The 55,703-nt window shown below is 63.9% G+C and carries 56 protein-coding genes and 1 tRNA gene (1 of these 57 running past the window's edge); 27 read left to right on the top strand and 30 right to left on the bottom strand.

Annotation, left to right across the window (positions count from 1 at the left end; all coding sequences use genetic code 11):
* Positions 1-780: the 3' portion of a diaminopimelate epimerase gene (gene dapF, locus KVP70_RS17650; protein WP_217943521.1), read on the top strand. Its footprint begins 84 nt before the window's first position; the window shows 780 of its 864 coding nt (coding positions 85-864); the start codon falls outside the window, past its left edge; its stop codon occupies positions 778-780.
* A gap of 23 nt (positions 781-803) precedes the next feature.
* On the opposite strand, the gene KVP70_RS17645 is transcribed toward dapF, so the two are convergent.
* Positions 804-2,360, bottom strand: a complete 1,557-nt coding sequence (locus KVP70_RS17645) for a tetratricopeptide repeat protein (RefSeq protein ID WP_217943520.1) — start codon at positions 2,358-2,360, stop codon at positions 804-806.
* Between the two features lie 423 nt (positions 2,361-2,783).
* Between KVP70_RS17645 and KVP70_RS17640 the strand changes: the two genes are divergently transcribed.
* The 10 genes from KVP70_RS17640 (at position 2,784) to KVP70_RS17595 (ending at position 11,819) form a co-directional block, all read left to right on the top strand.
* A complete protein-coding gene (locus KVP70_RS17640) occupies positions 2,784-3,839 on the top strand; it encodes a porin (protein WP_217943519.1) in 1,056 nt (351 codons plus the stop codon).
* 122 nt (positions 3,840-3,961) lie between these two features.
* A complete protein-coding gene (locus KVP70_RS17635; RefSeq protein WP_217943518.1) occupies positions 3,962-4,630 on the top strand; it encodes a DUF484 family protein in 669 nt (222 codons plus the stop codon).
* An 8-nt stretch (positions 4,631-4,638) separates the two neighbouring features.
* A complete protein-coding gene (gene xerC / locus KVP70_RS17630) occupies positions 4,639-5,586 on the top strand; it encodes a tyrosine recombinase XerC (RefSeq protein ID WP_217943517.1) in 948 nt (315 codons plus the stop codon).
* 131 nt (positions 5,587-5,717) lie between these two features.
* Positions 5,718-6,782, top strand: a complete 1,065-nt coding sequence (locus KVP70_RS17625) for a CobW family GTP-binding protein (protein WP_217943516.1) — start codon at positions 5,718-5,720, stop codon at positions 6,780-6,782.
* Between the two features lie 89 nt (positions 6,783-6,871).
* Positions 6,872-7,321, top strand: coding sequence for an RNA polymerase-binding protein DksA (dksA, locus tag KVP70_RS17620; protein WP_217943515.1), 450 nt, complete (start codon positions 6,872-6,874; stop codon positions 7,319-7,321).
* A gap of 66 nt (positions 7,322-7,387) precedes the next feature.
* On the top strand, positions 7,388-8,710 hold the full coding sequence (locus tag KVP70_RS17615) for an STAS domain-containing protein (protein ID WP_217943514.1): 1,323 nt from the start codon (positions 7,388-7,390) through the stop codon (positions 8,708-8,710).
* Positions 8,711-8,781: 71 nt separating this feature from the next.
* Entirely contained in the window at positions 8,782-9,324 is a 543-nt protein-coding gene (hslV, locus tag KVP70_RS17610; protein WP_217943513.1) for an ATP-dependent protease subunit HslV, read from the top strand.
* Positions 9,321-10,661: an ATP-dependent protease ATPase subunit HslU gene (gene hslU / locus KVP70_RS17605; protein WP_217943512.1), complete on the top strand. Its 1,341-nt coding sequence runs from the start codon at positions 9,321-9,323 to the stop codon at positions 10,659-10,661. The genes hslV and hslU overlap by 4 nt, the downstream gene beginning before the upstream one ends.
* Before the next feature lie 12 nt (positions 10,662-10,673).
* Entirely contained in the window at positions 10,674-10,880 is a 207-nt protein-coding gene (locus KVP70_RS17600) for a hypothetical protein (RefSeq protein WP_217943511.1), read from the top strand.
* Between the two features lie 186 nt (positions 10,881-11,066).
* Positions 11,067-11,819 carry a helix-turn-helix domain-containing protein gene (locus KVP70_RS17595; RefSeq protein WP_217943510.1) on the top strand — a complete coding sequence of 251 codons (753 nt, stop codon included), beginning with the start codon at positions 11,067-11,069 and terminating at the stop codon, positions 11,817-11,819.
* On the opposite strand, the gene KVP70_RS17590 is transcribed toward KVP70_RS17595, so the two are convergent.
* The 18 genes from KVP70_RS17590 to gpmA all read right to left on the bottom strand — a co-directional run bounded on the left by KVP70_RS17590 (position 11,809) and on the right by gpmA (position 32,007).
* Positions 11,809-14,058 carry a patatin-like phospholipase family protein gene (locus tag KVP70_RS17590; protein ID WP_217943509.1) on the bottom strand — a complete coding sequence of 750 codons (2,250 nt, stop codon included), beginning with the start codon at positions 14,056-14,058 and terminating at the stop codon, positions 11,809-11,811. The two genes, KVP70_RS17595 and KVP70_RS17590, sit on opposite strands and share 11 nt — an antisense overlap.
* Before the next feature lie 9 nt (positions 14,059-14,067).
* Positions 14,068-14,664, bottom strand: coding sequence for a type II secretion system protein N (locus KVP70_RS17585; RefSeq protein WP_217943508.1), 597 nt, complete (start codon positions 14,662-14,664; stop codon positions 14,068-14,070).
* Positions 14,665-14,680: 16 nt separating this feature from the next.
* Positions 14,681-15,901, bottom strand: coding sequence for a type II secretion system inner membrane protein GspF (gene gspF, locus KVP70_RS17580; RefSeq protein ID WP_020704234.1), 1,221 nt, complete (start codon positions 15,899-15,901; stop codon positions 14,681-14,683).
* Between the two features lie 10 nt (positions 15,902-15,911).
* A complete protein-coding gene (gene gspE, locus KVP70_RS17575; RefSeq protein WP_217943507.1) occupies positions 15,912-17,333 on the bottom strand; it encodes a type II secretion system ATPase GspE in 1,422 nt (473 codons plus the stop codon).
* A gap of 1 nt (position 17,334) precedes the next feature.
* Complete coding sequence (gene gspD, locus KVP70_RS17570) at positions 17,335-19,584, bottom strand: type II secretion system secretin GspD (protein WP_217943506.1); 2,250 nt, start codon at positions 19,582-19,584, stop codon at positions 17,335-17,337.
* Positions 19,585-19,605: 21 nt separating this feature from the next.
* Complete coding sequence (locus tag KVP70_RS17565) at positions 19,606-20,379, bottom strand: type II secretion system protein N (protein ID WP_217943505.1); 774 nt, start codon at positions 20,377-20,379, stop codon at positions 19,606-19,608.
* Positions 20,380-20,395: 16 nt separating this feature from the next.
* The gene (locus KVP70_RS17560) at positions 20,396-20,914 is read right to left on the bottom strand and encodes a type II secretion system protein M (protein ID WP_217943504.1); all 519 of its coding nucleotides are present in this window, start codon (positions 20,912-20,914) and stop codon (positions 20,396-20,398) included.
* The gene (gene gspL, locus KVP70_RS17555; protein WP_217943503.1) at positions 20,911-22,161 is read right to left on the bottom strand and encodes a type II secretion system protein GspL; all 1,251 of its coding nucleotides are present in this window, start codon (positions 22,159-22,161) and stop codon (positions 20,911-20,913) included. Before gspL ends, KVP70_RS17560 begins: the two co-directional genes overlap by 4 nt.
* A 39-nt stretch (positions 22,162-22,200) precedes the next feature.
* Complete coding sequence (gspK, locus tag KVP70_RS17550; RefSeq protein ID WP_217943502.1) at positions 22,201-23,148, bottom strand: type II secretion system minor pseudopilin GspK; 948 nt, start codon at positions 23,146-23,148, stop codon at positions 22,201-22,203.
* Positions 23,145-23,771, bottom strand: coding sequence for a PulJ/GspJ family protein (locus KVP70_RS17545; protein ID WP_217943501.1), 627 nt, complete (start codon positions 23,769-23,771; stop codon positions 23,145-23,147). The genes gspK and KVP70_RS17545 overlap by 4 nt, the downstream gene beginning before the upstream one ends.
* Positions 23,768-24,139, bottom strand: a complete 372-nt coding sequence (gspI, locus tag KVP70_RS17540) for a type II secretion system minor pseudopilin GspI (RefSeq protein WP_026334832.1) — start codon at positions 24,137-24,139, stop codon at positions 23,768-23,770. The genes KVP70_RS17545 and gspI overlap by 4 nt, the downstream gene beginning before the upstream one ends.
* Positions 24,140-24,607: a GspH/FimT family pseudopilin gene (locus tag KVP70_RS17535; RefSeq protein WP_217943500.1), complete on the bottom strand. Its 468-nt coding sequence runs from the start codon at positions 24,605-24,607 to the stop codon at positions 24,140-24,142. It lies immediately after the preceding gene.
* Between the two features lie 20 nt (positions 24,608-24,627).
* A complete protein-coding gene (gspG, locus tag KVP70_RS17530; protein ID WP_217943499.1) occupies positions 24,628-25,074 on the bottom strand; it encodes a type II secretion system major pseudopilin GspG in 447 nt (148 codons plus the stop codon).
* A gap of 149 nt (positions 25,075-25,223) precedes the next feature.
* Positions 25,224-27,341 (bottom strand): amidohydrolase family protein, encoded by a 2,118-nt coding sequence (locus KVP70_RS17525; RefSeq protein WP_217943498.1) that lies wholly within the window; start codon positions 27,339-27,341, stop codon positions 25,224-25,226.
* A gap of 29 nt (positions 27,342-27,370) precedes the next feature.
* The gene (locus KVP70_RS17520) at positions 27,371-28,120 is read right to left on the bottom strand and encodes a HesA/MoeB/ThiF family protein (protein ID WP_217943497.1); all 750 of its coding nucleotides are present in this window, start codon (positions 28,118-28,120) and stop codon (positions 27,371-27,373) included.
* Positions 28,121-28,148: 28 nt separating this feature from the next.
* Positions 28,149-29,717 (bottom strand): S41 family peptidase, encoded by a 1,569-nt coding sequence (locus tag KVP70_RS17515; RefSeq protein WP_217943496.1) that lies wholly within the window; start codon positions 29,715-29,717, stop codon positions 28,149-28,151.
* A 15-nt stretch (positions 29,718-29,732) separates the two neighbouring features.
* Positions 29,733-31,199, bottom strand: a complete 1,467-nt coding sequence (locus KVP70_RS17510; protein WP_217943693.1) for a murein hydrolase activator EnvC family protein — start codon at positions 31,197-31,199, stop codon at positions 29,733-29,735.
* 61 nt (positions 31,200-31,260) lie between these two features.
* The gene (gene gpmA / locus KVP70_RS17505; protein ID WP_217943495.1) at positions 31,261-32,007 is read right to left on the bottom strand and encodes a 2,3-diphosphoglycerate-dependent phosphoglycerate mutase; all 747 of its coding nucleotides are present in this window, start codon (positions 32,005-32,007) and stop codon (positions 31,261-31,263) included.
* A 107-nt stretch (positions 32,008-32,114) separates the two neighbouring features.
* Here gpmA and KVP70_RS17500 point away from each other — a divergent pair, with 107 nt between their 5' ends.
* The 5 genes from KVP70_RS17500 to KVP70_RS17480 all read left to right on the top strand — a co-directional run bounded on the left by KVP70_RS17500 (position 32,115) and on the right by KVP70_RS17480 (position 35,037).
* Complete coding sequence (locus tag KVP70_RS17500) at positions 32,115-32,516, top strand: rhodanese-like domain-containing protein (protein WP_217943494.1); 402 nt, start codon at positions 32,115-32,117, stop codon at positions 32,514-32,516.
* A 10-nt stretch (positions 32,517-32,526) separates the two neighbouring features.
* Complete coding sequence (gene grxC, locus KVP70_RS17495; protein ID WP_176652980.1) at positions 32,527-32,787, top strand: glutaredoxin 3; 261 nt, start codon at positions 32,527-32,529, stop codon at positions 32,785-32,787.
* 152 nt (positions 32,788-32,939) lie between these two features.
* Positions 32,940-33,425 carry a protein-export chaperone SecB gene (gene secB, locus KVP70_RS17490; RefSeq protein WP_217943493.1) on the top strand — a complete coding sequence of 162 codons (486 nt, stop codon included), beginning with the start codon at positions 32,940-32,942 and terminating at the stop codon, positions 33,423-33,425.
* Between the two features lie 97 nt (positions 33,426-33,522).
* A complete protein-coding gene (locus KVP70_RS17485; RefSeq protein ID WP_217943492.1) occupies positions 33,523-33,966 on the top strand; it encodes an SH3 domain-containing protein in 444 nt (147 codons plus the stop codon).
* Between the two features lie 39 nt (positions 33,967-34,005).
* A complete protein-coding gene (locus tag KVP70_RS17480; RefSeq protein ID WP_217943491.1) occupies positions 34,006-35,037 on the top strand; it encodes an NAD(P)H-dependent glycerol-3-phosphate dehydrogenase in 1,032 nt (343 codons plus the stop codon).
* Positions 35,038-35,134: 97 nt separating this feature from the next.
* Here the strand turns inward: KVP70_RS17480 and KVP70_RS17475 are convergent, their stop codons facing one another.
* From KVP70_RS17475 to mscL, 3 genes are read right to left on the bottom strand one after another with little or no spacing between them, the layout of a single operon-like run.
* Positions 35,135-35,821 (bottom strand): DUF2461 domain-containing protein, encoded by a 687-nt coding sequence (locus KVP70_RS17475; protein WP_217943490.1) that lies wholly within the window; start codon positions 35,819-35,821, stop codon positions 35,135-35,137.
* A 9-nt stretch (positions 35,822-35,830) separates the two neighbouring features.
* The gene (locus KVP70_RS17470; RefSeq protein WP_217943489.1) at positions 35,831-37,006 is read right to left on the bottom strand and encodes a Do family serine endopeptidase; all 1,176 of its coding nucleotides are present in this window, start codon (positions 37,004-37,006) and stop codon (positions 35,831-35,833) included.
* A 37-nt stretch (positions 37,007-37,043) separates the two neighbouring features.
* Positions 37,044-37,478: a large conductance mechanosensitive channel protein MscL gene (mscL, locus tag KVP70_RS17465; protein ID WP_304515522.1), complete on the bottom strand. Its 435-nt coding sequence runs from the start codon at positions 37,476-37,478 to the stop codon at positions 37,044-37,046.
* Positions 37,479-37,838: 360 nt separating this feature from the next.
* Between mscL and petA the strand changes: the two genes are divergently transcribed.
* From petA to KVP70_RS17435, 6 genes are all read left to right on the top strand, one after another.
* Positions 37,839-38,447 carry a ubiquinol-cytochrome c reductase iron-sulfur subunit gene (gene petA, locus KVP70_RS17460; RefSeq protein WP_026334826.1) on the top strand — a complete coding sequence of 203 codons (609 nt, stop codon included), beginning with the start codon at positions 37,839-37,841 and terminating at the stop codon, positions 38,445-38,447.
* Positions 38,448-38,450: 3 nt separating this feature from the next.
* Positions 38,451-39,863 carry a cytochrome b gene (locus KVP70_RS17455; protein WP_217943487.1) on the top strand — a complete coding sequence of 471 codons (1,413 nt, stop codon included), beginning with the start codon at positions 38,451-38,453 and terminating at the stop codon, positions 39,861-39,863.
* Positions 39,864-39,899: 36 nt separating this feature from the next.
* A complete protein-coding gene (locus tag KVP70_RS17450; protein ID WP_217943486.1) occupies positions 39,900-40,664 on the top strand; it encodes a cytochrome c1 in 765 nt (254 codons plus the stop codon).
* A 108-nt stretch (positions 40,665-40,772) separates the two neighbouring features.
* Entirely contained in the window at positions 40,773-41,384 is a 612-nt protein-coding gene (locus KVP70_RS17445; protein WP_008443913.1) for a glutathione S-transferase N-terminal domain-containing protein, read from the top strand.
* 91 nt (positions 41,385-41,475) lie between these two features.
* Entirely contained in the window at positions 41,476-41,955 is a 480-nt protein-coding gene (locus tag KVP70_RS17440; protein WP_217943485.1) for a ClpXP protease specificity-enhancing factor, read from the top strand.
* Positions 41,956-41,981: 26 nt separating this feature from the next.
* Positions 41,982-42,057: transfer RNA gene (locus KVP70_RS17435), tRNA-Thr, on the top strand.
* Positions 42,058-42,236: 179 nt separating this feature from the next.
* On the opposite strand, the gene KVP70_RS17430 is transcribed toward KVP70_RS17435, so the two are convergent.
* The 4 genes from KVP70_RS17430 to KVP70_RS17415 form a co-directional block, all read right to left on the bottom strand.
* Positions 42,237-43,127, bottom strand: a complete 891-nt coding sequence (locus KVP70_RS17430) for a PLP-dependent cysteine synthase family protein (RefSeq protein WP_229224899.1) — start codon at positions 43,125-43,127, stop codon at positions 42,237-42,239.
* Between the two features lie 192 nt (positions 43,128-43,319).
* Entirely contained in the window at positions 43,320-44,534 is a 1,215-nt protein-coding gene (locus KVP70_RS17425) for a Fic family protein (RefSeq protein ID WP_229224898.1), read from the bottom strand.
* 88 nt (positions 44,535-44,622) lie between these two features.
* Positions 44,623-45,366 (bottom strand): DUF2306 domain-containing protein, encoded by a 744-nt coding sequence (locus tag KVP70_RS17420; protein ID WP_217943483.1) that lies wholly within the window; start codon positions 45,364-45,366, stop codon positions 44,623-44,625.
* A gap of 40 nt (positions 45,367-45,406) precedes the next feature.
* Positions 45,407-46,387, bottom strand: a complete 981-nt coding sequence (locus KVP70_RS17415; protein WP_217943482.1) for a CE1 family esterase — start codon at positions 46,385-46,387, stop codon at positions 45,407-45,409.
* A gap of 313 nt (positions 46,388-46,700) precedes the next feature.
* On the opposite strand from KVP70_RS17415, the gene KVP70_RS17410 reads away from it, so the two are divergent.
* The 4 genes from KVP70_RS17410 to KVP70_RS17395 all read left to right on the top strand — a co-directional run bounded on the left by KVP70_RS17410 (position 46,701) and on the right by KVP70_RS17395 (position 50,126).
* Positions 46,701-47,723 carry a tetratricopeptide repeat protein gene (locus KVP70_RS17410; RefSeq protein WP_217943481.1) on the top strand — a complete coding sequence of 341 codons (1,023 nt, stop codon included), beginning with the start codon at positions 46,701-46,703 and terminating at the stop codon, positions 47,721-47,723.
* A gap of 66 nt (positions 47,724-47,789) precedes the next feature.
* Positions 47,790-48,200: a hypothetical protein gene (locus KVP70_RS17405; protein WP_217943480.1), complete on the top strand. Its 411-nt coding sequence runs from the start codon at positions 47,790-47,792 to the stop codon at positions 48,198-48,200.
* A 40-nt stretch (positions 48,201-48,240) separates the two neighbouring features.
* Positions 48,241-49,353 (top strand): sensor histidine kinase, encoded by a 1,113-nt coding sequence (locus KVP70_RS17400; protein WP_229224897.1) that lies wholly within the window; start codon positions 48,241-48,243, stop codon positions 49,351-49,353.
* Positions 49,350-50,126 carry a LytR/AlgR family response regulator transcription factor gene (locus KVP70_RS17395; RefSeq protein WP_217943479.1) on the top strand — a complete coding sequence of 259 codons (777 nt, stop codon included), beginning with the start codon at positions 49,350-49,352 and terminating at the stop codon, positions 50,124-50,126. Before KVP70_RS17400 ends, KVP70_RS17395 begins: the two co-directional genes overlap by 4 nt.
* 12 nt (positions 50,127-50,138) lie before the next feature.
* Here the strand turns inward: KVP70_RS17395 and KVP70_RS17390 are convergent, their stop codons facing one another.
* Positions 50,139-52,025 (bottom strand): serine hydrolase domain-containing protein, encoded by a 1,887-nt coding sequence (locus KVP70_RS17390; protein ID WP_217943478.1) that lies wholly within the window; start codon positions 52,023-52,025, stop codon positions 50,139-50,141.
* Between the two features lie 139 nt (positions 52,026-52,164).
* The gene (locus tag KVP70_RS17385; RefSeq protein ID WP_229224896.1) at positions 52,165-53,649 is read right to left on the bottom strand and encodes an FAD-dependent monooxygenase; all 1,485 of its coding nucleotides are present in this window, start codon (positions 53,647-53,649) and stop codon (positions 52,165-52,167) included.
* A gap of 54 nt (positions 53,650-53,703) precedes the next feature.
* On the opposite strand from KVP70_RS17385, the gene KVP70_RS17380 reads away from it, so the two are divergent.
* Positions 53,704-54,342: a TetR/AcrR family transcriptional regulator gene (locus tag KVP70_RS17380; RefSeq protein ID WP_217943477.1), complete on the top strand. Its 639-nt coding sequence runs from the start codon at positions 53,704-53,706 to the stop codon at positions 54,340-54,342.
* Between the two features lie 140 nt (positions 54,343-54,482).
* On the opposite strand, the gene KVP70_RS34665 is transcribed toward KVP70_RS17380, so the two are convergent.
* Together KVP70_RS34665 and KVP70_RS34350 are read right to left on the bottom strand one after the other, a co-directional pair.
* The gene (locus KVP70_RS34665) at positions 54,483-54,608 is read right to left on the bottom strand and encodes a hypothetical protein (RefSeq protein WP_255575832.1); all 126 of its coding nucleotides are present in this window, start codon (positions 54,606-54,608) and stop codon (positions 54,483-54,485) included.
* 47 nt (positions 54,609-54,655) lie between these two features.
* On the bottom strand, positions 54,656-55,507 hold the full coding sequence (locus KVP70_RS34350; RefSeq protein WP_262311715.1) for a PEPxxWA-CTERM sorting domain-containing protein: 852 nt from the start codon (positions 55,505-55,507) through the stop codon (positions 54,656-54,658).
* Between the last annotated feature and the right edge of the window lie 196 nt (positions 55,508-55,703).

Raw genomic sequence — 55,703 nt, 5'->3', positions numbered from 1 at the left:
GCCGCGCAATGGCAGCTGCTGGGCGACCGCCGCTTCGGCGTGGGCGCCGACCAGATCCTGCTGGTGGAAAAACCGACCGAGCCGGGCTGCGATTTCCGCTACCGCATCTTCAACGCCGACGGCGGCGAGGTCGAGCAATGCGGCAACGGTTCGCGCGCCTTCGTCAAGTTTGTCGCGGAAAAAGGGTTGACCACGCAGCGCAGCATCACGGTGCAAACCAAGGCCGGCGTGATCGCGCCGCGCCTGGAAGCGGACGGCAGCATCACGGTCGACATGGGCGCGCCGGTGCTCGAGCCGCAGCGCGTGCCGTTCGACGCCGACGGCCTGCACGGCGAACGCCAGGGCGACGACACCTTGTGGCCGCTGGTACTGGAACTGGGCGGCGCGCGCGAGAGCGTGCTGATTTCGGTGGTGTCCATGGGCAATCCGCACGCAGTGCAGATCGTCGACGATGTCGACGCCGCGCCGGTAGAACTGACCGGCCCGCTGATCGAACACCATGCGCGCTTCCCCAACCGGGTCAACGCCGGCTTCATGCAGATCGTCGGCCGCCACCACGTCAAGCTGCGCGTGTTCGAGCGCGGCGTCGGCGAAACCCTGGCCTGCGGCACCGGCTCGTGCGCGGCCGTGGTGGCCGGCATCCGCCGCGGCTTGCTGGACAGCCCGGTGCAGGTCGACGCGCGCGGCGGCCAGCTGTCGATCAGCTGGGCCGGCGTGGGCCAGCCGGTCTGGCTGACCGGCCCGGCGGTGACGGTGTTCGAAGGCGAAATAGAAATTTAAGGCGCGAGATCTAAGGCGGCAACTCAGGCGGCCAGCCGGTCGTCGGCGGCCGGCTGCCAGGTCTTGAGCCGGTACAGGCGCTGGCGGTAGTTGCCCTCCAGTCCGTCCGGGCCGTTGTCGAGATGCTCGAACAGGCGGCCGATGCGGTCCAGCGCCTGGCGCTCGCGTGCCGTGCGCAGCAACACCAGGCGCCGCTTGCTGCGGCCGTAACTGGCGCGGATATCCACCACCAGGCAATGGCCCTGGTCGGCCGCCTTCACATCCAGCAACAGCGCTTCCGCCCGGCTCAGGCCGAACAGCTCGGCCAGCTCCAGCCGCGCCGTCAGCAGGGGCTGGCTTTCCAGCGCTTCGCGCGTCTTGCCGCGCAAGATTGCGTCGGCCCAGTCCGACGCCTTGGGCGCCGCCGCCACGCGCGCCAGCGCCGTTTCCGCCTCCTCGCAGCCCTGGGCCGCCGCCTTTTGCAGCCAGTAGGCGGCGCGCACGTCGCTGTGTTCGTCGGTGCGGCGGTTGCGCCACGCATACATGCCGCACTCCAGCTGCGCGGCGCAATGGCCCATGTCGGCCGCCCGCTCCAGGTAGGCCTGGGCTTCCGCCACGCAGCGCTGGGAAAATTCCGGTTTCAGATAAATCCGCGACAGGCCATACCAGGCTTCGGCCAGGCCCTGGTCGCCGGCCTGGGTCAGCCAGCGGATGGCGCGCTTGAAGTTGACGGCGGCAATGCCGTCGGCCTGCCGCTTGCCGTCGCCGTCCATGCGGGCAAACCACAGGCCCAGCGCCAGCTGCGCGTGGCGGTCGCCGCCGTGGGCGGCCAGTTCGCGGCAGTGATGCAACACGTCGCGGTGTTCGGTGTTGCCGTCGAACAGTTCGGCGCAGCGCGCCAGCAAGGTCAGTTGGGCCGGCTCCAGCGGCCACTCGGCCACGCGGGCCGCTTCGGCGTCCAGCGGGGCGTCGGCGAGCAGCTTGCGCGCCAGCGGCAAGGCGCGTTGTAGAAATGCCGCACGGTCGCCGTGCCAGGCCTGTTCCAGCACGGCGTACTGGGCGGCGGCCAGGCCGCTGTCGGCCGCCCGCGCCAGCCACTGCTGGCGGACGCTGGCGCGATGCGGCCCCAGGCCGCGCCGGGACGGCAGCGGCGCCAGCGGCGCCGGCGACGGCGGCTGCGCGCCGGACTGGTGCGCCAGCAACCATTGCGCTTCGGCCGAGCCGCTGCGCGCCGCCGTCTCCAGCGCCTGCAAAGCCTTGTCGCGTAAATGCGACGTTTCCTGCCCGGCTGCCTGGTTCAACACCAGTTGCGCCAGCACCAGGCCGGCTTGCTCGACACCGGCGTCGTAGGCGCGGTCATACCAGGACAGCACCGCCGGCAGGCAGTGCTGGGCATGCTCGAAGGGAACGTAGCTGCCGATCAACATCCAGGCTTCATCCTGCTCCTGCAGCGCGGCGCGGTTGAGCCAGTGCAGCGCAGTAGGCAGGCTGAGCGGCAAACTGGCGCCGCCGAACAGATAGAGCTTGCCCAGCGCCAGCTGACAGACGGCGTCTCCCGCGCGGGCTCCCCGGATGATCCCTAACTCTTCTCGATTAGCCATCGTCTCACTATTAATCCGATTCATCGATGCGGCGGTCCATCCCGGCTGTTTGCACCGGCTGGGACGACCGTTGGTGCTTATGAGTGTAGCGTGCGATCCGCGCCACACCATAAACATTATGCAAAGCGCTTTGATTTCGCACAAACGCCCTACCCCGTTTCGCCCTGTACGCTAGAGCTGTTTTGATGCCTGAATGAAAGGAAATAATAGCCAAACAGGCCCTTATGGCCTGCCAATCAAGCGTTTCAAAAATACAACAAGAAGCCCGGTTTCTTGGGCTTTCGACCAAAACTAGCCGTCACAATCAACCATTCCAGCGTTTTTGGCCCGGCGGGATATTAAGGTTCCTACCAACCGAGGGTCGAAGTACGCGACCCGCTAGCTTTGGATGTATGCACGTTCACTCTTAAAGGAATAACTCAAATGAAAAAATCTTTAGTGGCTCTGGCTCTCATGGGCGTATTTGCTGGCGCATACGCGCAATCGTCCGTGACCATCTATGGCACTGTGGATGCAGGGATTTCCAAGCGCACCGGCACCACCACCCAGGTGGGCAAGCGCGACAACAACAAACTCGGTTTCAAAGGCATCGAAGACCTGGGCGGCGGCCTGAAAGCCATCTTCCAGCTGGAAATCCGCTACGAGCCGGACACCGGCACCATCGAAAACACCTCCGGCGCCAACAGCCGTCCGCTGTTCCAGGGCCAGAGCCGCGTCGGCCTGCAGGGCGACTTCGGTACCGTGCGCCTGGGCCGTGGCCTGACCGCCTTCCAGGAAACCAGCACCGCCTTCGAACCATGGAGCGGCATTCCCGCCGTGGCAGGCTACCAGACCGACCTGCAGGTGGCCGGCTACTCCAGCGATCCTCTGAGCCCGGTTGGCAACTCCGGCAACCGCTTCTCGAACGCGGTGTTCTATAACACCCCGATGATCGCCGACATGTTCCAGCTGAATGTCACCGTGGGGGCCAAGGAAGCCAACAACGGCCCCGCCATCATCGGCAAGGGCATCGCGACCGCGCCGCAGTTCGCGGCCAACAGCGCCCCAGTCACCACGCCATACTCGCTGAGCGCCACCGCCGCCAACGGCCCGTTCGCCGCCTATGCCGCCTACGAAAAGAACGCCATCGAAACCAAACTGTGGTCGGTGGGCGCGTCGTTCAAGCCGATGAACGAGCTGAAGCTGATGGCCTCCTACCAGAAGCAGGACCAGGGCAACAGCACGCTGATCAATCCTGACACCAAGGCCTGGATACTGGGCGCCAACTACACCGTCGGCGCCGGCATGTTCCGCCTGGGCTATGGCCAGAAGACCCCGGACAACGCCCTGGGCAACCCGGCCCTGGCCAAGACCAAGCAGGCGTCGATCGGCTACGACTACAACCTGTCGGCCCGCACCTATCTGTATTTCGATGCCTCGAACAAGAAGGCAGCTACCACGCTGAACTACTACGGCCTCGGTATCCACCACAACTTCTAAGCCGCGCAGTCGGCAAGAACTGCCGGCGCTTGGGTTGGGGAATGACGGGCATGGGCAACCATGTCCGTTTTTTTTCGTTTAGAATGACTGTGCCTTTCCAACCTCGCCAATAAAGTACCTCAATGACTGTCCCACTGGATCACACCCTCGTTGCGCAATACCTGACCGAACACCCGAATTTCTTCGAAGAACACGCTGAATTGCTGGGTGAAATCAAACTGGCCAGCCCGCTGACGGGACGCGCCGTGTCGCTGCAAGAGCGCCAGATGGAAGTCATGCGCGACAAATACAAGGCGCTGGAATTGCGCATGAGCAATCTCATGCGCCTGGCGTCGGAAAACGAAGCGATCGCCAACAAATTCCACCGCTGGACCAAGGTGCTGCTGGAAGCCGAAGATGTGGGTTCCATGCCACATGCCGTGATCAGCGGCCTGAAGTCCGGTTTTGATGTACCGCAAGCCACGCTGCGCATCTGGGACACCGCGCCGGACTACCTCGGCGAATGGTTCGTCAACGGCGTGTCGGAAGATGCGCGCATCTTCGCCAACAGTCTGATGGCGCCCTACTGCGGCACCAACAAGGATTTCGAGGCGGTGCGCTGGTTGCCGGACGCCACCGGCATCACCTCCACCGTCATCATTCCGCTGCGCAAGCCGGGCAACAAGAGCGCCTTCGGCCTGCTGATCCTGGGTTCGGCCGATCCGGCGCGCTTCACGTCGCTGATGGCCACCGATTTCCTGGTCCACATCGGCGAAACCACCAGCACCGCGCTGGCCTGGCTGCTGGCCTGAGCGCCGCCATGAGCGTCGAACCAGACAGCAAGCTGGCCTGGATCGACGCTTACCTGGCCCAGCTGCGCGACCAGCGCCGGCTGTCGCCGCACACCGTCAGCGCCTACCGGCGCGATCTGCACGAATTGGCCAAACTCGTGGCCGGGCCGTCCGCCGGCCAGGACTGGCAGCAGCTCGACCACTTCACCATCCGCCGCCTGACCGCCAAGCTGCACGCGCGCGCGCTCGACCCGCGTTCGATCGCGCGCAAGCTGTCGAGCTGGCGCGGCTTTTTCGACTGGCTGGGCGGTCAGACCGCGCTGGCGGCCAACCCGGTGCAGGGCGTGCGCGCGCCCAAGCGCGCCAGGACGCTGCCGCGCGCGCTGTCGGTGGACGATGCGGTGCAGCTGGTGGCGCCGCCCCGGCCGCACGCCGGCGCCGCCCCGGAGGCTGCCGAGCTGTGCAACCGCGCCATGTTCGAACTGTTGTATTCCAGCGGCTTGCGGGTGTCCGAGCTGGCCGGGCTGGACCTGGCCGCCGGCAAGGATGCGCTGGGCTGGGTGGCGCTGGAGAACCGCGAAGTCATCGTCACCGGCAAGGGCAACAAGCAGCGCGTGGTGCCGGTGGGCGGCGCCGCGCTGGCGGCGCTGGCGGCCTGGATCGCCGTGCGGCCGGCGCCCTCGGACGGCGGCAACGCCCTGTTCCTCAGCACGCGCGGCACGCGGGTGTCGCCGCGGGTGATACAGCAGCGTTTGCAGGCCCATGGCGTGGCCCAGGGCGCGCCGGTGCACGTGCACCCGCACATGCTGCGCCACTCGTTCGCCTCGCACCTGCTGCAATCGTCGGGCGACCTGCGGGCGGTGCAGGAAATGCTGGGCCACTCCAGCATCAGCTCGACCCAGGTCTACACCGCGCTGGACTTCCAGCACCTGGCCGAGGTCTACGACCAGACCCATCCGCGTGCCAAGGTGAAATAGCCGCCGGCCGTACTGACGTTGCTCAATCGGACGAATTGCTAGGTCCGGCCAAATTCCGGCATAATCGGCTGGTTGCATTTCCGCATTTGATCCCCATCTAGGGGTTCCCCTAGACCAGACTGGTAAGCACCATGGCACTGATACCGACCACCATCCTCACCGGCTTCCTTGGCGCCGGCAAGACCACCTTGCTGAACCGCATCCTGCAGGAACAGCACGGCATGCGCATCGCCGTCATTGAAAACGAGTTTGGGCAGGAAAACATCGACAACGAAATCCTGGTGCAGGACAGCGGCGAACAGATCGTCGAAATGAACAATGGCTGCATCTGCTGCACCGTGCGCGGCGACCTGATCGTGGCCCTGAGCGGCCTGGCGCAAAAGCGCGAGGCCGGCGAGCTGCATTTCGACCGCGTCGTCATCGAGACCACCGGCCTGGCCAATCCCGGCCCGGTGGCCCAGACCTTCTTCGTCGACGAGGAAGTGGGCGCTCACTACATGCTGGACGCCGTGGTCACCGTGGTGGACGCCCGGCACGCCATGGACCAGCTGGACCAGCACGAGGAAGCCCAGCGCCAGGTCGGTTTCGCCGACAAGCTGCTGCTGTCCAAGACCGACCTGGTCAGCGCCGAGGACGTGGCCACCCTGACCGCCCGCCTCAAGCGCATCAACCCGCGCGCGCCTATCAGCACGGCCGACTTCGGCCGCGCCCCGCTGTCCGAGGTGCTGGACCTGAAGGGCTTCAACCTGAACGACAAGCTGGAGCTGGACCCGGACTTCCTAGAAACCGACCAGGCCCACGACGACGACCATGTGCATGACGAGCACTGCGGCCACAATCATGATCATGGCCACCACCACGAGGAACACGGCCACAACCACCACCATGCCCACCACAGCGACGATATCGCCGCGTTTGTGTTCAAAAGTACACGCCCGTTCGACACCGCCAAGCTCGACGAGTTCCTCGGCGGCCTGGTAAATGTCTACGGTCCTCGCATGCTGCGCTACAAAGGCGTATTGTTCATGAAAGACGCCGATCGCAAGGTCGTGTTCCAGGGCGTGCACCAGATCATGGGCAGCGACCTGGGCGCCAAATGGGGAGAAAACGACGTTCGAGGCAGCAAAATGGTATTTATCGGTAAAAATCTGCCGAAAGATATCTTTATTAGCGGTTTAGAACAATGTCTGGTATAAACTATCCGGGTTTTGTGGGGATGGCTAAATAGCCACAAACTCCGGGCTGATTAATTGAAAACTCTGTCGTATCGAAGGTAAGCGAAGTTATGACCACCAAAACTAATAAATCGACCCCCGCCGCCGCCGACCGCATCCTGACCGAAGAAGAAATTCTGAAGATGGATGAAAAGGATTATATGAATCCGGCGCAATTGGCCTTCTTCAAAGCCAAGCTGCAAGCGCTTGAAAAAGAATTGTTGAAGAACGCAGGCGAAACCACCGAACACCTGCGCGAAACCGTGCTCGTGCCGGACCCGGCCGACCGCGCCACCATCGAAGAAGAACATGCGCTGGAACTGCGCACCCGCGACCGCGAGCGCAAGCTGCTGAAAAAGGTCCAGCAATCGATCGTTACCATCGACGGCGGCGATTACGGCTGGTGCGAAGAGACCGGCGAACCGATCGGCATTCCACGCCTGATCGCCCGTCCGACCGCCACGCTGTCGCTGGAAGCCCAGCAGCGCCGCGAACTGAAGCAGAAATTGTACGGCGATTAATTCGCTGGGACTTTAAAAAAAGCACGCAGCCGCGTGCTTTTTTTTAGGGCAAACACGAGGATCAGCGTGGGACTGTTCTCCATCTTCAAGAAGAGCGACGCCGCACCCGCCCCGCAGTCGAGCAACGACGATGACGAGGCGGCGCGTCTGGCCGCCAACAGCGAAACCGAACGCCAGCAACAGCAGGCGCGCCAGCGCGAGATCGCCCGCGCCACCGCGATGAAGATCGACGCCATCGAATCGGCGATGACCTTCGACATCTTCAACGAGCCGGAACCGGCCTGGGGCAGCCAGCGCGCCGCCCGCCCGGCCCGGCCCGAGGCCGCCACCCACGCCGACGGAGGCCCCGACACCCAGGCCCTGGCCGACATCCCCACCACCCTGCTGCTGCGCGACGACGACCTGCCACAACTGGCCGTGGCCGCCGAGACCGCCCCCGTGGTGGAAGAGATCGCCATCCTGTACGCCAACGGCCAGGGCGCCGTGGCCGAGCAGCTGCTCAGCGCCGGCCTGGCCGAGGCCGCGGGCGACCGCACCGTCTGGTGGATGCTGTTCGACCTGTACCAGGTCAGCGGCCAGCGCGACCGCTTCGACAACCTGTCGATCGACTACGCCAGCACCTTCGAGACCTCGCCGCCGCCATGGAACGCCCCGGCCGCGCTGGCCGCCTCCTCGCCCGGCTTTGCCGGCCTGACACCGACCGAAGCCTTCGCCGGCGTGCTCGATACCCACATCGCCGACCAGCTGCAACGGCTGCAGCAATCGGCCGCCGCCAGCCCGGTGCTGCGGCTGGAATTTTCCCGCGTGGCGGCGGTCGAGGCGGCCGGCTGCGCGCTGCTGCTCGACACCTTGCGCAAGCTGCAAGCCCAACAGCGCGAGCTGATCCTGGTGGGCGCCGACGGCCTGGCCGCGCTGATCCGCGACGGCATCGCCATCGGCCGCCGCGACGACACCGAGGCGCCGTGGCTGCTGCTGCTGGAGCTGCTGCAACTGCTGAACCGCGAAAAGGAATTCGAGGAAATCGGCATGGACTACTGCGTCACCTTCGAAGTGTCGCCGCCGTCGTTCACGGCGCCGCACAAGGTGGCCACCGCCTCCGCCCAGCACGTGTCGGCGTCACCGGACCGCTTCATGCTGCCGCCGCAGCTCGAAGGCCAGCTCGGCCCTTTACTCGGCCAGATCCAGCACTATGCTGATCAGTACCAGACCCTGGTGTTCGACTGCTCGCGCCTGACGCGCATCGACTACGCCTGCGCCAACCAGCTGCACGCCAGCCTGGCCCAGCTGGGCAAGAAGATCGAGTTCCGCGACGTCAACCACCTGGTGACCGCGCTGCTGCGCCTGCTGGGCTATGCCGACATCGCCCGGATCTACCCGCACAAATACTGAAACTTGTAATTCCCAGGTCCAGCCCCATTTTTCAGTCTTGCAGCAGTTTGCGTCTTTACTTTGAGGTAACTATGGAACAATTTCACGGCACCACCATCCTGTGCGTACGGCGCGGCAAGCAAGTCGCGCTGGGCGGCGACGGCCAGGTCACGCTGGGCAACATCGTCATGAAGGGCACGGCCCGCAAGGTGCGCAAGGTCTACCAGGGCAAGGTGCTGGTCGGCTTCGCCGGCGGCACCGCCGACGCCTTCACCCTGCTCGACCGCTTCGAGGGCAAGCTGGAAAAACACCAGGGCAACCTGCTGCGCGCCTCGGTCGAGCTGGCCAAGGACTGGCGCACCGACCGCGTGCTGCGCCGCCTGGAAGCGATGCTGCTGGTGGCCGACAGCGAATCGACCTTGGTAATCACCGGCAACGGCGACGTGCTCGAGCCCGAAGACGGCATCGGCGCCATCGGCTCCGGCGGCACCTATGCGCAATCGGCGGCCAAGGCGCTGGTGGAAAATACGGAACTGTCGCCGACGGAAGTCGTCAAAAAGTCACTGACCATCGCCGGCCAATTGTGCATCTACACCAATATGAACCACATCATCGAGACACTGGACCCAGCATGAACATGACCCCGAAAGAAATCGTCGGCGAACTCGACAAACATGTGGTCGGCCAGGGCAACGCCAAGAAGGCGGTGGCGATCGCGCTGCGCAACCGCTGGCGCCGCCAGCAGGTCGAGGAACCGCTGCGCCACGAGATCACGCCGAAAAACATCCTGATGATAGGCCCCACCGGCGTCGGCAAGACCGAGATCGCGCGCCGCCTGGCCAAGCTGGCCGACGCGCCCTTCATCAAGATCGAAGCCACCAAGTTCACCGAGGTCGGCTATGTCGGCCGCGACGTCGACACCATCATCCGCGACCTGATCGACATCGGCGTCAAGCAGACCCGTTCGGCCGAGATGGCCAAGGTGCGCACCCGCGCCGAGGACGCGGCCGAGGACCGCGTGCTCGACATCCTGCTGCCGCCGGCGCGCGACTTCGGCTTCCACCAGGCCGCGCCGTCGGACGCGCCGAAGGAAGTCGACACCACCCGCCAGACCTTCCGCAAGCGCCTGCGCCAGGGCGAGCTGGACGACAAGGAAATCGAGATCGAGCTGGCCGATACCGGGCCGCAAATGGAGATCATGGCCCCGCCCGGCATGGAGGAAATGACCGAGCAGATCAAGTCCATGTTCTCCGGCATCGGCGGCAGCCGCAAGAAGGCGCGCAAGGTCAAGATCAAGGAAGCGATGAAGGTGCTGATCGACGAGGAAGCCGCCAAGCTGGTCAACGACGACGAGATGAAGCAGAAGGCCATCCAGAACGTCGAGCAGAACGGCATCGTCTTCCTCGACGAGATCGACAAGATCGCCTCGCGCTCGGAAGTGGGCGGCGCCGACGTCTCGCGCGCCGGCGTGCAGCGCGACCTGCTGCCGCTGGTCGAGGGCACCACCGTCAACACCAAGTACGGCATGATCAAGACCGACCACATCCTGTTCATCGCCTCGGGCGCCTTCCACCTGGCCAAGCCGTCCGACCTGATCCCCGAGCTGCAGGGCCGCTTCCCGATCCGGGTCGAGCTGGAGTCGCTGTCGATCGCCGATTTCGAACGCATCCTGACCAGCACCGACGCCTGCCTGACCAAGCAGTACGAGGCGCTGCTGGCCACCGAGAACGTCACCATCGAGTTCGCGCCGGAAGGCATCACGCGGCTGGCGGAGATCGCCTACTCGGTCAACGAGCGCACCGAGAACATCGGCGCGCGCCGGCTGTACACGGTGATGGAAAAGCTGCTGGAAGAACTGTCCTTCACGGCCAGCGACGACAGCGGCAAGCTCGTCACCATCGATGCGGCCTATGTCAACGCGCGGCTCGATGCGCTGGCGGTCAACGAAGACCTGTCGCGCTACGTGCTGTAAGGAGTTGGGGTCATGGCCAACAAGGCACTGTCGACGCGGCAGAAGATGACGATACGGGTCGAACCGTCGCAGAAGCCGCCGCGCAATCCGGTGGCGCTGGCGGCCAAGGCGCGCGCCGGCGGCGCCGGTCCGCACGCCAAGCCGCAAGCGACGGACCGGCAAGCCGCCAAGCGCCTGCTGGCGAAGCTCAGCCTGAAGCCGGACCCGGAGGAAAAGTAAGCGTTAGCGGACGCCGGTGGCGGCGCCCGCTCTCGGCTTATTCGGTGCCATCCCTGCTGCGAGGGACAGCGTGCCGCAGTGTCCCCCAGTTCCGCGCGATGTACCACCCGATTATTCCAAGCCCTGCTTTTCACGCCATCCGGTACCGTGCTACGATACCTTTTTGTTTATTTGCCAAGGCGGGGTATGAGCTCACCGGAATTGCTGCTGCAAGTCTTGCGGACCCAGATGCGGACCGCCGGCGTCACCTACAAAATGCTGGCCGAACGGATCGCCATGAGCGAGTCCAGCGTCAAGCGCATGTTCGGCCAGCAGGACATGTCGCTGTCGCGGCTGGCGCAAATCTGCAAGGCGGCGGGGGTGGCGATGGAGGACGTGCTGCGCGGCGCGGCCGACGCCACGCCGCAGGCCGACGCCCTGACCCTGCCCCAGGAAAAAGCCCTGATGGCGCAGCCGCACCTGCTGCTGATGGCGATCTGCTGCCTGGGCCACTGGACCATGGAGCAGGTGCTGGAAACCTACAACCTGAGCGAACCCGAATGCATCATGCTGCTGGCCGAGCTGGACCGGCTGGGCGTGATCGAACTGAAGCCGCTGAACCGCTACCGCCTGCGCGTGTCGAACGCCTTCCGCTGGCTGCCGGACGGGCCGGTGCAGCAATTCTTCCGCGAACACGCGGTGGCCGATTATTTCAGCGGCAGCTTCGACGGCGCCGGCGAGACGCTGCTGTGCCTGCCGGCGCGGCTGTCGCTGCCCAGCGCCGAGGAACTGGTGGGCCGCATCCAGCAGCTGGCCGGCGAGCTGGCGCGGCTGCACCAGGGCGACCGCAAGCTGGCGCCGCAGGAGCGCGACGGCTTCACCCTGCTGGTCGGCTTCCGCTCGTGGGAGTTCGCCGCCTTCACCGCGCTGCGGCGCGCGCCGCCGCCGGCTACCAGATAGGACCGAGGAACAGATAGGCGCTGGAGTTGCCGCCCTTGGTGGTGCCGGCGCCCAGGTACAGCGGACCGAAGCGCGTATCGACCGCGATGAAGCCGCTGGCGGCCTGGTGCAGCGCGCCCCAGCGCAGCGGGCTGATCGGGCTGTAGGCGCCGCCCGCCTCCAGCGAAAAGCCCAGCCGCACATCGCCGCCCAGCGCGGCCGGCATCGCGCCGATGCTGCGCGCCATCACCACCCGTCCCAGCAGCGTGCGGTCGCCGACGATCGATTGCGGCGTCGAGCCCGACAGGCGCAGGAAGCCACCCAGGTTGTTCGACGAGGCGCCGCCCTGGCTGCGCGACCATTCCGCATACACATGGCCGGCCCAGCGGTCCACATGGAAGGCCTGCAAGCCCTGCACGGCCTGGGTGGTCGGCACGGCGCCGGTGGAACCGCTGTGCATCAGGCGCTGCCAGCCCAGCAAGAACAGCGTGCCGCGGGTCGGAAAGGCCACCGTGTCGAGACTGTCGACATTGAAGGACAGCTGCTGCACGGTCTGCATCTCGCGGCCCTCGGTGAGGTCTTCCGGTATGCTTTGGTGAAACACCTGCTTCTCGCGCGTCACGCTGTAGCGCAGATCGCCCCAATGGCCCAGCTGGCGCCCCAGCGTCACGCCTCCGCCCTGGCTGTTAAAGGCATAGCGCGCCTGGCGCAAGCCGCTGGCGTTGAACATGTCGACGGCCGACGAGTTGTAATGCAATTCCGGCGCCACATACCATTGCGAACCGGCCCCCAGCGGCTGCCAGAACTGCATGCCCAGCGCGCGCTCGGTGCCGACCTTGCCGATGGTGCGCAGCTCGGCGCCCCAGTCGTTCAGCGACGACAGCACATGCATCACCTTCAACTCGAAGGTGTTATTCTCGGAGAAATCACTGGTCAGCTCCAGGCCCACGCGCAGGCGGCTGCGCGCCCAGTCGGCCTCGGTCGGCTTGATCAACACGCTGCGGCCATCCTTGTCGTCGTGGATTTCGGTTTCCACCCGCGCCAGGTCGCCGCGGCCGAACAGCTGGTTGCCGGCCGCCTGCGCCTGTTCGCCGGTGACCATCTGCCCCACTTGCAAGCCGGACTGCACTTCCAGCTCCTTCGGATTGATGCGTCCGCTCGGCGCCACCTCCAGCCTGGTCAGCCGCACCGGCTGGTCGATGCCCACCGGCGCCGACAAACGCTTGAGCTCATACGACGCGTACTGCGCCTCCGGCAAGGCCAACCTGACCAGCTGCGCGCTCATGGCGCGCACCGCCGCCTCGCCGGCCTTCATGGCGCGGTCGTGGCGGGCGAAATCGAGGAAGCCGATGCCCCCCAAGTCCGGCGCCAGCAGGATGTCGTTGGGACGCAGCTCCTTGAGCGAGCGCTGGACGTTCTGTTCGGTCAGGATCTGCAGCATCTGCTGCGCCACGCTGACCGCGCTGATCAATTCCTTTTCCTGCGCCAGCGGCGTGCCGACGTTGACGGCGATGATGATGTCGGCGCCCATGTCGCGTGCCACGTCCACCGGCAGGTTGCGCACCAGGCCACCATCGACCAGCAGCCGCTGGTTGACCCGCACCGGCGCGAACACGCCCGGCACCGCCAGCGAGGCGCGCATCGCCAGGAACAGCGGCGTGTCGTTCAGCTCCACCAGCTCGCCCGTCACCAGGTCGGAAGCGACCGAGCGGAACGGCAGTTGCAGCAGGTTGACCGGCTTGTCGCGCGCGCCGTGCGGCAGCACGCGGGTCAGCGCCAGTTCCAGCGCCTCGTTGCCGGCGGCGGCCGGCGGCAGCGACACGCCATCGAGCTTGGCGCCGAACTCGATGCGCGACGGCAGCAGCAAGTCTTCCTCGCGGCGCCGGTACACCAGCTCGTCGCGCGGCGGACGGTCGGCCACCACGGCGTTCCAGTCGGTGCGGCGCACCAGCTGCTCCAGCTGCTCGACCGAGCTGCCGGCGGCATAGGCGCCGCCGACCACGCTGCCCATGCTGGTGCCGACCACGAAGTCCACCGGCACTCGCAATTCCTGCAAGGCGCGCAGCACGCCGATGTGGGCGAAGCCGCGCGCGCCGCCACCCGACAGCACCAGCGCGACCTTCGGCCGCGGCTTGATGGCGGCGTCGGCAGCGATCGAGGTGGCGCCGGGCGCGGTTTGTGCGGCGGCGGGCGCGCAGATCGCGGCCGCCAAGAAAAAGCCGCAGCAAAAAGCCGCGGCCAGGGTACGGGAGATCACCATGGGGATGGCCTATTGTGTGCGGTCGAAACCGGGAACGGGAGCGATAGTGGTGCCGGAAACGCTGGAGCGCGGCGGTGGCTGTTGCGGCGGCGGCTGTTGCGGCGGCGGCGCTTGCGGTGTCGGCGGCGCGATCGGCGGCAGCGGTTGCTGGCCCGCGCCAGGCAACAGCGACGGCGGCTGGCCGCCGGCCGCACCGGCGCCGGCGCCGGCATCGGTGGCCAGCTCCAGGCGCTTGAGGGCGCCGCCTTCGGACAGCATCACGTACTTCGGATGGACTTCCTTCACCGTCACGCCGGGCGCCACTTCGCGGCCCACGCCCAGCGCCATCGGCGGTTGGCCGTCGACCACGATGATGGCGGCGCTGTCGCTGCCGCCGTTGCGCGCGGCGATCACGCCCTTGAGCTGATAGTTGCTGATGGCGGCGACCGTGATCTGGCCGCCGAACAGGCCCTTGGCCGCCTCGATGTTCAAGGGCGCGGCGAACTGCTGCGGCGGCGCGGCGATGGCGCGCTGCTGCGGCTTGAACAATTGCAGGCCCCAGTAGGCCAGCGACGCCGACAACAGCACCACGGCAAGAATGGTAACGAATAATGGCAAACGCTTCATGGTTCTCTTTGCTTCCTCAGCGTACCAGCTGATTAATTTCGATGATAGGCATCAGGACCGCCAGCACGATCAGCAGCACCACCACGCCCATCGCCAGGATCAGCGCCGGCTCCAGCAGGCCGGCGATGGTCAGCGTGCGGCGTTCCAGATCCGATTCCTGGGCGGCGGCGGCGCGGTCCAGCATGGCCGGCAGCTCGCCGGTGATTTCGCCGGCCCGTATCATGTGGATCAGCATCGGCGGAAAATGCTTTTGCGCCGACAGCGAGCGCGCCAGGCTCACGCCCTCGCGCACGGCGTCGCTGGCCTCGTCGACCAGCTCCTGCATGGCGACATTGGACAGCGTATCGCGGCTGGTCTCCAGCGCGCGCAGGATAGGCACGCCGGAGCCGGTGGTGATCGCCAGCGTGCTGGCGAAACGCGCCGTGTTCAGGCTGCGTTCGAACTTGCCGTACAGCGGCGCGGTCAGCAGCCAGGTGTGCCAGCGCCGCTTCAGCGCCGGGTTCTGCAAGGCGCGGCGCCACATGAACCAGGCGCCCACCAGCAGGATCGCCACCACGATGCCGTAGCTGCGCACGAAGTCCGACACAGCCAGCATGATGACGGTGAGGATGGGCAGCTTCTGCTTGGTGTTGGCGAACACCGAGACGATCTGCGGCACCACGTAGGTCAGCAGGAAGATCACGATGGAGAACGCCACCACCGTCACGATGGCCGGATAGGTGAAGGCCAGCTTGACCTTCTGGATCAGCGCATTGCGGCGCTCGATGTAGTCGGCAAGGCGCGACAGCACGCGCGACAACTGGCCGATCTGCTCACCGGAGGCGACCAGCGCGCGGTAGATCTCGGCGAAGTCGCGCGGATGGCGTCCCAACACGTCGGACAGCGCGGCGCCGCCGATCACTTCGGAACGGATCGAGGCGATCAGGTCGCGCATGTAGGGACGCTCGGCCTGCTCCAGCAAGGCGGTGAAGGCCTGCTCCAGCGGCAGCCCCGCCTCCAGCAGGCTGGCCAGCTGGCGCGTGAACAGCGCCAGCTCGGTGGCCGACAGGCGCTCGCCGAAGCCGCGGCTCTTGGTCACGCCGGCGGCGTCGACCTGCGCGGCGATGGCGTCCACCTTCAGCGGCACCAGGCCTTGCGTGCGCAGCTCGGAACGGGCCGAACGCGCGCTGTCGGCATTGAGCACGCCCTTCTTGGTGGCGCCGCCGGCGTCGACGGCTTCATAACGGAATGCGGGCATCTTCGGTCGCCTAGTCTTTGGTCACGCGCAGCAGTTCGGCCTGCGTGGTCACGCCGGCGGCCAGCCAACGCTCGCCGTCCTCGCGCATGGTCTGCATGCCGCCCGCCACCGCCGCCGCCTTGACCTCGGCCTCGGAAGCGCGGTTGTGGATCTGCGCGCGGATCTGCTCCGTCGTCTGCAGGAATTCGTACACGCCGACCCGGCCCTGGTAGCCGGTATGGCCGCAATGCTCGCAGCCGACCGCGTGCCACAGCTTGCCGTCGTAGCTCTTGCAGCTGCCGCACAGTTTGCGCACCAGCCGCTGCGCCAGCACGCCCAGCAGCGACGACGACAGCAGGAACGGTTCGATGCCCATGTCCAGCAGCCGCGTGACGGCGGCGGCGGCGTCGTTGGTGTGCAGCGTCGCCAGCACCAGGTGGCCGGTCAGCGAAGCCTGCACCGCGATCTGCGCGGTTTCCAGGTCGCGGATCTCGCCGATCATGATCACGTCCGGGTCCTGGCGCAGGATGGCGCGCAGGGCCTTGGCGAAGGTCATGTCGATGCGCGGGTTGACCTGGGTCTGGCCGACGCCGTTCAGGTCATACTCGATCGGGTCTTCCACCGTCATGATGTTGGTGGTGGCCGCGTTCAGCAGCGACAGCGCCGCGTACAAGGTGGTGGTCTTGCCCGAGCCGGTCGGCCCGGTCACCAGCACGATGCCGTGCGGCTGGTTGATCAGCGCGTCGAACTCCGGCAGCATGGTCTCGCTCATGCCCAGGTGGTTCAGGTCCAGCCGGCCCGCTTCCTTGTCCAGCAAACGCAGCACCGCGCGTTCACCGTGGCCGGTCGGCAGCGTCGACACCCGCACGTCGACCGGCTTGCCGCCGATGCGCAACGTGATGCGGCCGTCCTGCGGCAGGCGTTTTTCGGCGATGTCCAGCTGCGCCATGATCTTGATACGCGAGATCAGCGAACCGTGAATGGCCTTGCGCGGCCGGACCACGTCGCGCAGCGAACCGTCGACGCGGAAGCGCACCACCGAGGTCTGCTCGAACGGCTCGATGTGGATGTCCGAGGCGCTGTCGCGCAGCGCCTGCGTCAGCAAGGCGTTGATCATGCGGATCACCGGCGCGTCGTCGGACGATTCCAGCAGGTCTTCGATGGCCGGCACGTCCTGCAGCAGCTTGGTCAGATCGAGGTCGGCGTCGAATTCCTCGGCCACCATCGAGGCGTTGCCGCCCGAGCTGGCGTAGGCCGCCGCGATGGCGATTTCCAGATCGGCGCGCGGCATGCTTTTGAGCTGGATGCGGCCGAAACGGCGCGACACTTCGGCGATGGCCGCCGGCGCGGTGGCGCCGCAGACCAGCACGTCCACCGTGTGTTCGGCTTCGTCGCTCTGCTGCGCCAGCACCACGAAATCGCGGGCGAAAGCGTAGGGTAGGAGATTGCTCATGTCACTTCTGCTTGTTTGGTTCGCCGGCGCCCGGCTCGCGCACCGGCGTCGGCGCGGAAGGCAGCGGACGCACCATGGTGCCGCCCAGCGGCGCGCCGTCTTTCAAGGTCGGCAGCATAGGCTGGCCGAGGTCCTTGACCAGGATGCTCTCCGGCGGCTGGATCGCTTCCTGCTGGCCGCGCATGTAGTCGTAGCGGTCGGTCGCCAGCGAGGTGCTCTGCTCCTTGTTGCGGATCACCACCGGGCGCAGGAACACCATCAGGTTGGTCTTCTTGCGGGTGCGGGTCTGGTACTTGAACAGATTGCCCAGCACCGGGATGTCGCCCAGCCCGCGCACCTTGTCCACGCCGTCGCCTTCGGTGTCTTCGATCAGGCCGCCCAGCACGATGATCTGGCCGTCGTCGGCGATGACGTTGTTCTCGATCACGCGCTTGTTGATGGTGATGCCGGCGGCCGCCGTCAGCGTGGTCTTGTCGACGCTGGAGGTCTCGTGATAGATCGCCAGCTTGACCGTGCCGCCCTCGGAAATCTGCGGGCGCACCTTCAGCGTCAGGCCCACTTCCTTGCGGTCGATGGTCTGGAAAGGATTGTTGTTGGTGCCCGAGGTGGTGGTGAACTGGCCGGTCAGCACCGGCACGTTCTGGCCGACCGAGATGGTGGCCAGCTCGTTATCGAGCGTGATCATGTTAGGCGTCGACAGCACGTTGGCGTTGCCGTCCGATTCCAGCGAGCGCGCCAGCGCGCCCAGGCCAAGGCCGCCGGCGACCTGCTTGAATACGCCGATGGTCAGGCCGGCGCCCGGCAGCGCGGTAGTGGTGGTGGTGCTCTTGCTGAGCAGCGAAGTGGCCAGCGTGCCGATGTTGTTGCCGCCGGTCGAATACGATTGCAGGCCGCCGACGCGGTAGGTGCTGTTCTCGTTGCCGGTCGCGCCGACCCACTGCACGCCGAATTCGGAGGCCTTGTCGGACGAGACTTCGACGATCAGCGATTCGATGTAGACCTGCGCGCGGCGCACGTCCAGCTGGTCGATCACGGCACGCAGGTTGCGGTACACCGATTCCGGCGCGGTGATGATCAGCGTGTTGGTGGTGGAATCGGCCTGGATGTAGCCGGCCGTGCCGCCGCCGCCCTGCTGCTGGCCGGAGCCGGTCAGCAGCGGATTGCTTGGACCGCTGCTGGTGCTGCCGCTGCTGTTGCCGCCCATGCCGCCGCCGATGCCGCCGGTGTTGCTGCTTTGGCCGCCCAGGCCCCCCTGGCCCTGGCCTTGGCCGGTCTGGCCGGTGCCGCCGATGCCGGTGGCATTGGCCGCCGAGGTGTCGCCCGACACCACCGAGCGCAAGGTCTGCGCCAGCTTGGCCGCTTCGGCGTTCTTCAGGTAGACCACGTGGACGTTGCCCAGTTCCTGGGTCGGCTGATCGAGCTTGGCGATCAGCGACTTGGCCAGGTTGGAGCGGGCCGCCGACGGCGCGCGCACGATCAGCGCATTGGTGCGCGGATCGGCCAGCACGCTGGTCTTGCCGGCGTCGCCGGCGCCGGCGCCGCTGTCCATCAGTTTGTTGACCATGGCCGCCAGGTCGCTGGCGATGGCGTAGCGCACCGGGATCACGTCCAGGTCGGCGACGGCCGGCGCATCCAGCGCGGCGACGATCTTGGCCAGGCGCTTGACGTTGTCGGCGTAGTCGGTGACGACCACGGTGTTATTGCCCGGATTGGCGTTGATGGTGTTGTTCGGCGAAATCAGCGGGCGCAGCACCGTCACCACGTTGGCCGCCGACTCGTAATTCAGATGGAAGATCTGGCTGACTACCTGGTCGCCCTTGGCCGTGGCCTGGCCGGCGCCGACCTGGGTCGGTCCCGCCTGCAGCTTGGCGTCCGCCTCCGGCACCACCTTGGCGTAGCCGTCGCCGCTGACCACCGCATAGCCTTGCAGGCGCAGCGCGGAAGTGAGCAAACCAAAAGCCTGCGATTTGGTGACCGGCTTTTCCGACACCACCGTCAGCGTGCCCTTGACGCGCGGGTCGATCACGAAGGTGATGTTGGTGTAGTGGCCGACCGCCTTGATCACCGATTCGATGTCGGCGCCGACAAAGTTCAGCGCGGCGTCGTCGGCCGCGGCATGCGCGGCCAGCGGCAGCAACGCCAGCAAGGGCGTCACGACCGGCACGACACTGGTCGCACAGCACAGCATCGCGCCCGCGCTCAGGCGGCGCAGCGCGGGAAGATTGGATTTGCTCACGGACTGTTTTTTCATTGTCTGAACTTTTATCTGAACTTAGTGGAACTCTAAAGCGATGATGTTGCGGTCACTATTCGGTTTGCGCTGGCCCAGCAAATTCAACAGATTGGCCAGCTGCTCTTCAAATCCTTTTGCTGCCTCGGCCTGCCCGGAAAACTGCAGGCGGCCGTTATTCAGGTTGCCGGAACCGCTCAGCAGCAGCGGTCCCTTGACGGAATTGAGCGTCAGCCCCGCCGACTGCCCGTGCCAGTCCAGCGCCAGCGCGTAGCTGCCCAGCGGGCGTACCGACGACAGCCGCGACGCCATGTCCGTCATCTCCAGCGTGGTGCGGCCGTTGATGGACACCTGGCGCTCGGCCAGCGCCAGCTCCAGCGCGGTCCACGACAGCCGCATGGTGCCGCTGGGCGCCACGGTGTTCAGCGGCGCGCCCAGGCCGGCCAGGCCCTCGGCCGGCAGCAGCAGCGCCGATGGACTGAGCTGCCAGTGCGACCAGCTGCCCTTGAAGGTCAGCGGCTGCGCCAGCGCCTCGCTGTTTTCCAGTTGCAGGTCGACCATGCCGACCAGCGCCAGCGGCGAAATCCGCCAGCTGAAACGGCCCGGCAGCAGCGGCGTGACCGCGCTGTTGCCGCTGGCCGCGCCGCCGATAAAGGCCGAACCGCGCCACAGCGTACCCTGCGCGTCCCCCAGCGTCAAACGGCCTCCCGTGCGCGACTCCACCAGGGAGCCCAGCCAGGCGGCCGGAAAGAACACCGCCAGCGTCGCCGCCACGCTCAGCGCGATGGTCAGCAACCATAGCACGGCGCGCTTCATGGACAGCCTTTTTGCATCATCGTCCGCCCGTGTTCTGGCGCAGCGTCAGCGTGGCGTTGACCATGCCCGCGGTGTCCTGCGCGCTGATGTTCGCCTCCGAGACGGCGATGCGGCTTTCGGTGCGGATCGCGTCCAGCCAGGCCATCAGGGCTGGGAAGGACACGCCGCTCATCTGCACCTTGGCGTATTCGCCGGTGACGGACACCGATTGCGTGACCAGGCCGCGCGCCGTCAGGCCGGCGTTGAGCATCTCGCGCGTCATCGGCGCCGGGGCGATGGTGTTCTGGCCGCGCAGCGAGGCCGCTTCCAGCGCCAGCGCCTGCAGCTCGGCGGCCTGCTGGCGCAGCTCTGGCAGCGACTTGCGCAGCTTGGCGCCGCCGTCCAGCGCCGGCGCGACCAGCAGCGAATAAAACAGCGCCAGTCCCAGCACGGCGCCGCCGATGGCGAGGAACTGGCGTTCCTGCTCGGTACGCTCGATCCAGAAGGCCGACGCGCGGCCGCGGTACTCTTGTATCGTCAGTGTCAGCTTGCTCATGATTTTCCTCCGCCCGTGCCGCTTAGCGGACGTATTTGCCAGGTGCCTGGACGGTCTTCCGACAGGTCCAGCTTGCGCGCCGCCAGCGCGGAGCGCAGCTGCGCCAGCGTGCCGGTATCGACGGTGTTGGGTTTGACCTTCATTTGCAGCGCGTGCTCGCGGTATTCCAGCGTGGCGATGATGTCCTTGCGCGGCAGCGCGCCCAGCGCTTCGCCGAGGGCGGCGCTCAGCGCGGTGAATTCATCGGCGGCCGGCTGGCCGCCGTCGGCCTTGGCCAGCGCGATGTTCTTGCGCATCTGCGCGGCCGGGTCGAGTATCACCAGCTCTTTCGGATAGGCGGCCTTGAAGGTCTGCAGCATGGACAGGCTGACGGCGTCGGCCTCGCGCTTGAGGCGCAGCCATTCGACGTTCAGGCCGACCACGTTGACCAGCAGCGCCAGCGCGGCGATGCGCAGCGGCCAGCGCCAGCGCTGCCATTGGCGCGCGGAGGTGCCGCTGGCGCCCAGCGCCGGCGCCAGGTCCAGTCCCGCCGAACGGGAGGCGGCCACCCAGTGCGCCCAGTGGTCTTCCAGCAGGGTGACGCCGTGGCCGGCGTCCACATCGGCCACCAGCGGCGCGAACTGCGCCATCTGCGCCGCCGACAGGTACAGCGTGACCGGCTCGTCGCCCGCCATGGCGCGCAGCGTTTGCAGCGCGGCTTGCGGCTGCGCCGGCAGCGTCAGGCCCATGCCCATGGTCTGGGACTGGCGCAGTATCAGTTCGAAACCGGCGTCGCCGGTGCTCAGCGCGGCCGAGACGGAACCCGGCTGGAATGGCAGGCACAGTTGCGCCGGCAGCACCGCGATGTGGTGCGCGCCCTGCGCCATCAGCGCCTTGACCAGCACCTCGATCCAGCTGCGCTGGACCACGGCGACCGTGCGGGCGCCCTCGGCGTCGGCGGCGCCGGCCGCCAGCACGCAGTCGGCCGGATCGCCCAGCACCTGTTCTTCCACCAGCGCCGGCAGCGCGGCCTTCAGGCGCGCGGCGGACAGCGGTGGCGCCACCACGCGCAGCAGCGTGACGTCGGTGGCGGCCAGCAGCAGCACCACGCGGCGCGCCGATGCCACCAGGTCCGACAGGTTGCCCAGCGGCGAAGCGCCCTGTTGCAGCAAATTGCCGCCGTCGCCCACCAGCGCGAACGGGCAGGTCTGGGCCGCGCCGCTGTCGACGCTGGCCTTGGCCGGATAGCGGATAAGTAGTGTAGTCAAAGGGTCTCGCTTTCGTTCACGCTGTGTTTCATAGCTGTTCTAGTTTTCCCGTATCCATACCACTGACGTGATGCCGTTCCTCTCCCGATGCATCAGGGACTGCGTATCGAGCGCCGCCCGGTCCAGCCTCACCCGGCTGTAGGCCAGGAAGTAGCTGCTCTTGACGCCGAAAGGTACTTCCGGCGGCTGCATATCCTTCACCTGCGGCTGCCCCTTAAACGCTTCCACGGTGTAGTAAAAGACCCGCTTGCGCGTATTCACCATGGCAGCCGCATCCGACAGCGACAGCCGCTCATACAGCGCCGACATCAGCTCGGCCGGCACGGTATTCACGTTCAACTCCGTTGCCGGTTCCGGCAGGATGATGACGAACTCGCGCAAGCGCTCTATCGTCTGCGGCGTAAAGCCGCTCACCGCCAGCAAATCCTCCACCCGCAGCAGGTCGATCGGCTGCGGGCCAGTGGTTTTCGGCGCAGCCTGGCCTTCCTTTGGCAGCGCCGTTTGGGCGTTTGCCACCTGGGTAGCCACCGCCTGCGCCAGCGACGGATCGAGCCGCAGATTGGTCAGCAAGCGCTCGAACACCTTCACCTGGGTACCCTCGATCACATGGTTCACCGCCAGATTGGCAAGATTGTAACGCGACTGCGCGTCAATCATCTTGCCGGACAGGGTGGCGTTGAAATTTTCCGCCTCGGCGCGTTCGCGCTCGATGTAGTCGTCCAGCCGCGTTTCTTCCAGCGGCGTGGCCCAGATGCCGCCCGCCTGCGTGACCAATTGCGAATCCAGGAAGTCCTGGTACAGCACCAGCCGGCTCAGGTCCAGCGCGCCGCGCACGATCCAGCGCGTTTGCAGTTGCAGGCGCTGGTTCTCCATCGAGCGCACCTGCACCTGCTGCTGCCAGAACAGGCTGGCGACGATGGTCACCGCCAGCGTCGTCAGCAACAAGGCCGTGATGACGGCCACGCCGCGCTGGCGCCGCAGCTTCACAGTGCCCCCAGCAGAAAGGATTTGGTCATCGGGACTTCCTGGCCGTCCAGCACCATCGACACTTCCAGGCCGCTAGGCGCGCTGTTGGCAGCGGCCGGCGCCGGAGCAGGCATCGCGCCCGCCGCCTGCACCCAGCCCTGCGTGGTCCAGAAACGCATCGCCATGCGCTGCACGCCCGATTTCAGCGCCACGCTGGCGGCCGGATCGATGTCGCTATTGGCCGCCTGCCACATCGCGTCCAGCTGCGCCAGGTCGCGCGTGCCGGCCGATTCGCGCCGCGTCAGCATGCCGTCGCGCACGCGGTAGGACACCACCTCCACCCGCGTGGCCTCGTTCTCGGTCAACACCAGCCGCACCAGCGTGATGCGGCCGTCTTCCGCGCTCAGGATGGTGCGCGTGCCGATCAACTTCTGCGGCGCCAGGTTGGCGCAATCGCTTTGCAGCTGGGCGAAGGCCAGTTGCAGCCCGCGCGTCTGCTCCATCGTCGCGGTCAGCGCGGCGCGCGAGCGGATGATGCCGTCCAGCCCACGCCAGCCCAGCACCGCGACGATGGCGAGGATCGAAATCGCCACCAGCAGTTCGATCAGCGTGAAGCCGCGCGCGCGGCGCATAGTCGGCGTCATTGGTTCAACACCAGTTGGACCAGCTTGATGATGCGCCGGTCCGGCGCGGCCTGGTCGTAGACGCTGACCTCGACCCGGCGGAAGCGCGGATTCGGGCTGGCGATCACTTCCTCCTGGCACATCAGCTTCATGTCGCCCTGCGGGCATTCAAAGGTCTGCTTGCCGACCGCCGGGAACTGGCGCGTCAGGCGCAGCTGCACCAGCCGGTTCTCGGCCGACCAGGTGGCCATCATGGCGCCGCGCAGGCCGTCGCTGTTGGCGGTCAGGCTGCCGACCGCGCGCAGCGAGGCGCCAAGCGCGGTGCCGACGATCACCAGCGCCACCAGCACTTCCAGCAAAGTAAAGCCGCGTTGTCGAGGAAGGCGCATCTAGTCCACCGTGAAATGGCCGATGCCGTCGGCGCGGATGGCGATGCTGGCATCACCGGCGCTGAGGGTCAGCACGAAGGGTTTGTCGACCGGCTCGCGGCCGAAGACGATGCGCAGGTTGGCGTCGGCGACGTTGGGCGGCGGGTCGAGCATCAGCGTGATCGGGGCGTGCTTGAATTCGCGCTCGCGCAGCAGGTCGTCCTGCACCGCCACGTCCCATTGCTTGTCGTTGCGGATCAGGAAGCGGTAGCCGTCCGATCCCGCCTCGAAGGCGATCTGGCGGTTGCGCACGATGGCCTCGTCGCGCGCCAGTTGCAGCAGCAGCGCCACGCGCTGCGCGTCTTCACGCAGCGATTGCTTCTGGCCCGGCAGCGCGTTGAGCGACACCAGTCCCAGCGTGACGCCCAGGATGACCATCACCACCAGCAGTTCGATCAGCGTGAAACCACGCTGGCGGGCGGCGCGCATAAGCCGTGCTCCCTATGCGATCAGTTGTCCCAGGAGCCGATGTCGGCGTCGTCGCCGGTGCCGCCCGGCGCGCCGTCGGCGCCGTAGGAGAACACGTCGACTTCGCCCTTGATGCCCGGCGACAGGAACTGGTAGGGGTTGCCCCACGGGTCTTTCGGCATTTTTTCCAGGTAGCCGCCGGCTTTCCAGCCGTTGGCGGACGGGCCGGCGGTCGGCTTGGTCAGCAGCGCCTGCAGACCCTGCTCGGTGCTCGGATAGCGCTGGTTATCCAGCTTGTACAGCTTGAGCGCCTGCATGACGGTGGCGATATCGACCTTGGCGGCGGCCACTTTGGACTCGCCGGTGCGGCTCAGCAGCTTGGGCACGACCAGCGCCGCCAGCACGCCCATGATGACCACCACCACCATGATTTCGATCAGCGTAAAGCCGCGCGAGGCGGCACGACGGGGCAGGGAGAGTTTTTTCATATTCGATGACAAATTAAAATGATTGCAGAGTATAAGGCCGAATCGGCGCCAGCGGCACCCTAAAACGAGTTTTGCGCCGGGAGGCTTAAATGGGGCTTAAACACGGGCTTAACCGGGCGCCTGCGCGCCCGGTTTTTACCGCGTTTTACCTAGTCGCGCTGATGAGCGGTGGCGTCGATGCGACGGCGGGCGCCGTCGTTGCCGCCGCCGTTCATGTCCGCCACGGCGGCCGTGGTTCTCGCAAGCTGCGGCGCTGCCTTGACGAACGGCGCGACGCCCAGTGCCGTATCGATCTCCTGCGGATAGATGACATAGCCGCGCGTGATCACCGCCGCCACCTTGCGGACGTCGCCGATATCCTTGGTCGGATCGCCGTCCACCAGCACCAGGTCGGCCAGCTTGCCGGCGGCGATGCTGCCACGGTCGTTGCTGGTGCGGGTGTAGCGGGCGCCGTTGCGGGTGGCCACTTGCAAGGCCTGGGCCGGCGTCAGGCCGGCCTTGACCAGCAGCGCCAGCTCCGAATGCAGCGTGAAACCGGGAATGTCGTCGGTGCCGGCGACGATGGGCACGCCGGCCTTGTACATGATGCCGACGAATTCCACCATCTTGGCGTAGGACTGCTGGTAGCGCTTGAGCGTATCGGCGCCTTCGATCTTCATGGCGCCGACGGCGAAGCCGCGCGCCACGTCCGGCGGCATGTTGGCGGCGAAGGCGCGGTACGGCTCATTGACGTCGCCGTCCTTCTGCTGGATGAAGGCGAATGCCGACAGCGTCGGGTCGATCGAAATCTGCTTCTTCGCCAGGTCGGCGACGAAGTCCTTGAACGGCTTGGTGCTGAAGTCCATGCCGGCGACTTTCTCGGCCGGCAGCAGGAAGCGGTTCAGGTTGCGGGTTTCCGTGTCCGGCTTGACGAGGAAGTTCAGCAGCACCTGGTTGATGTGCTGGATCTCGTCGTAGCCGGCGTCCAGCGCCTCCTGCGCGCGCAGGCCGGCCGGAATGTGGCCGGACACGCGCATGCCGCGGCTGTGGGCGTAGGTCACGGTGTCCTTCAGGATGGCTTTCGGGAAGGAGTTGTAGATCTTCAGTTGCGGATAGCCGTGCTCCGCGTACCAGTCGATCGCGTCCTTCGCGCCCGGCAGGTCCTTGATGGTGAAGCCGTTCATGGCGCTGAACGGGCTCTCGCCTTCCAGGAAGCCGGCCGGCACCACCTGCGGCGCCAGCAGCTTGCCGGCGGCGGTTTCGTCCAGCATCGCCTGCAGTTGCTTGTTGTCGTTGCCCATGTCGCGCACGCTGGTCACGCCGGTGGACATGTTCAGCGCGCCGGACCAGCGGTCGACGTGGCCGTGCATGTCGAACAGGCCGGGCAACACGATGCGGCCGCCGGCGTCGATGGTGTTGTCGGCGCCGCGCACCGGCGAGCCGGCCGGCAGCACGGCGGTGATGCGGCCGCGCAGCACGTAGATGTCGGACGGCGCGCCGACGGTGGCCTTGTCGCTGTCGAACACGCGGGCGTTGCGCACCAGGGTCAGGCCGGTCAGCGGGTGTTGCAGCTTGGCGGCCAGGTCCTCCAGCATCTTGCTCTCGGCCTGCTTCTGGCGCGCGGCCAGCACTGGCGCGGCGCCCTGCCAGCCTTCTTCCAGCATGTTGGCGAAGCCGGGGATGATCACGCCGAACAGGCGCGGCTTGGCTCCGGTGGTGGCCCAGTAAAACGACGGCGACAGGCCGACGCCGGTTTGCGCCAGCAACTGCACGGATTGTTTCTGGCCGCCGTCGCCGTTCACTTCCAGCGTATCGAGCACGGTCTGCGACAGCGTGCCCGATGGCAGCAGCGCCATTTTGTGTCCGGGCGCGGCGTCCAGCGCGGTGATGTAGGCGGAAACGGTTTCAAAGGAGCCGTTCAGCGGCAGGTAGCCGGCCGGGCCGCTGACGGCCTTCTTGCCCTGCTCGGAGGTGGACTTCCATTCCGCCTGGTCGCCCTTGCGCTCGAAGCGCTCGTCGACCACGGCGCCGAAGGTGGAGTTGCCCTTGACGCTGTACTCGGTCATCACGCCGTCGGCGCCCATGCGGAATTGTTCCGCCAGTTCCGGGCCGCGGCCGTTGTTCTTGAAGATGAAACGTACTTTGGTCAGGCCGTCGTCCTGGCGCTCGACGGCTTGTTCGCCGATCTGCTTGCCGCTTTCCGAAATGATCAGGTACTTGGTGCTGGTGGCTGCCTGTGCGGCGAACGCCGCGGCCAAGGCCAGCGGCAATACAGCGAGTCGTTTCATCAACAAGATAAGTCTCCTTCCGGTTAGTGTTATTTTTTTGCGCAGACCGGGCAATCGCCGTTGCGCCCCACACCTATGCTGGTCCACTCCATGTGCAGACCGTCCAACATCAACAGGCGCCCGGCCAGCGAGGCGCCCACGCCCATCAGCAGCTTGAGCGCTTCGGCCGCCTGCATCGCGCCGACCACACCGACCAGCGGCGCGAACACGCCCATGGTGGAACAGGCCACATCTTCAAACTGCTGGTCCTGCGGGAACAGGCAGGAGTAACAGGGTTGCGCACCGCCGCGCGGATCGAACACGCTGACCTGGCCGTCGAAGCGTATCACCGCGCCCGACACCAGCGGCTTGCCCAGCGCGACGCAGGCGCGGTTGACGGCGTGGCGGGTGGCGAAGTTGTCGGTGCAGTCGAGCACCACGTCGGCCTGCGCCACCAGTTCGGCCAGGCGGGCGTCGTCGACGCGTTCGTTCAGCGCGGTGATGGTAATTTCCGGATTAATCTGGGCCAGCGTGATGCGCGCCGACTCCGCCTTGGATTGGCCGACCCGCTCGGTGGTGTGGGCGATCTGGCGCTGCAGGTTGGTGAGATCGACGGTGTCGTTGTCGACCAGCGTGATGTGGCCGACGCCGGCCGACGCCAGGTACATGGCGGCCGGCGAACCGAGGCCGCCGGCGCCGATCACCAGCGCATGCGCGGCCAGCAGCTTTTGCTGGCCTTCTATGCCGATTTCGTCGAGCAGGATATGGCGCGAATAGCGCAGCAGTTGCGAGTCGTTCATGGTCTCGGACCGGCGGCGCGCCTGTCGTTTATTGGGTTACTGGCTGTTTCAAGGCCGGCTTTTTTTCGCTGGCCTTGGGCTTGGATTCCGGCTTGGCGGTCGGTTTGACGGCTGGCTTGACGTCGGTCTTGTCGGTCTTGCTGTCCGACTTGATCTCGCCGACTTCGCCGCCGGCGGCGGGCGTCGCCTCCACTTTCGACAGCTTGACCGGCAAGCCCTTGAAGTGGTTGATCGCCTGCGCCAGCTGGAAGTCTTCCTTGGAGCCGAATTCCACCGGCTTGGCTTTCTTCGCCAGCGAGGCCGTGCCCTGGCCGTCTTCCAGCTCTTCGCGCTGTGCGTTCAGGGCTTTCTTGGCGGCGCCGTCGCCGTCCGGGTCCTTGTCGTTGTTCAGGTGTTTTTGCAGGTCCGCTTCCCGCACGCGCAGGCTGTTCAAGCCGTCGCCGTCGGCGGTTTCGTCGACCATCAGGTCCGGCACGATGCCGCGCGCCTGGATCGAGCGGTTGTGCGGCGTGTAGTAGCGCGCCGTGGTCAGCTTGACGGCGGTGTCGGCGGTCAGCTGGCGCAGCGTCTGCACCGAGCCCTTGCCGAAAGTCTGCGTGCCCATGATGGTGGCGCGCTTGTAGTCCTGCAGCGCGCCGGCGACGATCTCGGAGGCCGACGCCGAACCGGCGTTCACCAGCACCACCATCGGCACGTCCTTGAGCGCGGCCGGCAGCTTGGCCAGCGGATCGTTCTTGGGACGGGACGCATAGAACTCGCTGCGGCCGTAAAAAGTTTGCTTGGAGTCGAGCAGCTGGCCGTTGGTCGAGACGATCACCGCATCCTTGGGCAGGAAGGCGGCCGAGACGCCGATCGCGCCCGGCACCACGCCGCCCGGATCGTTGCGCAGGTCCAGCACCAGGCCCTTGATGTGCGGGTCTTGCGCGTACAGGGCGGTGATTTTCTTGGCCATGTCCTCGACGGTCGGCTCCTGGAACTGCGAGATGCGCAGCCACGCATAACCCGGCTCGATGATCTTGGCCTTGACGCTCTGCACGCGGATCTCCTCGCGCGAGATGGTCAGGACGATGGGCTTGTCCTCGTCCTTGCGGCTGATGGTGACGGTGACCTTGGAGTGCGGCTCGCCGCGCATCTTCTTGACGCTTTCGTCGAGCGACATGCCCTTGATCGGCGTGCCGTCGATGCGGGTGATCAGGTCGCCGGTCTTGACGCCGGCCTTGAAGGCGGGCGAATCCTCGATCGGCGAGACGACTTTGATGTAGCCGTCTTCCATGCCGACTTCGACGCCGATGCCGACGAATTTGCCGGCCACGGTCTCGCGCATTTCGCGGAAGGCTTTTTTATCCAGGTAGACCGAATGCGGATCGAGCGAGGACACCATGCCGGAGATGGCTTCGGTGAGCAGCTTCTTGTCGTCGACGTTTTCGACGTAGTCGGTTTTAATCAGGCCGAAGACGTCGGACAACTGGCGCAGCTCTTCGAGCGGCAGCGGCGAACCGGTGACTTTTTGCGCGATGGCGGAAAACTGCAAGGAGACGGCGACACCAGCCACCATCCCCAGGCCGATCAGGCCGATGCTCTTGACTTTGTTGCCCATTTTTTTCCGCGAACCTTAAAACTTGACCCAGCCAGCCGGATCGAATGCTGTGCCCTGATGGCGAAGCTCAAAGTATAGCCCCGATTCCTCGTTGCCGCCGCTGTTACCTGCGCTGGCGATCGAGTCGCCAGGCTTGACGACGTCGCCGACCCGTTTGAGCAGCGACTCGCAATTGCCGTAGATGCTCCAGTACTGGCCGCCGTGGTCGACGATAATCATGTTGCCGAAGCCGCGCAGCCAGTCCGAGAAGATGACCTTGCCGCTGGCGACGGAGCGGATCTCGGCGCCTTCGCCGGTGCGGATGAACACGCCCTTCCAGCTTGGGCCGTCGCCGCGCTTGGTGCCGAACTTGGCGGCGATCTTGCCGCTGACGGGCGGACGCAACTGGCCCTTGAGGCTGACGAACGGCGCACCGGACGGCACCGCCGGGGCCAGCGCGATATCCGCAGCCTTGGCGGCCGGCTTGGCCGGTTCTTCCTCGCGCGGCGCCGGCTTGAGCGGTTCCGGTGGTTTTGGCGGCGGCTGTTGCTGCGCCACTTTCGGCGGCTCGGTCTCGATGGTGGCCGGTTTGGACGGCGCCGGCTTGATGGTGCCGGATTTTCCCGTGTTGGCCTTGGCCAGGCGCTGGCGCTCGGCTTCGGCGGCGACCTTGGCCTTGGCCAGCGCACGCGCCTCGGCTTCCGCCTTGGCTTTGGCTTCCGCGTCCGCCCTGGCGCGGGCGGCGGCCAGTTGTTCCTGGCGTTTTTTCTCGGCGGCGGCGGCGATCGCCTGCTCCTGTATCAGTTTGCCCAGCTTGTCGACCAGGCCGGTCAGGCGCTGTTCGTCGCGCTCGACGTTGCCGGCTTCCTTGCGCTGGGCCACCAGTTTCTTCGACAGCGAGGCCAGCAAGTTGGCGCGGCGGGTCTTCTCCTGCTCCAGCTTGGCCTTCTGTTCCATTTCCTCGGCGGCGATTTCCTGCAGCTCGTCCTTGGCGTTCTGCGCCTCGGCCTGGTTGACCTCGACCGCCTTCAGGTTGGCGCGCAGCGAGTCCAGCAGGCGCGCCTGGGCCTGCGACACGTAGGACATCATTTGCAGGTCGCGGTTGATGCGGTTGGGGTTGTCGCCGGACAGCAGCAGCTTGATGCGGTCCTCGTTGCCGGCGACGTACTGGTCGCGCAGCAGCTTGGCCAGCTGCTGCTTTTGCTGGGCGACCGTGGCCGCCAGCTTGTCGTGCTCGACGGCCAGCTGTTGCAGCTTGGTGTTGGTGTCGCCCTGCTCCTGCGCCAGGTCGCGCAGCGAGCGGTTGGCGTCCGAGATCGCCTGTTCGGACTCGGCCAGCGTGTCGGCCGCGTCGTCCTTGGCGCTTTCGGTCTTGCCGATGTCTTTCTTGAGCGCGCTGAGTTTTTGCTGCAAGCCGGCGCGCTCGGCCTCGGCCGCCGCTTTCTGCTTGCTGCGCTCGGTGGTCTTGCTGAACGGCGCGGCCTGCGCCCCGTTCAGCATCATCAGCAAGAGTGCCGCACTGGTGGCGGCACCACGCCAGCCGCGGAAGGAAGAAGGCGACAAATTACTTGGCCTTGCCCTGGTTGGCGACGGCCGCCTGGGCCGCGGCGATGGCGTCGGCGTCACCCAGGTAGTAGTGGCGGATCGGCTTCAGGTTCTCGTCCAGCTCGTAGACCAGCGGCTGGCCGTTGGGGATGTTGAGGCCGACGATGTCGTTGTCGCTGATGCCGTCGAGCATCTTAATCAGGGCGCGCAGGCTGTTGCCGTGGGCCGAGATGATGATCTTCTTGCCGGCGCGGATGGCCGGGGCGATGTCCTCGTCCCACACCGGCATCACGCGCGCCACGGTGTCCTTCAGGCATTCGGTCAGCGGGATCTGCGACTTGTCCAGGCCGGCGTAGCGCGGGTCGTTGAAGGAGGCGCGGTCGTCGTTGTCGGCCAGCGGCGGCGGCGGCGTGTCGTAGCTGCGGCGCCATACCAGCACCTGGTCGTCGCCGTACTTGGCGGCGGTTTCGCCCTTGTCCAGGCCCTGCAGGGCGCCGTAGTGGCGCTCGTTCAGGCGCCAGTCGTTCTTGACCGGCAGGTACATCATATCCATCTCGTCCATGCTCAGCCACAGCGTGCGGATCGCGCGCTTGAGCACCGAGGTGTAGGCCAGGTCGAAGGTGTAGCCGGACTCTTTCAGCACCTTGCCGGCCGCCTTGGCTTCGGCGATGCCCTTCTCGGTCAGGTCCACATCGGTCCAGCCGGTGAAGCGGTTCGAGAGGTTCCAGGTGGACTCGCCGTGGCGCATGAATACGATTTTATACATGTGAACTATCTTCAAAAAGGATTGAACGGGACGGAAAACCGGTACTGCGAGAACTCTTCCAGCTTCTATTTTATAATGCGCGGATTGACTTAAACCATTGGAACCCTGTGAAATTCTTCATTGACAATATTTTCATCATCGCCATCGTGCTCCTTTCGGGCGGCGCCCTGCTCTGGCCGGTCCTGACGCAGCGCGGCAAACGCGCCTCCGCGCAAGAGGTGACGCTGTTGATCAACCGCAGCAAAGCCACCATTGTAGACGTCCGCGACGCAACGGAATTTGCTGCTGGTCACTTGCCAGAAGCCAAGAATATTCCGCTGGGCGAGCTGTCCAACCGCCTCGGCGAATTGGAAAAGTTCAAGACCAAGAGCGTGGTCGTGGTCTGCAAGACGGGCGCGCGCGCCTCGTCGGCGGCCGCCAAACTGGCCAAAGCCGGCTTTACCGACGTGGTGAACCTGGACGGCGGCGTTGCCGCATGGCAAAAAGCCGGCCTGCCGCTGGCCAAATAAGGAGGTCGAGATGACTGCCCGTGTAATCATGTACACCACCGCCGTATGCCCCTACTGCGTGCGCGCCGAGCGCCTGCTGGAAGCCAAGGGCGTGACCGGCCTGGAGAAGATCCGCGTCGACCTGGACCCGGAGCAGCGCATGCTGATGATGCAAAAGACCGGTCGCCGCACCGTGCCGCAGATCTACATCGGCGACACCCATGTCGGCGGTTTCGACGATTTGTATGCGTTGGATCAAGCTGGCGGCCTGTCGCCCTTGTTAAATGGCTAATCAGCCCCAAATACAACGAGAGGGCCGCAGAAATAGTTTGAAACCATAATGGTTTTGATACAATTGCCCTCGCGTTTGATTTGAGCTCCATACCAAGCAAACTTATTCTGAGCGGCCCGTGCCGCTCGTTTTCACTATAACGAAAGCGTTCCATGTCTGACGAAAACCTGCAACCAGTATTCCAAATCCAACGCGTCTACCTGAAAGACATGTCGCTGGAACAACCGAACTCCCCATCGATCTTCCTGGAACAGGAAGCACCGACCATCGAAGTCGCCCTGGACGTTGGCGCCGAGCCACTGGCCGATGGCGTGTTCGAATCGACCGTCACCATCACCGTGACCGCCAAAGTCAAAGACAAGGTCGCTTTCCTGGTTGAAGGCAAGCAAGCCGGTATCTTCGAAGCGCGCAACATTCCAGCAGAGCAGCTCGATCCGCTGCTGGGCATCGGTTGCCCGAACATCGTGTACCCTTACCTGCGCGCCAACATCGCCGACGTGATCACCCGTGCCGGTTTCCCACCAGTGCACCTGGCTGAGATCAACTTCGAAGTGTTCTACCAGCAGCGCATGCAAGCGATCGCCGATGCGGCCGCCGCAGCACCAGCAGCAACCGACGGCGCTGCCACCACGCACTAAGTCGTACTGAAGTACTTCGCTGCCGGGCGCCACGTCCGGCAGCGGTATCACCCCGACATGCCGCGCCTTCGCGCGCTGTCCATCTGCAAGGTAAGCCATGACATTTCCCCGTTTAATCGCCAGTCTGACCATGTTGTTGGCCATGAGTGCCAGTCACGCGTTCGACTTCAAAACGGTGGGCGCCGCACCCGTCATCCTCTACGACGCGCCATCGACCAAGGGCGGCAAGCTGTTTGTCGTGCCGCGCGGCGCGCCGCTGGAAGTGGTGCTGGCCTATGGCGAATGGCTGAAAGTACGCGACGTCAACGGCGAACTGGCCTGGACCGAGGCCAAAGGCCTGGTCGGCAAGCGCAACGTCATCATCCGCACCCCCAACCTGAAAATCCGCAGCACGCCGGACGATGGCGCCGCGCCGGTGTTCACCGCCGACAAGGGCGTGCTGCTCGAAGTGACCGAATCGGCCACTGGCGGCTGGCTCAAGGTGCGCCATCGCGACGGCCTGGTCGGTTACGTCAAGAATTCCGAAGTCTGGGGCATATAATTGCCGTAGCGGCGACATCCGGTCGCCGAATGAGGTCCCATGCAAGATAATCCAAACAAACCAGCGGCGACTGTCCGCAAGGTGGCTGTGCTCGGCGCAGGCGCCTGGGGCACCGCCGTCGCCATGGCGCTGGCCCAGCGTCACGACGTGCTGCTGTGGGGCCGCAATAGCGGCGCCCTGCAGGACATGGCGCGCGCGCGCGAAAACACCGGCTACCTGCCTGGTTATCCCTTCCCTGACGGCCTGCGGGTCGCCGCCGATTTCGACGCCGCGCTGGCCCATGTGGCCGGCCCGGACAGCCTGCTGATCGCCGCCTGCCCGGTGGCGGGCTTGCGGCCGCTGCTGGAGCAGCTCAAATCGCGGGCGATCCCGAACGTGGTGTGGCTGTGCAAGGGTTTCGAATACGGCACCGGCCTGCTGCCGCACCAGATCGTGCGCGCAGTGCTGGGCGCCGGCGTGGCCGGCGGCGCCTTGTCGGGACCGTCGTTTGCGCAGGAAGTGGCCAAGGGCCTGCCGTGCGCGCTGACCATCGCCTCCGACTCGGCGGCCTTGCGCGACTGCGTGGTGGCGACCGTCCACGGCGGCAATATCCGCGTGTATTCCAGCGAAGACCTGGTGGGGGTTGAGGTCGGTGGCGCGGTGAAAAACGTGCTGGCCATCGCCACCGGCGTGGCCGACGGCCTGGGCCTGGGCTTGAACGCGCGCGCCGCGCTGATCACGCGCGGCCTGGCGGAAATCACCCGGCTCGGCACCGCGCTGGGCGGGCATACCGAAACCTTCATGGGCCTGACCGGCATGGGCGACCTGATTTTGACCTGCACCGGCGACCTGTCGCGCAACCGTCGCGTCGGCCTCGGGCTGGCGCAGGGCAAGCCGCTGGACCTCATCGTGCAGGAGCTGGGCCATGTGGCCGAAGGCGTGCCGTGCTCGAAAGCCGTGCGCGAGCTGGCGGCCCGCATGGGCGTCGACATGCCGATCACCAACGCGGTGGCCGGCGTGCTGTTCGACGGCGACCAGCCGCAGGCGATGGTCTCGCGCCTGCTGGCCCGCGACCCGCGCGACGAAAAATAAGCACGGGGGTCAAGTCTGACATTCGGACACGAGCTCTGCCGTAGCCGTGGTTACGGCAGAGCTCGTGTCCGAATGTCAGACTTGACCCCCGTGGTTTTTATTCTTCTTCCTCTTCTTTTGCCGCGCGCATCCATTCGACCAGCGGGAATGCATCCTTGAGCCCGCTCGCTATCATCGGCACCAGCAGTTCCGGCTGGTTCATCGGCAGGTCGAGCTCGGTCCAGACGAAGAAACTCTTCAGCTTAATGTATTCGATGTGCTCGTGCTCAGGGTCGAAACCTTTGGGTGGGCGCATCAGCTTGCCCTCGTTCTGGATGTCGCCGAAGGTGGCTTTCAACTTCTTGTTCTTCAGCACCTTGCTGAAGCCGGCCGCGTCGTCGACCATGTGCTGGCGCAGCGCCTTCAGGCGCGGTGGCGGCGGCATGTATTCGCCGGCGCCGAACAACAAGCGGCCAGAGCCGTCGATCTGCATGTAGTAGGTCGGCCCGCCGGCCTTGCTCGGACGGCGCAGGTCGTTCGGCGCCACGGCCGCCGAGAAGCGCGTCTTGTACGGGCTCTTGTCGTGCGCGAAACGCACGTCGCGGTTGATGCGGAACATCGCCTTTTTCGGATTGCAGAACTTGACCGCCGGGTCGAACTTGCCCAGCTCGATAATCATGTCCGTCACCACTTGCAGGAATTCTTCGCGCAGGATGTCGTAGCGCGGTTTGTTCATGATGAACCAGGGACGGTTGTTGTTGTCCGCCAGTTCCTTGAGGAATTGAGTCAGGTCGCGCAGATGCATTAAAGTTCCTTATTTGGCGCCGGCCGGTCGCTTGCCGACCGTGATGTCCAGCGTGGTCTCGCGGCTCTTGCGCAAGATCGTCATTTTAGCTTTTCCGCCAGGAACGAGTTGGGCGATCACATTCAGCATCTCGTTGGTGTCGGCCACCGGCTTGTTGTCCACCGACAGCAGGATGTCGCCCGGCTTCATGCCGCCCTTGTCGGCCGGGCCGTTGCGCACCACGCCGGCGATGATGGCGCCGCTCTGGCGCTTCAGGCCGAAGCTCGACGCCAGCTCCGGCGTGATCTCCTGGGTTTCCACGCCGATCCAGCCGCGCACCACGTGGCCGGACTTGATGATGGCTTCCATCACCGACTTGGCGGTCGACACCGGTATCGCGAAACCGATGCCGACCGAGCCGCCCGACTGCGAATAAATCGCCGAGTTGATGCCCAGCAGGTTGCCGTTGGCGTCCACCAGCGCGCCGCCGGAATTGCCGAAGTTGATCGCGGCGTCGGTCTGGATGAAGTTCTCGAAATGGTTGATGTGCAGGTTGTTGCGGCCCAGCGCGGAGATGATGCCCATCGTCACCGTCTGGCCGACGCCGAACGGGTTGCCGATGGCCAGCACCACGTCGCCCACCTGCGCCTGCTCGGCCTGGCCCAGCACGATCACCGGTAGCTTGTCGAGCTCGATCTTGATGACGGCCAGGTCGGTCTCGGGGTCGGTGCCGACCACCTGGGCGGCCGCCTTGCGGCCGTCGGCCAGCATGACCTCGATTTCGTCGGCCGCCTCCACCACGTGGTTGTTGGTCAGGATATAGCCTTCGCCGGAAACGATGACGCCCGAGCCCAGGCTGGACTCCTCGTCGTCGCTCTCGCCGTCGTGATCGCGGTCGCGCTCGCCGAAGAATTTTTTAAAGAAGGGATCGCGCAGCAGCGGATGCTTGCCGCGCTTGGGTTTCTTGCTGGTGATGATGTTGACCACGGCCGGCATCGCCCGCCCGGCCGCCGCGCGGTAGGAACCAACCGCCACGCCGGGCGCCTTGCCCGGTCCCGCCTCCAGCATCAGGGCCGGATGGTCGGCGCTGCCCATTTGCTGGGTTCGCACCGGCGCGCGCCGCTCCGGCCCCACGGCCGTGTAGACGAAATACAGTGCCAGTACGACGGTCACCGTTTGCGCAAACAATAACCAGAGTCGTCGCATAGCTTTCAGCCTGCCGTCCCGGAAGACGGCGTCCTTGTTATTTCTTGAGTGAGTCGCGGATCTCGCGCAGCAGCACGATATCTTCCGGCGTCGGCGCCGGCGCCGCGGCCGCTTCAGCCGCCGCTTCCCTGGTGTTCAGGGTGCGCGCCTTGTTCATCAGGCGCACCATCTGGAAGATCACGAAGGCCAGGATGACAAAGTTCAGCAGGATGGTGGCGAAATTGCCGTAGGCCCACACCGCGCCCAGCTTTTTCGCTTCGACCAGGCTCAGGTGCGCATCCTGGCCGTTGAGGCCGATGTAGTAATTGGCGAAATCCAGGCCGCCGAACAGTTTGCCGATCGGCGGCATGATGATGTCGGCCACCAGCGAGTCGACGATCTTGCCGAAAGCGCCACCGATGATCACACCCACAGCCAGGTCGACCACATTGCCCTTCATCGCGAATTCTTTAAATTCCTGCATCATTGACATTTTTTTATCCCCGCTGTGGTCATTTGTGAACAAAACTGCGCTTGGATCATACTATTTTTTCAATTAGATTCCAAACACGCGCGCCCTGTGCGCATTTAGGTAGCGAATTACGCTATAAATTTGTCTTGTATCAATATCTATGGCTTGCGCCCCGCCAGTAGGGGATAGCCCGGCGGAATTCAAGTCCAAAACGGTGCGCAAATCGCGCCAATTGGGGTTACGGCAACGTTTTTGCTTTAATTCGTATCACGCTTACCTTATAATTTAAGGTTGCTAGAAGCTATATTCGTGCTTCATCAAGTTTCAGGTTTTGTTCTCGGTTCTCGGATTTTGTTCGCACTTTGACTGATTGGGGTTTGTATGAGTATCGAAAAGCAGGTCGATTCCGGCCGTCGCGGATTGCTCGTCGCAACAGGCGCGGCGGGTGGTGTAGTGGGTCTGGCAACCGCCGGGGCACTGGTTAGCACGTTCCAACCGTCCGAACGCGCTAAAGCGGCCGGCGCACCGGTGGAAGTGGATATTTCCAGCCTCAATCCAGGCGAAATGAAAACCGTCGAATGGCGCGGCAAGCCGGTCTGGATCATCAAGCGTACCCCTGAAATGGTGGCCTCGCTGAAAAAGACCGACGGCAAGGTGGCCGACGCCGACTCCAAGCGCAACCCGGACGAATTCACCCCGGAATATGCCCGCAACGAATGGCGCTCGCGCAAACCCGAGCTGCTGGTCGCTGTCGGCATCTGCACCCACCTGGGCTGCTCGCCCTCGTCCAAATTCACCCCAGGCCCGCAGCCATCGTTGCCGGACGACTGGGAGGGCGGCTTCCTCTGCCCATGCCACGGCTCGACCTTCGACATGGCCGGCCGCGTGTTCAAGAACAAGCCGGCGCCGGACAATCTGCAAGTGCCGCGCCATATGTTCCTGAGCGACACCAAGCTGATCATTGGTAAAGACGAGAAAGGCGAGGCGTAAATCATGGCGGCTTTCAAAGAGACAAAATTCCCGGCCGATGCTCCGGCCGCACAAAAGGCGCTGGGCTGGGTCGACGACCGCTTCCCGCTCACCAAGCTGTGGAATGATCAATGGGGCAAGTACTACGCTCCGAAAAACTTCAACTTCTGGTACATCTTCGGCTCGCTGGCCATGCTGGTGCTGGTGCTGCAGATCGTCACCGGCATCTTCCTGACCATGCACTACAAGCCGGACGCCCTGCTGGCTTTCGGTTCGGTCGAATACATCATGCGCGAAGTACCGTGGGGCTGGCTGGTGCGCTATATGCACTCGACCGGCGCCTCGGCCTTCTTCATCATCGTCTACCTGCACATGACGCGCGGCCTGCTGTACGGCTCGTACCGCAAGCCACGTGAACTGATCTGGCTGTTCGGTTTCGCCATCTTCCTGTGCCTGATGGCCGAAGCGTTCTTCGGCTACCTGCTGCCATGGGGCCAGATGTCGTACTGGGGCGCCCAGGTGATCGTCAACCTGTTCGGCGCCATTCCGCTGATCGGCCCTGACCTGTCGCTGTGGATCCGCGGCGACTACGTGGTCTCCGACGCCACCCTGAACCGCTTCTTCGCCTTCCACGTGATCGCGATCCCGCTGGTTCTGCTGGGTCTGGTGGCTGCCCACCTGATCGCGCTGCACGAAGTCGGTTCGAGCAACCCGGACGGCATCGAAGTGAAAGAAAACCTGGGCGCCGACGGCCACCCGGTCGATTCGATTCCTTCGCACCCTTACTACACCGTGCACGACCTGTTCGGCGTATCGATCTTCCTGCTGATCTTCAGCACCGTGGTGTTCTTCGCCCCGGAAATGGGCGGCTACTTCCTGGAATACAACAACTTCCTGCCGGGCGATTCGCTCAAGACCCCGCTGCACATCGCACCGACCTGGTACTTCACCGCGTTCTACTCGGTGTTGCGCGCCACCACCGCCGACTTCATGTGGGTGCTGATGTTCTTCGTCGCCGCCTACGTGGTGTTCATCTGGCTGAAATCGCGCCTGTCGAGCATGGTGAAGACCGCCATCGCCGTGATCGCGCTGGTGGCCATCATCGGCATGCTGCCGCAGGTGCTCGACGCCAAGTTCTGGGGCGTGGTGTTCTTCGGTGGTTCGGTGGTGATCCTGGCCTTCCTGCCTTGGCTGGACAAGTCGCCGGTCAAGTCGATCCGCTACCGTCCGAGCTGGCACAAGTATGTGTACGGCGTGTTCTTCTTCTGCTTCCTGGCGCTGGGCTACCTGGGTACCCTGCCACCGACCGAAGGCCGCACGCTGTTCTCGCAAGTATGCACCCTGCTTTACTTTAGCTTCTTCCTGTTCATGCCATGGTGGAGCGCCATGGGCACGTTCAAGAAGGTCCCGGACCGCGTAGTGTTCCACGCGCACTGATCGACCACCCCGGCTAAAGTACACAAAGGACATTACATGAATTTTCCTAAAAAACTGCTCGCCATCCTGGCATTGCTGCCAGGTCTGGCACTGGCTAACGAAGGCGGCATCGCGCTCGACAAGGCGCCGGACCGTTCGAATAACATGGCAGCACTGCAACATGGCGCCAAGCTGTTCGTCAATTACTGCCTGAACTGTCATAATGCGTCCTCGATGCGCTACAACCGTCTGCGCGACCTCGGCCTGACGGAAGAGCAAATCAAGGCCAATTTGCTGTTCACCGGCGACAAAGTCGGCGAAATGATGACCACCACGATGAATCCGAAAGATGCGAAAGCATGGTTCGGCGTGGTGCCGCCGGACCTGTCCGTCATTTCGCGCGCGAAATCGTCGGGCGCCGGCAGCGGCGGCGACTATCTGTACACGTATCTGCGCACCTTCTACAAGGACGACACCCGCCCGACCGGCTGGAACAACCTGGTGCTCAACAACGTGGCGATGCCGCATGCGCTGTGGGAACTGCAGGGCGTGCAGAAGGTCAAGATGGAAGAAGTGGCCGATCCGCACGAAGAAGGCAAGAAGATTCATCAGTTTGCCGGCTTCGAGCAGGTCACGCCGGGCAAGCTGAGCAAACTGGAATATGACACTGCGGTGGCCGACCTGGTCGGTTACATGGAGTGGATGGCGGAGCCTGCGGCGCAGACCCGCAAGAAACTGGGCGTGGCGGTGGTGCTTTTCATGGCCCTGTTCGCCTTCCTGGCATGGCGCCTGAACGCGTCGTTCTGGAAAGAAGTTAAATAATCGAGAGCGCCGGCTGGCCGGCGCTTGTTTTGCGATGCCCGCGTTGGCGGGCGATCTGGGGTGATCCGTTCGCGGCTTCACCCCCTTTGTTTCTAAGGAACTATAAAAATGATGGTTCTCTACTCGGGTACAACCTGCCCATTTTCGCAACGCTGCCGTCTGGTCCTGTTTGAAAAAGGCATGGACTTCGAAGTGCGCGACGTCGACTTGTTCAACAAGCCGGAAGACATCTCGACCATGAATCCGTATGGTCAGGTGCCTATCCTGGTTGAACGTGAATTGATCCTGTACGAATCGAACATCATCAATGAGTACATCGACGAACGCTTCCCGCATCCGCAACTGATGCCGGCCGATCCGCTGATGCGCGCGCGTGCGCGCCTGATGCTGTTCAATTTCGAGAAGGAATTGTTCGTTCACGTGCACGTGCTGGAAAGCGAACGCGCCAAGAGCAACGACAAGAGCCACGACAAGGCCCGCGCAGAAATCCGCGACCGCCTGACCACGCTCGCGCCGCTGTTCCTGAAGAACAAGTACATGCTCGGCGATGAGTTCTCGATGCTGGACGTGGCGGTCGCGCCGCTGCTGTGGCGTCTGGATCACTACGGCATCGAACTGTCGAAGACCGCAGCGCCGCTGATGAAGTACGCCGAGCGCATCTTCTCGCGCCCTGCCTATATCGAAGCGCTGACGCCGTCGGAAAAGGTCATGCGCCGTTAATTTGGGCGTTGACCGTTTTACTTGAAGTCTATCGGCGCGTTTGCCGGCCTTAGTCGGCGGCGCGCCGGGTTCTACTGCAGTCTGGAATACCATGTCTGAAATCTCAACCAAGCCCTACATGCTGCGCGCCATTTATGAGTGGTGCACGGATAGCGGCTATACGCCCTACCTCGCCGTCAAGGTCGACGCCTCGACCACGGTGCCGATGGAATATGTGAAAAAAGGCGAAATCGTCCTCAACATCAGCTTCGGCGCCACCTCGGGCCTGAAGATGGACAACGACAGCATCCGCTTCCACGCGCGCTTCGGCGGCGTGTCGCGCGAGATCTACGTCCCGGTCAACAACGTCATGGCGATCTATGCCAACGAGAACGGCCAAGGGATGGCGTTCGAGCCGCAAGCGGGCTTTGCCGAGCCGGTGGCGGACGAAGAAATCAGCGCGCCGGCGCCGGTGCTGGCGGCTGTTCCAGCGCCTTTGCAAGAGGCCAAGAGCGAGGCCCCAAGCGCTCCGGACGACGATAACGAGCCGCCAAAAAAGGGCGGCCGGCCTACTCTTACGCGAATTAAATAGCGTATAATTCGCCCCGTACAAGTTTCGCCGACTTAGCTCATTTGGTAGAGCAGTTGATTTGTAATCATCAGGTGGCCAGTTCGAAACCGGCAGTCGGCACCAGCAAGATCAAGGGCTTACAGAGATGTAAGCCCTTTTCATTTGGGCGAGTATCAACGGCGCCAGTAATGAGTAAGCAGTACCCGCAAGATGCTCGATAGCGCTTCTCGCACCTCCTGCTCCATACTCGTAAATGGGCTGCCGATTGGGACGACCGCTCCCGACGGCAGACCGGCGACGCGCTATGAGTACTTCGACAGGTAAAACACGCCCGAATCGGGAAATAATGTTGCGATCCGCATACCCTGCAACTTCGGCAAAAGCGCTGCAATACCGGCAGCCACGCAGCCGCTTGAGCCGCCGACGAGAATACCTTCCTCCCGTGCGAGACGCCGTCCCCATACCAATGCCTGCTCATCAGAAACCTGTAGGACATCATCGACGACCGACGGGTCGAAACTGGATGAAGGCTGCAGCTTTCCAACTCCTTCGATAACAGTACCAAACTGTCCCTGAGTCGGCGCGTCCGTCACTACTTTTCGGTAGGACGAGTGTAGCGGCTCGACACCGATCACCCGTAATGCCGGATTGCGCTCCTTAAGGTAACGTCCAATACCCGAGATGGTGCCGCCGGATCCGATACCACACAAAAAGACATCGATCTCGCCATCCAGTTGCGTCCACAGCTCAGGCCCGGTATCAGTGTAGTGGGCCTCCCGGTTCAAATCGGAACAATACTGGTCGAGGTAAAACGCATCGTCTTCCTTTGCAATCCGCTCGGCAACCGCATGGTAGCCAAGCTCGGTGGCCCGCTCACTATCGACGCTGCACAGGTGGACGCGCGCTCCATACGCACCGATGCGCTTGATCTTTTCATTGCTCGTGGTCTCCGGCACAGTGACGTCACAGCGCAGTCCAAAAATGGCGCTCGCCATCGCCAGCGCCGCACCGGTGTTCCCTGATGAGCTCTCGACAACCCGCTCGGTCCCTTTAGGCATGGATTTAAGCATATGCCGCACCATACGATCCTTGATGCTCCCGCCCGGATTCATATACTCTAGTTTGGCTACGACGTGTGCGTTAGGGAAAATACGCTTCAACCTGACCACTGGAGTATTGCCAATGGCCTCCATTACGGACTCTTTAACTTGGGACCCCACGTCGCACCCTTCATTAGTGTTGAAATGGAGATAGCATAATGCAATTATTTCTCCAGTAATAATTAATGCTGGGTCGTTGCAAAAAATTTTGCATCCTTGCATTTATCGTTTTGACACCATGGATGTAGGCCGGGCCTGTGAAATTAGTCGTCGATGTCACCGCAACTAATCCAGCGGAAGATTCGCCTCGGGGTACAGGTTTGGAAAGAGCATGCCGAGCGAATCCAGGGGCAGCCCGAAGCGAACCGCGCCATACGCCGTGTCACTGACGAGCAAACCGTCGGCCAAGAGTTGCGACAACAGCGATCGGGCATTTCGCTCGCCAAGACCTGTCATCTGGGCGAACTCACCGCGAGCGACTGGGCCCAGTCCGAAAATATGAGTAAGCGGCAAAATTGCTTCGCGTCTGATGCCCTTGTCTTGCGTCGACCGGAAAATCACAAAGGCCTCAATGCGCTGCTTTATTCCATCCAGAGCGAGCATTTTCGACATGTACGTCACCTGGTCGTCGCACACGCCAAGGAAGTATTTGACCCACTCCAGCAGCCCTGACGCGCTGAGGTTTCCCCGGCCATCCAAATCCCCCCGGCGCGGAGAATCGGCGTTGTGTAGCGCCGCATAGTATGCTTCCGTCGATCTCGCGAATCCCCGACTCGGAGACCAAAGGCCTTCCGATAATTTCCAAAGGGAGCAATGGCTCTGAAGCCGCGTGGCCCTGCCGTTACCATCAAGGAAAGGATGTACCCAAGCCACACGATGGTGAGCACAGGCCATATTGATCAAGATACGCTCCCATCCCCGCGATGAACCGTAGACATCGTCCATCCGCTTGAGAAACGCCGGCAGAGACGCCCCAGTAGGAGGGATATGCCTGCCCACATGGACATCACGGGTCCGGACTTGACCGGGAATAATTACTTCGCCATCACCGGACAGCCGGTCGCCCGGTTCCAGTCGCTCATATAGGGCGCGATGTGCATCGGTCAGAAATGTGGACGTCAACGCGGAGCGATGTTCGACCAAGCCTTCCAATTCTTGTTCTGCGGCGATGTGCGCGAGTGCGATCCGCTGCAACCGGGCCTCCTCCGGCTTCTGGGAAAAATCGTTTTGCAGTGCCCTCTCGATATTGCGTGGATGGGTGCTCTGCCCTTCTATTCGATTGCTATAGAAGGAATTCATTTTTCTGACCAACTCGCGCAGTGTGGCCCGCGTTGTTTCATGCGCGGCAGACGCCAATTTCACTGATCCCAAGACCACGCTCTCGCCCAGCGCGCCAACTTCGTCCAGTTGGCGCTCGGTTAACAAGAGAGGCTCAAATTGGTGTGGTGAGTCGTACATTTCTGCCGCTTTTTTTGCCGTTTTTATAGAATCCCAAGTCATTGATTGTACAAGCTATTTTTGCAAAATTGTGCATTCTTTTCAAAGACGTTCTGCCGCTTTGATTGCCGGTCGCTTGCAGCTCGCTGGTTTACGACGGTGTCATAACATGACGAACCCGCTTGCGCCGGTAGGCGCCGTAGCCGACATGGCAAAGCCAGTACACCAACAAGGCCAGGATCAGCAGCGCCGGCGCATTCAGCGCCCCCGAATCCCGCACCGCCTTCGGAAAGACCTGTTGCTGCCCCAGGAACAGCGAATTGGCCGCAATGAAAAAGGCGACGGTCATGCGCCACAGATGACGGGCCACGCGCGTCGCGCCGGTGACGCCGCGGTTCAGTATCAATCTCAGATCGCCCACCGCTGCCACGCTGCCGACGATCACGAATAAGACAAAGGCAGCGCCAGGCTGGCCGTCCAGCTTGCCTGTCGTGCTCTGCCCGGCCAGCCAGAAAAAATAGGTGCCGGCAATGGTAATGCCCATCGAAGTCAAAAGCACACCATAGTCGAAGCGCCCGACCTGACCGGCCTTGCGCTTGACCGCCGTCCACGAGGTTAAAACCAGGTAGAAGGTCAACACGCCGGCGACTACCGAAGCGCGCTCGGGAGTCGGCAGGAACGGCGCCACGCAGGCTCCAATCCCGGACATCATCATCATCGCCACGACAAAGATTTTTCCAGCCAGGCGGTGCAGCTCGGAACCTTTGCGGAACACGAAGGCGGCCACGCCGGACAGCAGGCCCACGCTGCCGGCGCCGATGTGCAGGTACAAGACCGCCGCAGCGGCAACGTGAACCAGGACAGAACTGCCGGGATCAACATACAGTATGGTCATTTTCAATAACTCCGAAGTAACGTGGATAGCGCGAAAAAGTTTATGGCAGCTGCCGCTCGAAGAAGGCCCAGATCATGGCCGGCCCGTTGGGCTCCATCGGCGACGGTCCCAACAGGCGCGGGCGGCGCGCATACGGCTGCGGCAGGCCGTGGCCGCCGCCATGGATGGTCACCAGCTCGACCTCGCTCTTGCCGTCGTTGTGCCAGCGGGCCTGCTCGACACTGACGCCCTCTGCCGCTGGTGTCAGGCTGATCTGAGGCGCACCAACAAGCTGGCTGCGATCCGCGAAATATTGCGCCGATGCCTGCGAGGAAATGACCTGCCCCCCCTTGTAGAACAGCCCCAACAGGTTGATCTCGCCGCCTGCGTACGGCACCAGTGGATCCTTGGTGCCGTTCATGATCATCACTGGCGTGGTCTGCGCCACAGGTTTGCATTGGAAATTCTGCGCCGCCGGCAGATTGGCGATCACCGCGGCCACCGCGCGGTAACGGCTCGGTTGCTCCAGCGCCAGGCGTATCCCCATCGAGCCGCCGTTCGACACCCCGGCAGCAAACACACGCGTCGGATCGAGTCCGATTTCGCCGACCAGCTTGTCGACCAGGGTGCCCAGGAAGCCCACGTCGTCGGCACTGACGCCGTTCACCTTGGTGTCACCGATCGAACTGCAGTCATTCCAGTCGAAGGCGTAAGACTTCGGGTACACAACGGCGAAGCCATGCTGGTCGGCCAGGCGTTCGAAGCTATAACCGGTGCCGACGCGAATTTGCTGGATGCCTTCTCCGGAACCATGCATCACCACCACCAGGGGCGCGCCTTTGGGCAAGCCCTTGGGCACATAAGTCCGGTAGCTACGCTTCAGGCCGGCTACTTCGATGGAACCCTGGCTGAGGGTGCCGGACAGCTGCGGCTTCTCGGGATCGGGGGTATAGACGAAATAGCCGAGCAGACCGGCCAGCACAGCCACCAGGGCGAGCAGGCCCAACAGGGTGAACATCAGGAACCGCAGAACTTTTTTCATGGTATGGATCTCGTTGTTGCGAAAACGTCCACCTTACCAGCATGACCCAGCCGGGACTAGCCACAAGTGACCGGCTACGCCACCGCCAGCACGAACCACGCCCCAGCACGACGAACGACGCCAGCGCCCGCAAATCGACCCGCAGAGCCGCTCATCCCGCCAAGCCGTGGCTCAATACCCGCGCGCCGTCGTTCGTCCGAAACGCCGATTGGGTGGGGCGGCGGCGCAATACCATGGGTTGTCCTGGCGAGATCTGAGCCGCACCGTTCCGCATCTCGCTTCCTCAACCGCCTGTCTTAAGACTACGCCGACCATGAAAACTCAACGCATTCGTCCACGCAACCTCCTTTCGATCGTCACCCTTGCGCTGTTGACCGGCATGGGCACAGCCCAGGCTGCCATCTTCAAGGATGCGCAGTTTGAGTCGCTGCAAGACGCCGGCAACTACATCGAACTGGAGCGGCAAGCGCAAGCCCGTCTGAAGGCCGATGCCGGCGATGCCGAGGCCAGCGCGGCCTTGTCCCTGGCGCTGACCTTCGCCGACGCCGGTGACGCGAAACGGCTGGAAGCCGGCGCCAAGCAGGCCAAACGCTGCATCGAACAGCATCCGACGGCGGCGGTGTGCCATCTGGCGACGGCGCAGAACCTGGGCATGCAGATGCTCAGCATGGGGATGTTCAAGGCCATGCGCATGCTCGACACCCTGAAAGAGTCCTGGAGCCGCACGCTGGAACTGGCCCCCGACAGTTTCGTGGCCCGCGTGCAATTGGCCAAGCTCTATCTGACGGTGCCCGGCATGATGGGCGGCAGCGTCTCCAAGGCCAAGGAGCTGGAGGCCGCCGTGCACGCCAGTCAACCTGAAACGGCGCGCATCATCCGGGTCAACATCGCCGCCGAAGCCAAGCAATGGGGTGCGATGGAGGCCGAGTTGGCTGCGCTCAAACCGGGCAAGGATGCCGCCATGCGGGAGGAAATTCGCGACGCCACCATGCAGCTGGCACAGGTCTTCCTGGCGGACGGCAAAGACCTTGCCAAGGCCAAGAGCCTGTACGCGAACCTGCTGCGCGACCAGCCCGACCACGCCGCCGGCTACTACGGGCTGGGCCGGGTCCATATCAAGATGGGCCAAGCGGACGAGGCGATTCGCAACTTTGAGCGCGCCAAGACCATGGCCGACGCCGACGAGTATCCGATCGAGCACCGCCTGGGCGACGCCTATCTGGCCAAAGGCGACAAGGCGCAGGCCAAGGCAGCGTATGAACGCTTCATCGCCAACAAACGCTCCAACCCGGCCAATCTCGACGACGCCCGCAAGAGCCTGGCCAAACTCGGCTGAACGTATTCAAGTTTCAAGGCGGCCTCGACGAGGCCTGACAAATTCATCCACTGAAAGCGAACTCATATGAACCACGACGACCTCCCACTCTGGCGCTTGAACCTGCTGCGCGCCTTCTATTTGCTGGTGACGCTGGGGCTGGCACTCAGCTTCGGCCCGTTGATGCTGCAGCACAGCGACCTCTGGGCGCAGCGCAAGGGCGAAACCGCGGCGCTGTTGAGCGGCTTGGCGATCCTCTGTCTGTGGGGGCTGCGCTATCCGCTGCAAATGCTGCCGCTGCTGATCTTCGAACTGGTCTGGAAAACGATCTGGCTGCTGGCCATCGCCTTGCCGCTGTGGCTGGGCGGGGCCATGACGCCGGCCGTGGAAGAGACCGCCTTTGCCTGCCTGCTGGGTATCGTGCTGACGCCGCTGGTACTGCCATGGCGCCATATCGCGCAGCACTACTTCGCCAAGCCGGCGCAGCGTTGGCGCTAAGCCGCTGCGGCCCTTCGACCCTACATCCATCGAGTATCATATGGACATGCCATCCGACCAATCCGCCCGCTTCAACGATCCCGCCGCGCCGGCCAACTGGCGCGCCATGTTTGGCTGGCGCCGCCTGCGCACCGTCGCCATCCTCTGTACGCTGATCATCCTGCTGTTCAGCTTTGGCTGGAAGGCCGGCCTGTCCGTTCTGGTGACCAGGATATTCTGCGTCGGCCTGGCCTTGCTGCTGGTGTTCGGCCTGTTCGAACAATGGCCGCGCCGCCTGCCCAAGTGGATGGCCCGCTGGGTCCTGCAAGTGGCGGCGGTCGGCGTGACGGTGCCGATCACCATGTTCATCGCCTACATGTGGAGTACCGCGCCGGGCGCGCCGATGTTCTGGAACGAGCCGGACCGGCTGGAAGGCTTCGTGACCTTCACTTTGCTGGGCATGCTGCTCGCGCCCTGGACCGCGCTGACGGCCCTGCTGCGCCAGCGCGAAGCGACGGTGGAAGAACAGGCCGTCGGCTTCGAGCTGGAGCGCAGCGAGATGGCGCGGGCCGCGCTCGATGCCCGCATGCGCCTGCTTACCGCCCAGGTGCAGCCGCATTTCCTGTTCAACACCCTGGCCAATGTACAGGCCTTGGTGGAGGCCGGCTCGCCGCGCGCGCCGCAGCTGCTGCAAAGCCTGACGGCCTATCTGCGCGCCGCCGTGCCCCGGCTCGACGGCTCGACCAACACGCTCGGCCAGGAGCTGGAACTGGTGCGCGCCTATCTGGAACTGATGCAGATGCGCATGCCCGACCGTCTCGCCTTCGCGCTGCACATAGGCAGCGGCGGGCATCTGCTGCACTGCCCGCCGATGACGCTGCTGACCCTGGTTGAGAATGCGGTCCAACATGGTATCGACCCGAGCGAGGAAGGCGGCCGTATCGATGTGCATGCCGAAGTGCTCGCCGCGGAAGGCGCCCCGCCGCGTTGCCGCCTGACCGTCATCGACACCGGCATCGGCCTGCAGGCGACCGGCCGGGGCCTCGGCACCGGCCTGGCGGCGCTGCGCGAGCGGCTGCTGTGGGCCTACCGGGGCAGCGCGACGCTCGAGCTGGTCGAAGTGGAGCCACATGGTGTACAAGTGACCATTGAATTCAATATCGAGACGACATGACCACTCCTATCAGCGCCCTGATCGCCGACGACGAACCGCTGCTGCGCGAGATTCTTGAAGCACGGCTGGCCGCCGCCTGGCCCGAATTGCACATCGTCGCGCAAGCGCGCAACGGCCGCCAGGCGATCGAACTGTTCGAGGAACATCTGCCGACGATCTGCTTTCTGGACATGCATATGCCGGGCCTGAACGGCATCGAAGTCGCACGGCACATCGGCAAGCGTTCGCATCTGGTGTTCGTCACCGCCTTCGACCAGTACGCGCTCGATGCTTTCGAACATGGCGTGCTGGACTACCTCGTCAAACCGGTCACCGCCGCCCGCCTGGCGGAAACGGTGGAACGCCTGAAAGCGCGCACCCAAACGGCGCAACCGGCGGTGCACACCGAGGCGCTGCTGGCGCAATTGGCCGAGCGCCTCAAGCTCGGCCAGCCCGAGGCGCTGCGCTGGTTGCGCGCGACCGTGGGCGGCTCCTTGCGGATGATACCGGTTGATGACATCGACTATCTGAAGAGCGATACCAAATACACCCTGGTCGCCTTCCGCGACGAAGGGCAGCCCGCCGAGGCGCTGATACGCATGCCGCTGAAGGACCTGATTGTGCAACTCGACCCGCAGCTGTTTGCGCAAGTCCACCGCTCGGTGGCGGTCAATCTGCGGGCGATACGCCGCGTCACCCGAGGCGAAAACGAGACCGCCGACATCGAGCTCAAGGGACGTAGCGAACGCCTGCCAGTCAGCCGCAGCTACTTGCAGTTCTTCAAAGAGATGTAGACCTGCACGCCATCAATAACGCCCATTCCACATCAGAAAACTCCCCTGACTAGCCATCGCCATGGTCCCCAAACATGCCAAGGCCAGCAGCACAGAGTGAAGCCGGCTCAGCAGCGATGCCTCACGATTGCGCCAACCTAACCACACAGTCCGGAACGCAATAACAGTGCCGCCCACCGCGAGCCACGCCAAGGCCTGAACCACACGCAAGAGTATGGCGCAGGTGGGCGAAGCAACGAACAGGGAGTCATTCAAGTAAGCCAGCAAAATGCCGCCGTACAAAACCCATGGCAGCAATGCCAGCAGCCCAGACAAGCGCAGGTGATTCCGAATCTTAAGCAGTGCCGGCGACAGAACGGCTGTTGGGCCGGAGCGCATGCGCAACACGACAGACAAAGGCCACGCCAGTACGCTTAGCAACACCGTAGCAATCGACAAAACCAGGATGGAAAGCATGACCAGCTTGTGCTGATGCCAGGAGACCTTTTGCATGATCTGCATCGGATCCCGGTTGCTGCTCATCTCCCAATCGCCTTGCGCATTCTTGAGGATGTAGCGGCGACGAAGCGGATTCGCGGCGCTTTGCCAAACGCCGGACTCCACCTCATGCCACTCGACAGGCTTGCCGTTCGATCCACGTACTGTGTCGATGACGAGTGTTCCGGGTTTCACCACGCGCACGATGTTTTGGTCAAGCAGCAGGAATGGCAAAGACAGCGGACTCGATTCAAACCGCCGAGTGGTGCGGTAGCTCCCCTGCATCTGCTCAGACTCGTCGCTCACGGCCTGATGCGGCGGCGCGGCCGCTGGTGACGGCGGCGGAAGATAGCGTTCGGCAAAGGACTTCAACAGGAGCTCGCGCATGCCCGGATTGGCTTCGGTGTTTTGCACGATGAACAAGCCAAGGCGCTGTTCGGGCAACAGATAGATGACCGAGTGAAAACCTGGAATGTCACCGGTATGTCCGATCAGCCGTTGCGCCACTTCGTCCATTTCGTAAAAACCCAGCGCTATCCCCGGCCCTGCGGGATGGTGGCGGAATTGGACGGTATGCATCTGCGCCAATGCGGCTGGCTTGAGCAACGGCGGCCCCGCTGCGGTCGGCTCGCCAAGGTGGGCCAGCATGAAACGCGCCATATCCATCGCAGTACTCGACAACGCTGCGGCGGGCGTTATTTGCGCCGTATCGAACGGGCGGGCAGGCCCGGTTTTGACGGCGTATCCTTTCGACAGCAGCGGCGCGAGGTCCGGCGGCAAAGGTTGCGCAAAGCTCGAATGGCGCATGCCTAGCGGCGCAAAAATATGGCGCCCGGTATAGGTCGCGAAAGATTCTCCCGACACTCGCTCCACGATGTAACCCGCCAGCGTCGTGCCATAGCTTGAATAGGCCGGTACCGTGCCGGGAACAAACAGACGCTTGGGCATTTGCCGCACGAGGTAGTCCCGCAGCGTAGTCAGTTTTTCAGGCTTGACCCACCTGTTTTCCACTGTATCTTCGAAGCCGGCTGTGTGCGTCATGAGATGGCGCATCGTGATCGGTTGAGCGAACGTCGCTGGAATGGGGAAATCCAGATAACGCGCGAGGTCGGCATCCAGATCGATCTTGCCCTGCTCCACCAATTGCGACACTGCGGTGTAAGTCACCAGCTTGGATAGCGATGCCATGCGGAACAGCGTGTCACCTGGCGAGACTGGGGTCCCAAGCCCAACGTCCGCATGACCGTAACCGCGCGCAAACAGCACCTCGCCATCTTTGACAACCACGATTGCGGCGCCGGCGACATCCGACTTCTTCATCTCGCGCGAAGCATGCTGATCGAAAAACGTGCCGATATCTTCCGCAGTCATCGTTGCACCTTGGGCAGTGGCAGGCCCGCCGCAGCCCAGGCCGATCACCACACTGAACGCTGCTCGAAGCAGGTACGCGCAAGCGCGGTTACAACCACTTAATAGCCTGCTCAAGCGACGACTCCAATCTCTCTCTTAGAACTGCGGAAATTAACATTTTAGCATCCACGCCAAGCTTCAATCCGACAACTTATCGTGCCCAGACGAACCAATTCGCGAGCGCCTCCTCCAGTCCTGCGACGCTGTTTTCTTCGCCGATCCAAGCAACGCAGCCATCGGGACGGATCAACGTCGATGGTCCGGTATCGACGCCGATGCAACGTACCCTTGGCGTGATGGCGCCAACCAGTCTGGACGCGCCGCCGTCGGCCGACGCGTCGAGCAAAACGCCCGCGCCATCCTGCATGAGTTCGTAGAGCGTGGCGCCGGCGATCGGCCGGTCGCCCACCAACCGTCCCACCTCATCCCATTCCGACCCAAGATCGTAGCGCGTGGCCAAGCCGCTGGTCATCGCGCCGATCAACCGGTTGACGTCGTCGCATTGCAGCAGATCCGCCATCAGTTCCCGCATCGCCCCCGCTTGCGGATCGGGCCGCATGATGGCGACCTGGGCCAAGGTGTTGGCCAGCACCGCTTGCGCGGCGGGCCGCCGTTCGGCCGTGTAGGTATCGAGCAGGCTGTCGGGCATCTCGCCCCGGATCACCGCCGCCAGCTTCCAGCCGAGGTTGGCCGCGTCCACCAGGCCGAGCCCCAGACCCTGTCCGCCGAACGGCGTGTGGACATGCGCCGCATCGCCGGCCAGCAGCACCCGACCTCGGCGGTAGGTGTCGACCAGCCGGGTATGGTCCGTCCATCGGCTGCCGCTTTCAAGCGCCCTCACCCGGACGTCGGCACCGCTGACGCGGCGGAGGACGGCTTCGACCTCCTGCCGCGTCAGCGGTGCCTGCCGGTCTTCAGGCGGTCCGCTGAAATCGAGCATGAGCAGTCGGCCAGGCGCCGGGCCGAAGGAAAACATGCCGCCCGATGTGCGGTGCCAGCCTAGCGGCAACAGGCGATCCGGATGGTCAATGTCGGCGACGGCCTGGTAAAAGGTCAGCGTCGGCGGCGTGCCGGGGAAGTCAAAGCCGGCCATCTTGCGGATGAGGCTGCGCCCGCCGTCGCAACCCACGAGGTAGGCGCAGCGCACACGGCCGTCGCGACCTGGCGCGGTCCACTCGACGTCGACGCCGTCCGCCTGCTGGACGAAACTGGCGACATCGCACGCGCGGCGCAGCTCGATGCCCAGCGCCTGCGCACGCTCGGCCAGCATGGCTTCCAGCGCCTGCTGATCCACTGGACGGGGACGCCGTTCCGGCTCTTTCTGCGCATCCTTGCGTATCAAGGACAGGCCGGCGAAATGGCCGCTGAACTTGGATGTCCGGCCGCGCAATACCGCTCCAGCCTGCTCAATCTCCGCGAAGCTGCGCGCCTCTGCGGCGGCGATCGCCTCGGCCATGCCGCGACGCATCAACGCTTCCACGCCCAGCGGTCCGATGCCAAATGCCTTCATCGCCATGCTCGGGGCGCCCAGGCGTTCCAGCACCAGGACGCGTGCGCCACCCAAGGTCAGTTCAATGGCGGTCAGCAGCCCCACCGGCCCGGCGCCCACCACGACCACATCCACTTGTTCAATCATATACTTAATCCCAATATGTACTCAGTATATGTAAACTATGCTATCATCCGCCACATGTCAATCCCAGTCGATCTTCGATCCCGCAAACGCCTCGCCACGCGACAAGGCATCTCCAATGCCGCCACGCGCCTGTTCCTCGAACGGGGCTTCGATCATGTGACCGTGGACGACATTGCGGCAGCGGCCGACGTCGGGCGGATGACGGTGTTCAACCACTTCCCCCGCAAAGAGGATATGTTCTTCGATCGCGACGAAGAAGCCCGCGAAATGCTGCGCCTGGCCTTGCGCGAGCGCGACCCGAATGTCGCTCCGATCGAGGCATTGCGCCGGCTCGCCCACCGGCTGGCCGAGGAGCAAAGCCCCTACACCAGATTTTCCGCAGCAAGCCAGGGCTTCATCGACACGATCGAAGGCAGCGCAACCCTCAAGGCGAGAGCCAGGGCGACCCGCGACGAGATAGCGCAGGTGGTGGCGGTGGCGCTGGCCGAATGCGCAGGACGGGAACCCGGTGATGCCGATGCCCAGTTGGCGGCCAGTCTGCTCTTGGCGACCTGGACCGTGGCCCTCGTCCAGGCTCACCGGACCTTCCGGCAAGGGCGCGATACCGGGCAAGCAAAATCCATCTTTCTCGCGGTCGTAGACAAAGGAAGCGTCAGCCTGCAAGTCGCCATGGCAGGCACTCCTTACGTCTGAGCGTCCGACGCTTGACGTTCGTCCCACTTTGCGTCGCCGCAGATCTCACGCACGATTTCAGCCATCACATGGTTTCATCGTGGCCGAAACAAATCATTAATACGGTTTATAACATTTCCATCAAGCGGGGCAATCGGCAGCTACGCCGCGAAGCCTGGGCGCATGGCGTCCATCACCGGCATCAGATGGGTGTCGTCGAGCCGGTGAAATTTATGAATTTCGATGAAATCGAAGCGCGCGTCCAGCAAGCTTGGCAAGGAAGGCAAATTGCCCACCTTGCCGACCAGCAGAAGAAACGCCCCGGCGACGTGAATCAGCCCTTGGCGTACCGACGACGACGGCGTACCGCAACGCCGACCACGCCCAGACCACCCAGCAGCATGGCATAGGTTTCCGGCTCCGGCACCGGCGGTGCCGCCAGCGGATTCAGCAGGACCACGGAACAACCGTTCCAAACACCTGTGCAAGCGGTTGCGACAATCTGGCCTTTGTCATTGATGCCACCCGCTGCAGTGAGAGTGACATTCAACGAAGGATCAACCAGACTGTTCAGGTCGAAAACCGAACCATTTTCATACAATGTGGCATGCGACATACCGTTGCTGAGTTCCGCTGCGCCCACCGCCCAGCCGCTCCTGTTAATGTCGTTGACGCTGCTGTGAATACGGCCGTCGGAGAAATCGTGCAACCCACCTAATTTCGTAAACTTGCCGTTAATTATGGCCCAGGCTGAGGTCACGTTGAGATAGTTTGGATCTTGTTCATTACCTGCAACGTTGCCGTTGCTGCTAATATTGCTGGGGATTATTGTCAGTGGGAAGGGCTTGTGATCAGCGATAGTTGTGAACACGCCATTGTTGCTGACGAATCCTTCCTGGACACTGTCTTGCCAAGGACTGAAGCTCACTGGATAAGTACCCACCACCACGCCGGCATTGTTGATTGCTGTCGCCGAGGAATAGGAGGCATTTTTCACGAGCATCGTGGTGGTTCCGTTGGCGAACATGGCGGCTTTGTGGTTAGCGGAGCCAACTACCACGCCGGAATTATTAATATCGTTAGCTTCCGTGCCATAGTCCAGGTAGCTGACGTTGCCGTGATCGTAAACATAGCCACGGCTGATAAGGTTGCCATGCGAGACGCTATAAACAGTACCTGCAATCACACCATTGTCATTAATGTTGCCAATATAGCCTGGAAGCGCGATGTTGCTTGTTATGCCACTGGCGGCGGTATCGAGTAGGGGGTGAAGTTGCCCTCACCGCCCTCTCACACCACCGTACATGCGGTTCCGCATACGGCGGTTCATTAAACAAACTGGAAACGCCGCTGAGTGTCCAGCAGCGAAACCAACCCTAATA

The organism is Duganella violaceipulchra, assembly GCF_019166075.1.
Classification (GTDB): domain Bacteria; phylum Pseudomonadota; class Gammaproteobacteria; order Burkholderiales; family Burkholderiaceae_D; genus Rugamonas; species Rugamonas violaceipulchra.
This window is presented reverse-complemented; position numbering and strand designations above follow the sequence as displayed.

What these genes read in the sequence shown, in the direction of transcription:
- KVP70_RS17645 (WP_217943520.1), bottom strand. Translation starts at nt 2,360, where the DNA reads ATGGCTAATCGAGAAGAGTTAGGGATCATCCGGGGAGCCCGCGCGGGA.
- KVP70_RS17640 (WP_217943519.1), top strand. Translation starts at nt 2,784, where the DNA reads ATGAAAAAATCTTTAGTGGCTCTGGCTCTCATGGGCGTATTTGCTGGC.
- KVP70_RS17635 (WP_217943518.1), top strand. Translation starts at nt 3,962, where the DNA reads ATGACTGTCCCACTGGATCACACCCTCGTTGCGCAATACCTGACCGAA.
- xerC (WP_217943517.1), top strand. Translation starts at nt 4,639, where the DNA reads ATGAGCGTCGAACCAGACAGCAAGCTGGCCTGGATCGACGCTTACCTG.
- KVP70_RS17625 (WP_217943516.1), top strand. Translation starts at nt 5,718, where the DNA reads ATGGCACTGATACCGACCACCATCCTCACCGGCTTCCTTGGCGCCGGC.
- dksA (WP_217943515.1), top strand. Translation starts at nt 6,872, where the DNA reads ATGACCACCAAAACTAATAAATCGACCCCCGCCGCCGCCGACCGCATC.
- hslV (WP_217943513.1), top strand. Translation starts at nt 8,782, where the DNA reads ATGGAACAATTTCACGGCACCACCATCCTGTGCGTACGGCGCGGCAAG.
- hslU (WP_217943512.1), top strand. Translation starts at nt 9,321, where the DNA reads ATGAACATGACCCCGAAAGAAATCGTCGGCGAACTCGACAAACATGTG.
- KVP70_RS17600 (WP_217943511.1), top strand. Translation starts at nt 10,674, where the DNA reads ATGGCCAACAAGGCACTGTCGACGCGGCAGAAGATGACGATACGGGTC.
- KVP70_RS17595 (WP_217943510.1), top strand. Translation starts at nt 11,067, where the DNA reads ATGAGCTCACCGGAATTGCTGCTGCAAGTCTTGCGGACCCAGATGCGG.
- KVP70_RS17590 (WP_217943509.1), bottom strand. Translation starts at nt 14,058, where the DNA reads ATGGTGATCTCCCGTACCCTGGCCGCGGCTTTTTGCTGCGGCTTTTTC.
- KVP70_RS17585 (WP_217943508.1), bottom strand. Translation starts at nt 14,664, where the DNA reads ATGAAGCGTTTGCCATTATTCGTTACCATTCTTGCCGTGGTGCTGTTG.
- gspF (WP_020704234.1), bottom strand. Translation starts at nt 15,901, where the DNA reads ATGCCCGCATTCCGTTATGAAGCCGTCGACGCCGGCGGCGCCACCAAG.
- gspE (WP_217943507.1), bottom strand. Translation starts at nt 17,333, where the DNA reads ATGAGCAATCTCCTACCCTACGCTTTCGCCCGCGATTTCGTGGTGCTG.
- gspD (WP_217943506.1), bottom strand. Translation starts at nt 19,584, where the DNA reads ATGAAAAAACAGTCCGTGAGCAAATCCAATCTTCCCGCGCTGCGCCGC.
- KVP70_RS17565 (WP_217943505.1), bottom strand. Translation starts at nt 20,379, where the DNA reads ATGAAGCGCGCCGTGCTATGGTTGCTGACCATCGCGCTGAGCGTGGCG.
- KVP70_RS17560 (WP_217943504.1), bottom strand. Translation starts at nt 20,914, where the DNA reads ATGAGCAAGCTGACACTGACGATACAAGAGTACCGCGGCCGCGCGTCG.
- KVP70_RS17545 (WP_217943501.1), bottom strand. Translation starts at nt 23,771, where the DNA reads ATGACGCCGACTATGCGCCGCGCGCGCGGCTTCACGCTGATCGAACTG.
- gspI (WP_026334832.1), bottom strand. Translation starts at nt 24,139, where the DNA reads ATGCGCCTTCCTCGACAACGCGGCTTTACTTTGCTGGAAGTGCTGGTG.
- KVP70_RS17535 (WP_217943500.1), bottom strand. Translation starts at nt 24,607, where the DNA reads ATGCGCGCCGCCCGCCAGCGTGGTTTCACGCTGATCGAACTGCTGGTG.
- gspG (WP_217943499.1), bottom strand. Translation starts at nt 25,074, where the DNA reads ATGAAAAAACTCTCCCTGCCCCGTCGTGCCGCCTCGCGCGGCTTTACG.
- KVP70_RS17525 (WP_217943498.1), bottom strand. Translation starts at nt 27,341, where the DNA reads ATGAAACGACTCGCTGTATTGCCGCTGGCCTTGGCCGCGGCGTTCGCC.
- KVP70_RS17520 (WP_217943497.1), bottom strand. Translation starts at nt 28,120, where the DNA reads ATGAACGACTCGCAACTGCTGCGCTATTCGCGCCATATCCTGCTCGAC.
- KVP70_RS17515 (WP_217943496.1), bottom strand. Translation starts at nt 29,717, where the DNA reads ATGGGCAACAAAGTCAAGAGCATCGGCCTGATCGGCCTGGGGATGGTG.
- KVP70_RS17510 (WP_217943693.1), bottom strand. Translation starts at nt 31,199, where the DNA reads ATGATGCTGAACGGGGCGCAGGCCGCGCCGTTCAGCAAGACCACCGAG.
- gpmA (WP_217943495.1), bottom strand. Translation starts at nt 32,007, where the DNA reads ATGTATAAAATCGTATTCATGCGCCACGGCGAGTCCACCTGGAACCTC.
- grxC (WP_176652980.1), top strand. Translation starts at nt 32,527, where the DNA reads ATGACTGCCCGTGTAATCATGTACACCACCGCCGTATGCCCCTACTGC.
- secB (WP_217943493.1), top strand. Translation starts at nt 32,940, where the DNA reads ATGTCTGACGAAAACCTGCAACCAGTATTCCAAATCCAACGCGTCTAC.
- KVP70_RS17485 (WP_217943492.1), top strand. Translation starts at nt 33,523, where the DNA reads ATGACATTTCCCCGTTTAATCGCCAGTCTGACCATGTTGTTGGCCATG.
- KVP70_RS17480 (WP_217943491.1), top strand. Translation starts at nt 34,006, where the DNA reads ATGCAAGATAATCCAAACAAACCAGCGGCGACTGTCCGCAAGGTGGCT.
- KVP70_RS17475 (WP_217943490.1), bottom strand. Translation starts at nt 35,821, where the DNA reads ATGCATCTGCGCGACCTGACTCAATTCCTCAAGGAACTGGCGGACAAC.
- KVP70_RS17470 (WP_217943489.1), bottom strand. Translation starts at nt 37,006, where the DNA reads ATGCGACGACTCTGGTTATTGTTTGCGCAAACGGTGACCGTCGTACTG.
- mscL (WP_304515522.1), bottom strand. Translation starts at nt 37,478, where the DNA reads ATGTCAATGATGCAGGAATTTAAAGAATTCGCGATGAAGGGCAATGTG.
- petA (WP_026334826.1), top strand. Translation starts at nt 37,839, where the DNA reads ATGAGTATCGAAAAGCAGGTCGATTCCGGCCGTCGCGGATTGCTCGTC.
- KVP70_RS17455 (WP_217943487.1), top strand. Translation starts at nt 38,451, where the DNA reads ATGGCGGCTTTCAAAGAGACAAAATTCCCGGCCGATGCTCCGGCCGCA.
- KVP70_RS17450 (WP_217943486.1), top strand. Translation starts at nt 39,900, where the DNA reads ATGAATTTTCCTAAAAAACTGCTCGCCATCCTGGCATTGCTGCCAGGT.
- KVP70_RS17445 (WP_008443913.1), top strand. Translation starts at nt 40,773, where the DNA reads ATGATGGTTCTCTACTCGGGTACAACCTGCCCATTTTCGCAACGCTGC.
- KVP70_RS17440 (WP_217943485.1), top strand. Translation starts at nt 41,476, where the DNA reads ATGTCTGAAATCTCAACCAAGCCCTACATGCTGCGCGCCATTTATGAG.
- KVP70_RS17430 (WP_229224899.1), bottom strand. Translation starts at nt 43,127, where the DNA reads ATGGAGGCCATTGGCAATACTCCAGTGGTCAGGTTGAAGCGTATTTTC.
- KVP70_RS17425 (WP_229224898.1), bottom strand. Translation starts at nt 44,534, where the DNA reads ATGACTTGGGATTCTATAAAAACGGCAAAAAAAGCGGCAGAAATGTAC.
- KVP70_RS17420 (WP_217943483.1), bottom strand. Translation starts at nt 45,366, where the DNA reads ATGACCATACTGTATGTTGATCCCGGCAGTTCTGTCCTGGTTCACGTT.
- KVP70_RS17415 (WP_217943482.1), bottom strand. Translation starts at nt 46,387, where the DNA reads ATGAAAAAAGTTCTGCGGTTCCTGATGTTCACCCTGTTGGGCCTGCTC.
- KVP70_RS17410 (WP_217943481.1), top strand. Translation starts at nt 46,701, where the DNA reads ATGAAAACTCAACGCATTCGTCCACGCAACCTCCTTTCGATCGTCACC.
- KVP70_RS17405 (WP_217943480.1), top strand. Translation starts at nt 47,790, where the DNA reads ATGAACCACGACGACCTCCCACTCTGGCGCTTGAACCTGCTGCGCGCC.
- KVP70_RS17400 (WP_229224897.1), top strand. Translation starts at nt 48,241, where the DNA reads ATGGACATGCCATCCGACCAATCCGCCCGCTTCAACGATCCCGCCGCG.
- KVP70_RS17395 (WP_217943479.1), top strand. Translation starts at nt 49,350, where the DNA reads ATGACCACTCCTATCAGCGCCCTGATCGCCGACGACGAACCGCTGCTG.
- KVP70_RS17385 (WP_229224896.1), bottom strand. Translation starts at nt 53,649, where the DNA reads ATGATTGAACAAGTGGATGTGGTCGTGGTGGGCGCCGGGCCGGTGGGG.
- KVP70_RS17380 (WP_217943477.1), top strand. Translation starts at nt 53,704, where the DNA reads ATGTCAATCCCAGTCGATCTTCGATCCCGCAAACGCCTCGCCACGCGA.